This is a genomic window from Pedobacter sp. WC2501, from assembly GCF_052682415.1.
Window position 1 is genome coordinate 2592653 of record NZ_JBQZFI010000001.1, and the last position, 57671, is coordinate 2650323.

Consider the following 57671-nt stretch of genomic DNA (forward strand, 5'->3'; position numbering starts at 1 on the left):
TGATGAATACTTTGCTTACGGAATTAAGTATTTCCGTGGAGATAAAACCCTTGTAAGTTTCGGTGCGGCTTCAAAAGCCGACCGCAAAGTGGCTGATGTAAATGCAGAGGTATTTTATGCTGATTTCGATTGGGCAACCTTATTGGATATTGTAAGGAAAAATAAAATCGTACACAAAGATGTTTCTAAATATCCGCAGGTTCGTCGCGATCTTTCATTGTTGATTGATCAAAATGTAACTTTTGATACTTTAAAGGGTATTGCATTTAAAACTGATAAAAAACTAATCAAAGAGGTTGGTGTATTTGATGTGTACGTTGGTGATAAATTGCCGGAGGGGAAAAAGTCGTATGCCTTGAATTTTATTCTGCAGGATGAGGAACAAACCCTAACCGATAAGCAGATTGAAAACACGATGCAGAAATTAATCGCGAATTTAACGGCACAAGCTGGTGCAGAAATTAGGAAATAAAATATAAATTCGTATTTTTAGAAATAAATTCATGACTTCTGTTGCAGATCAGTTAGATAAAGTATTACAAAAAACAGCTCGGGTAATTGAGTTATGTAATGCGCTACAGGAAGAAAATGATTTATTAAAGCTTGAAAATCAATCGTTAAAAGTAGCACTCGATACAGCGAAAGGCAAAAATTTGGAACTTGACGAAAAATTAAGGGTTACAAAATTGGCTAAAAGTATAGAGGGGACAAGTGAAAAATCGCTTGACATTAAACAAAAAATTAACGATTTTGTGCGTGAGATTGATAAGAGTATTGCATTATTAAAAAAATAATGATGCAAAGAAATCAGAAACTAAGCTAAACAAATGGGAGAAATCTCGATTAAAATAACCATTTCCGACCGTATTTATCCACTAAAGGTGAATATGGAAGAGGAAGAAATTGTGAGACGGGCAGCAAAAATGATCAATGAGCGCATAAAAGATTATCAGGATAATTATGCGGTTAGAGATAAGCAGGATCTTCTTTCTATGGCTGTGTTGCATTATGCAACAGCTGTATTAAGAACAGAAAACAAAGTACAAAACCAGGATACTGCTGTTGCTGATAAAGTTGAAGAATTGGATGTTTTACTCAACAATTTCTTTTCAAAATAAGGTTCGTTCTTTCGGCAATTCATCACTCTGAACTTGTTTCAGCGCCTAAAATAAATTTAGGATGATGGTGCCAATATTTAGCATAAAAACATAGCCGCGGCTAGTTTTTGAGTTTCAAATTTTATAAAACTTAACACTTCAATATCTATAGGGTTAAGAGGGCGTATTTCATCTGCTATGGCACCTGAAAATGGCTTAAACCCTAATTATGCTTAGTTGAGGTTTAAAATGTATGAGACTTTAAAAATTAGTTGCGGTTTTTTTTTACTTAAAAAACAAAATGGAAATAGTTGAAATATTAGGATACGTATTTGCCGTAATAGCGGGTATAGCTATCGGAGTAGTGGTAGGAAGATTCCTCCTGCGTAACTTGCTTAAACAGCAGGAAGTTGCCGCACAGAACAAAGTGAAAAAGATTTTAAAAGATGCAGAAAACAATGCAGAGATCTTAAAAAAGAATAAACTTTTAGAGGCAAAAGAAAAGTTTTTGCAAATGAAAGCGGAGCATGAGCAAGAAGTGAATGCCAAAAACAATAACATTAACCAACGCGAAAACACCATGAAGCAGAAAGAGCAATCGGTGAACCAGCGCATGGAAAACTTCAATAAAAAAGAACAGGAACTCGATAAGCACAAAAGCAACCTCGAAAAACAAACTGAACTTGCTATTAAAAAGCAAGAAGAGGTAGAAGTGCTTAAAAATCAACACCTAACACAATTGGAAACTATTGCAGGTTTATCGGCCGAAGAGGCTAAAAACCAGTTGGTAGAAAATCTAAAAGAAGTTGCCCGTACACAGGCGATGATCCAGATTAAGGATATTGTTGACGAAGCAAAATTAACGGCGAGCAAAGAAGCTAAAAAAGTAGTGATTCAAACCATTCAGCGTACCGCCACCGAAGCTGCAATTGAAAATTCTGTTTCTATTTTTCATATCGAAAGTGACGAAATTAAAGGTCGTGTTATTGGTAGAGAGGGTAGGAATATCCGTGCTTTAGAAGCTGCAACCGGTATCGAAATTATTGTTGATGATACACCGGAAGCCATTATTTTATCCGGTTTCGATCCCGTAAGAAGAGAGATAGCACGCCTGGCTTTACACCGTTTGGTAACAGATGGTCGTATCCACCCGGCACGTATTGAGGAAATTGTAGCGAAAACTAAAAAACAGATCGAAGATGAGATTGTAGAAATTGGTGAGCGTACGGTAATCGATTTAGGTATTCATGGTTTACACCCTGAGCTGATCCGCATGGTTGGCCGTATGCGTTACCGTTCATCATACGGACAAAACTTATTGCATCACTCTCGTGAGGTAGCAAATTTCTGTGCTACTATGGCTGCAGAACTTGGCTTAAATGCTAAAATGGCCAAACGTGCAGGTTTATTACACGATATAGGTAAAGTGCCTGATGATAATCCTGAATTGCCACACGCAATTTTAGGGATGCAACTGGCTGAAAAATATAAAGAGCACCCTGAAATTTGTAATGCCATTGGTGCCCACCACGATGAAATTGAGATGACTTCAATGATTTCTCCAATCATTCAGGCTTGTGATGCCATTTCTGGCGCCCGTCCAGGTGCCCGCCGTGAGGTTGTAGAAAGTTACATCAAGCGTTTAAAAGACCTTGAAGAACTGGCTTTATCTTACCCAGGTGTAGAAAAAACTTTTGCGATCCAGGCTGGTAGAGAGCTGCGTGTAATTGTAGAAAGCGAACGCATTACCGATGCACAGGCAGAACTTTTAGCTGCCGATATTTCGACCCGGATTCAAACCGAAATGACTTATCCGGGGCAGATTAAGGTTACCGTAATCAGGGAAACCCGTTCTGTAGCATTTGCGAAATAAAGAAAGCAATTCGCCGAATCGTCATCCTGAACTTGTTTCAGGATCTTAGTAATAGAAAAGATGCTGAAATGAATTTACTGCGTAGCTTTCCGCTGCGCTACAGGTCAGCATGACGAGTGGTTTAATACTAGCCTCGGTTCGTGTCCTCACGAAACGAAGTAAAGAAAAGGTTTGTGAAGACACAAACCTTGGCGAATGAATTAAACAAAATATTAAGCGATGGAATATCCATCGCTTTTTTTTATTTTTACATAATGAGCAAGCAAACTATCCAAATTGAACCAAAGAGACCTGTAGATGTGCTTTTTGACAAGTATGCCGAAAGCCATCAAAATCCAACCAATAAACTGGTACACTGGATCTGTGTTCCATTAATCGTATTCAGTTTATTGGGTTTAATCTGGCAGATTCCTTTTCCACATATTGGCTTTTTGGGTAGCTATAACGGTTTCTTTAACTGGGCATCTTTTCTATTGGCCTTTAGCTTGTATTATTACTTCACACTTTCGCCAGTATTGTTTTTCTTAATGATTTGGGTGGTGGGTTTAATGAGTTACATCATCGTAAAAATTGAGCAGGCGGTAGGTTTAGGTAGTGGCACTGCTTATGCCATTTATGCGGCAATATTTGTTGCGGCCTGGATTGGTCAGTTTATTGGTCATAAAATTGAAGGTAAAAAACCATCGTTTTTAGATGATGTTAAATTCCTGTTAATCGGTCCGATCTGGTTATTGCACTTCATTTGCAAGAAAACCGGGATTAAATATTAGGATTGAAATGTTGTTAACTTAGAATTAACCTTAAGGTAAACAAACCTTAATTAACATCTAACCTGCAGTTAACACTGTGGTAATAATTTTGCCCTTATCAAATAAAGGCAAATTGGAATTACTAAACTCTTTTAAAAGAGCGGCACTTACTGTGTTCGCTTTGACGATCAGCATACTTTCGTATGCCCAAACTGGAAAAATTTCTGGAACAGTTACCGATAAAAAAACGGGTGAGACCTTAATTGGGGTAACGGTTAAAATAGCTGGAACCACCAAAGGTGTTTCTACCGATATAGAAGGAAGGTACGCTATTGGTGGATTAACTGCCGGAAAATATACCTTGAATTTATCTTATGTAGGTTACATATCTAAGAATGTAAGTGACATTCAGGTTTCAGGTAATCAGTCAACTATTGTAAACTTAATTTTAGAAGAAGCGGGGGGGGCAAATTTAGGTGATGTAACAATCACAGCCTCAGTTAAACAAGAATCCGTGAATTCTTTGTACGCTTCACAAAAAAATAGTACTCGTATCTCAAGCGGTATAACAGCAGATCAAATTAGAAAATCGCCTGATAAGAACACTTCTGAAGTTTTAAAAAGGGTAAGTGGCGCAAGTATTCAAGACGGAAAGTTTCTAGTTATTAGAGGTTTATCTGATCGTTATAATGTTGCGCTAATCAATAATTCCTTGTTGCCCAGCACAGAACCTGATAAACGAGCATTCTCTTTTGATATCATTCCCTCTAATATGATTGATAAAATTGTGATAAACAAAACTGCAACTCCTGATTTACCTGGAGACTTTGCTGGCGGTGTTACGCAAGTGGTCACAAAAGACATACCTGATAGTAAATTCATCAATTTTGCTGTTTCAACAGGATATAATACCCAATCAACTTTTAAAGATTTTTATTCCAACGAAAGGAACAGTACTGACTTTTTAGGGTTTGATGATGGAACTAGGAGCCTACCGACAAATTTTCCTAGTACTAGGGGTGTGTATAATGGAGGGTCAACAAATCTTAGGATAGCCAATTCGAAATTGTTTCCTAATCTTTACGCTGAAAGAAAATATACTGCTTTACCTATGCAGAACTATCAGTTTACATGGGGGAATGTTGCCAAATTTAAAAACGAAGGTACTTTTGGAAGCATAATTTCACTAAACTATAGGAGAGAGCAAAACCAAAGAATTGCAGAACGTGAAGCTTTTGATGGTATCAACTTTATAAATAAATATCAGGATTTAAATTATAGATACAATGTAGCTTTGGGTGGACTTGCTAACTTTTCATATAAAATTAGAAAGAATAAAATTTCATTAAAAAACTTATTTAATCAATCATTTGAAGATAGTTACATAAACAGAAATGGGTTTATAAATCAAAATACTGATATCAGATATACCTCTTCAGAGGTAAATCAAAAATCACTATTAAGTTCGCAATTAGAGGGCGAACATCAGTTGGGTGAGAAAAACATTAAGCTAGAATGGAATTTAAACTATGCTTTAATTAAAAGAGAACAGCCAGATTTACGTACAATTATGTATGGTAGTATTCAGAATTCTAACTCATCATTTAGTTTAATTGATGATAATACTAAAAGATTTTTCTCTGACTTAAACGAAAACAATTACGGCGGTAGTGCATCATTAAGCATGCCTGTTAATCTTTTTAGCAAAAAAGGCACGTTCAAATTTGGCGGGTTAAAACAAGTAAGAGATAGAGATTTTGATGCAAGGATTTTTCTATATACACCAGCTAGCTCAAGTGAATTCGATGCTAGTAAATTAATCCTTCCAAAAGAAAGTATTTTCGCCACAAGCAACATTTCACGAAATGGGTTTGTACTGGATGAAATTACAAATAACCAAGATAGTTATACTGGGAAAACAGATTTAAACGCTGGTTATTTAATGCTTGATCAAGCACTCGCTGAAAAAGTCCGCTTAATTTTAGGAGCAAGAGTTGAAGGTTATAAGCAAACCATTGATGCTCTGAATAGTACAGGACAAAAAAGATCTTATGAGAAAGATTTTTTTGATGTACTTCCTTCATTAAATTTGACATATAGCTTAAATGACAAGTCCAATTTCAGACTTTCTGGTTCAAGAACTGTAACCAGACCTGAACTTAGAGAATTAGCGCCATTTGTTTTTGTTAACCAAGAAGAAGGTGTTCAAATTGCTGGTAATCCTGAATTAGTAAGAAGCCAGAACACGAACGCTGACATCCGATATGAATACTATCCATCTCCTGGTGAGGCAGTAACATTGTCTGTTTTTTATAAGAACTTCCAGAATCCAATAGAGCAGGTAACAGATGGTTCCTCCACAGCTGATAATTTAAAATTTAGTTATCAAAATGCGGATAAAGCTTATATATATGGGTTTGAGTTAGATGTTCGCAAGAAGCTGAATTTCTTGTCAGACGCCAGTTGGTTAGAAAATTTTATCGCTTTTGCAAACTTTACCTATTTAAAATCAGAAGTACAATCGAGTATCCCGGGTTTCCAAACCAGACAACTACAAGGTCTGTCTCCATTTTTGATCAATGCAGGTTTACAGTACAACTCTCCGAAAACCGGTTTATCAATAAGCACATTATACAATAGAATAGGGGATAGAATAGGAAAAGTAGGTAATGAATCCGTTCCTAATATTTATGAAAAAGGTCGTGATGTATTTGATTTTCAGATCTCTAAAAAAGTCCTAAAAAATAAAGGTGAAATTAAATTGAATGTTTCTGATATTCTCAATCAATCAAATATATCATTTTTAAACTTCGGGCCAAATAACAAAACATACAACAGAGCTGATGATGCTGTCTACTACAGTTATAAGAGTGGTACAAATTTCACACTAGGCTTTAGTTATAACATAGATTTTAAAAATAAATAATTAATTAACAATAACTTAATCTGTGCTTTGTATTAAAAGCTGCTGGGTTAATCTAAGTAAACAAAAATTTAAATATGAAAAATTTTAAAGTATTATTCGCATCGTTATCGATTTTAGCTGTAACAATGTCTGCTTGTAAGAAAAACAATGGCGACCCGATTGTAGAGGAGCCGGCTGCGCCAGAAACAATCCCAAGTAATGTAACTGCAAATAAAACGCTTACTGCAGATAGAGTGTGGATATTGAAAGGTGAGACTCACGTACAAAGCGGGGCGGTTCTTACTGTTGAAGCTGGAACTGTTATCAAAGGTGATTTATCTTCTAAAGGCGCTCTTGTAATTGATAAAGGCGCTAGAATTGAAGCCATTGGTACTGTCGATAAGCCCATTGTTTTTACATCAGGTAGAGCAGCTGGAGATAGAAATCCAGGTGATTGGTCAGGTATTACAATCATTGGTAATGCACCAACTAATAGAACTTCAACATCTAATGTTGAGGGTGGTTTGACAGGGACTTTTGGCTTAGGCACTGTAGCTAATGACAACTCGGGTACTCTAAAGTATGTACGTGTAGAATATGCCGGTACTGCGTTTAGTTCTAACAGTGAGGTAAACGCACTTAGTTTATACGCTGTAGGAAATGGAACAACGTTAGATCATATTCAGGTGTCATATGCAAAAGATGATGCTTTTGAATTCTTTGGTGGAACTGTTAACGGAAAATATTTAATTGCTTACGGTACTTCTGACGATGATTTTGATTTCGACTTTGGCTATTCTGGTAAAATTCAGTTTGCTGTGAGCTATAAATTATCTGGTTTTTTTGATGCGGGCGATCAAAGTAATGGTATAGAATGTGATAACGAGCCAACAGTGCCAGCTGCTGGTCCTTCAGGACCTATTACGAAGCCAATTTTATCTAATTTTACCTTCGTTGGTACAAATGGAAATGATAACCCAGGATCTACCAATAACTTTGCTGCACGTTTTAGGAGAGGAACTAGATTCATTTTGAACAATTCTGTTTTATTAGGATATAAAGCTGCTGGATTCTCTTTAGAATCTTCTTATACCGCAGCAGACTATGTTTCTGGAGCTGCTATTTTTAAAAATAATTTAGTGCATGCAGTAGCTAATCCATATCAATCTTTTGATGCCGGTGCACAAGGTGTAATTACATCAGCTGCAATCAAAACAAAGGCAGAAACAGAAGGGAATGTAACTTTAGCTGCTGTTACGGACGCAGGTTTAAAAGCTCCATTAACCGCTACAGCTCCAGACTTAATTCCTAATGCTGGTTCTGCTGCTTTAGCCGGAACATGGGTAAGCCCTGATGGCTCTTCATTCTTCACGGCTGTGACTTACAGAGGTGCTTTCAGTGCAACTGATAACTGGACAACAGGCTGGACAAACTTCAATCCTGGTGCTAAGGTTTACTAGAATATAGTTAAAATATTTGAAAAGGCCTGTGTCATAAATAATGACACAGGCCTTTTTATTGGAATTTATATACATTAATGTATTTTAAATTATCAAAATTAGAATCATTTAGTTTACAAATTAATATTTAGTTAATACTGATCTAATTTTCATCATATATTTTTAGTGAATGGAAAAATTGAAAATTAACGCGCTCAAGATTGCAATATTTGCAGTTATGTTGCCGGCAGCTTTAGTAAGCTGTAAGAAAGATGAAATTGTTGTGTCAAAAGATTTAACTGAAAAAACTGATGCAGCAAGCATTAGTGTGCTAAAAACTTTTTTTGCTAAACAAATTAATGCTAAGGAAGATGATATAACCTATGATGAAAAAAGTGAGCAATTTAAGTTGTGGGGAATAGATCAAGTAAGTAAAACGCAGTTAATTAGGACTTACGAAAATTCAAAAAATGTAAAATAATGAAAAAATTAACATACATTTTGATTGCTAGTTTATTTCTCTTATTAAATAATTATGCAAAAGCTCAGGTTGCCTCTTTTGTTTCCGATTTTAGAGTAAATAGTGAATTTTTAACGGGTGCGGGTAAAATTAACTTAACTAAAGCAAGTACCAACACAATTAAATATAAGCTTCAAATTACTAGATCACTTATTGCGGGCACCAATAATTGGAATTCTACAGACATTTCAGTCGGCATTGGCATTTATAAAGATGGTAAATACGTTTGGTTAAACGGTTCTACAAACGTTATTAGTTCCGATTTTGGTCAAGGTAAAGCTTTTTTCGAAAAGGAGATTACAGTAACTATTGATAATAGCAAGTTAACGGCTGGGGATAAAATTTATTTAGTATTTGAAAATCATCCTTCGAATGTCTCATCCTCACTTTGGTTTAAAGAGGCATATTTATCAATAAATTATGGTTATGATTTGCCAGTTATCATAACACCCCCCCCGCTTCCTGTAGAGATCAATGGTCTTGTAACTTATCCATCTGCTAGAAATTTAACGTACATTAACCAGCCATTTCCATTACCATTTGAAAATAATCCTATTGGGATTAAACTTCCTGGAGAAAATCTTGATTTAAAATGGGATCAAACTAAGCTAAATACTCCTGAGGTGTTTGTTTCACTTTTTAGTACAACCTCAAACGTTGCTATAACCAAAATTAAAATCACAAACAATGGAAGTTATTCTTTAAACTTCTCGTCACTCAACTTAGGCTTTTATTTTAATAGCTATTATATAAAAATAGAGAACTCTGCTGGTAATCAGTATGGTAAAAGCGGTACTTTTCGTTTTCTAAACGACCATTTGCCCATGTGGAATGGAGATTTTCCTTCTTCTTACCCGAATGCCAGTTGGATTTTCAGGCCTGATAGTTCTGGTTCATACAATGGACTTTATGCTTTTTGGTTTCCAGGGAAAATAAATGCATCAAATGTTATTGTAGATTTATATGATAGCAATGGTAACTTTTTCAAACGATTATCAGAATCGACTCCTAATACAGGTGCATTTTATTATCAGTCGAATGACAATGTAATTCCGAGAAGTAGTACAAGTTTCTATCAATACAAGATAACGTCGAAAGAAAATCCTTCTGAATTTGGATATTCTGAAGTATTCAATTGGTGGTATGACTAACTAGAAGTGGTTTAAAAAAGCCCGAAGTTAATTGAGGGCACTGAAAGTCCTTTTGATAATTGGGTTGAAAAAAGAGCAGAGAAACCAAGGTTCTCTGCTCTTTTTTTGTGCGCCGGGCATGGCGGCTTGAAGTCCCGAACACGCTTAACATTTGGAAGTGTTAGCTTAAAACAAGGGTGTCGTGGTGACTGCGAATCTAAAAGAAAGTCGGCGGCAAATGTGGGGGCTTACAAACAGAAAATGTATATAAGGCGGATTTAGTTCGGGTGATATTGCCAAACTATTACGTAGATACAGTCGCCATATCCGTTGGAATTAGATTGTCTTATCCCAGGAGGGGTGAATGGGTTCTATCGAATGTCGATTGGATGATAGTCTTCCAAATAATTATTTGGAAGACTTGGCCATTAACCATAAAATTAATGGCTTCAGAAGATATAATTACCTTTTATGGTTACCAGATTATCCCCATAATAACTTCTCCTGTACCTCATGTTTACCAATCCTTTACCCTCTAGGTAATAAATAGGTAGAGAAAAGGTAAGCAAAGGGTAGCCCTGGGGTTAACCTGGTGTACAGAAAGGGTAAACAACAGGTAAAGAAAGGGTAAGCAATTTCAGTAAACTAATTTTAGTCTGTCAATATTTTTGTGTACTAAAATAGATGAACGAATTAATGTCGTATTAAAAATGTAGGTATATTGTTTTATTTAATGTATGTTTTGTTTGTTTATCATTAATGATATGTATTGTATGATTTGTATTTTTTATTAGATTAAACTTAATGATTTATTCATTATAGCTTAACACTAAGATGGTTAACTTGTTTGAAGGAAAACCTAACTATGAAAAAAACATCTATTTTAAGCTCATTCTCAAGGAAAATGGGCTTGGCAGCTTTGCTGCTAACCTTAAGCATCTATTCATGTAAAAAATCAGAACCCTCTGTTATCGCGACCGAAAGCAAAGCAGAAGTTGACGCTACTGCACTTGCAAAAATCAAAGAGATGGGCTTCCAAACAGATGGTATTAAAGAATCTGGAGATTACTACGTGGTGGAAGGTGATATCCTGATTTCGAAGAAATCACTATCAACAGTTAAAAATATTGAAAAAGCAACAAATGCTGGTGGTAAAATAGCGCAGGGCAATACCAATCAGTTAATTCAGGGAAACCTCACAAATGTTATTATCACTCAGGAAGATTTCGATACCAGATGGTTCTATGCAATTAGGGACGCGATAACTGCCTGGAATGCGATAGGTAACTGCCGCATTAATTTAATCCATTCTTATAATCAATTTTATCCACCTTACACAAGTTCTGTTAGTCCTAATATTACCATTAGAAAAGTAAATATGGGGACAGGTGCATTTGGACAAGCGGATTTTCCAACTGATGCAGGACAGCCCGGAGCTAATATTTGGGTAAACCCTGTTACCAATAATGTTACCAGTACAAATGCTGACAATGGCATACCAAGAAGCCATGAGCAGGATGTATTTATGCTGATACACGAAATTGGTCACTGTTTGGGCTTGCGTCATACAGATTACAGTGGAGAAGGTAACTACGATGCTTATGGTAGGTATGTAGGCGTTAATGCTACACCTGGCACGCCCTCAACAGGCGTTCCGTCGGCAGATCCAAATTCAGTGATGAACTCTGGCAGACTTGGTACTTCAAGAACCTGGACCGATTTTTCATCATATGATGTAATAGCCGCTCAGTATTTATACCCGCCAGTAACCACGCCATTTGTAAGTACCTTTAAAAATGTGATTAATGGGCCATCTTCCAATTCAGCAGGTGCAACGGTGATTAGTACAGCTGGCGCCACATACAATGGTGGTTACTATGAATGGAGGATGTTAGATCAGAGTTTAAATGTTGTATTGCCGGTAAGCAGTTTTAGTGATTTTCCACAGCAGGAATGGTCGCACAGTACTCCTGGAACTTATTATTTAGAGTGTCGTTTGGTTGGTTTAGAGTGTGCAGGAGAGTGGGCAAGACAAACCGTAACTTTTAATTAAGTATCAGCTGATCAAAATAGATCTGTTGCAAAAAAAAAGCAGGGTAATTTCCATTAGAAAATTATCCTGCTTTTTTATTTAAAACTGGTTATGCGCTAAAAGGTGATTTATGACCGTATGCGGTTAACTAAATTTTAATTTACTCCGCTATCGGCTCTTTTTTTACTGCTTTCTTTTCTGCAATCGGTTTAGCCGTTTTAGCCTTCGGAGCTGCAGGAGTAACTTGCTCTTCTTTGATATATGGCGTTATAGAATCATCCTGAGTATGGAAAGTAACTTTTTTAGTTAATTGCTTTGCAAATTTTTCGATTACTTTATCAGTTTTTTTCGCTTTGCCGTACTGGATAACAAGTTCGTTAAATGCAAGGGCCAATTTCGATTCTAATTCTTTACGTAATTTTTTGCTTGTCGAATGATTTTTCGACTTAGATTTATTCTTTTTCATTAAAACTTATGGGTTTTTCCAAAGGTAAAGAATTGGAAAGTTAAATTAATATTATGATTATGTTAACACACGGCTTGCTGCTTAACATATAAAATATTTCTCATAACTTAGGTTAAATCACATAGGTTAGCATTTAATCGAACAAATATGAATTACCCAATAGTAATCGGCGTTGCACTTCTGGTCGTTATTTTAATTGCTTACCTGATTAAAAGAAACCAAAAAGACAAAAAGGAATTTGAAGAAGAGGTAATCCAATCAGAACTTCCACCTGAGAAAGACGATAAAGAAAACAGCTAAAAACTACTTCCCGGTGCGATATCGCCGCCCAGATCCAGTGTATTCTGGAAACCTTCCAGGTATTGAAGTAAATGCCGCTCTGCATTTGCATAAGAAGTAAATGTAGATGCCGGTTCATAGGCATCAGCATCAGTTTTGCTTTTGTAAAATGAACTGATTTTAAAAACGAAAATTTTGTCGTTATTTATGGGCGACATAATTCTAGCCTTTATCGGGTGGCCGTTTACCTCAACAAAAAATTCTTTTATAACAGTATAGATAACAGCAGACATAGACAAGGTTTTAGATTTAACTCAATATAAGAGGTCTAAATTACCTTAAATAGCTCATGAATCAGTCTGTTATTGATAAATTAATATTTCTTTAACATTAATTTAATGTTTGTTTTTTTATTTAATACGAATTCCTATTTCTTAACAGGCTCGTAGGCATAAACCACTTCATATTTACTGTTCTTGAAATTTGAAGAAAGTTGCCCGATTTTTAAGTTTTGTGCCTGTGGTGTAGGCTCACAGTACGAATACTTCCTGCCTTTATAAGTAACAGGTTCGCCAATTGGTTTATCGAACTGTACGGCGATAGTTAAATGTTTAGGGTACAGCAGGGCAATCATCGGCAGGTTATATATTTCCTTTACCAGATAGAAAAATAATGCAGCCCGGTCGTCGCAATCGCTGTAGGTACTTAATAAGGTTTGTTCAGGCGAGAAACGTTTTTCTTTGCCAAAGTTTTCATCGTCATCTTCGTATAAAAAACCATAACGGGTAAATCTCATGAGGTAATCGACACCTTTTTTCTGATCCATGTGTTTCAGGTTTTCTTTCAAGGTAGGAATAAGAGAGCTGTATGTTTCCCTGCTCAGCGGAATATTAAAATAACTTTCAAAATCTACTACCGGATAATTCTTAAAAATGGTTTGTACATCTTCATTAACTTTTAACTTAAAATGATGGATTTTTTGACGGTAACTAAATTCGATATCCTTTTCCTGGTAGCTTTCCGGTTTAAAATCGGGCATTCTGGTCACCTTATAAGAGAAAGGATTTTTAGCCTCCGGAATTGAAATTTTAATGGGCTTGTAAGCATCAGCCTGTTTAAATAGTTTGCCATAATCATGATAATTAAGGCACATAAACTTTTTATTGTCAACCATAAAGAACGGAATATCGCTAATATCCTCTTCGTTTCTGACATAAAATATAACCTGATCATTGCCCACGGCTAATCGTGCATCATAACCGCATTTACTCAATAAAAACCATTTGTATAAAGTATAGCCAAAATAATTATCTGCTTTCGGACTAATCTGTTCAGCTGTCTTACGGATCAGTTGATAATAAATCCAGTCGTTTAAATGATATTTTTTCTGGTATTTTTCTAAAGAGGAAATTAGCGGCGCATACTTGCCAGAAGAGATGCGGCTGTAAAAGTTAGAAACAGCTGATGTTGTTGCTGTTTTTGATATTGGAAAAACGACTGAAGAATCTACACTAAAGTTGAAAGTTCCGTCATAAAAATCGAAAGAATAATTCTGTCCCTTCGAGATGACGGTATTCATCATCAGGCAAACGAACAAAGTGGTCCTCAAAATATATGGGTAAATTCCTCTTTTCAAACCGCCTCATATTTGGTTATATTAAATTTACTTATTATTAACATAAAAGCAACAATTTCTTTATGTGAACAATAGGGTAGCGCTTAACGGAGAATTAACATTGGGTTTTCGTGAATTCAGTTCGGGTTAATTTTTTAGTGCATAAAGTTCCGCTCTTAAATGTTTTAAAAGTGAGATATTACAATCTTTACATTCTATTTCTTTCACATGAATAGGTTTGCCGATACTGATTTTTAACTGGTGACCACTTTTGTTGAATAATTCTGAAATCAGCTTTGCTGTTTGTAAAGAAGGGTGTATAAATTTCAGCAGGCTAAAAAAGATGCCATTATTGCCATGAAAATACACTGGTAGTATCGGTACATTGGCTTTGGAGATGATTTTTCCAACCACGGGATGCCATTCGCGGTCGGTAATCTGATTTTTTCTGAATTTATAAGAAGAAACTTCGCCTGCCGGAAAAATAGCAACCGGACAACCCTCTTTTAAAGCTTTTAAAGTTGTTTTTAATCCGCTGATACTTGATGAATCCTGAACTTTTTCGAACGGATTTACCGCGATAATACATTTCTCAAGATTTGGGATTTTCTTTAACAGGAAATTCCCCATAAACTTTGTATCAGGTCGGTGATTGGCAAGGATCCTTAATAATGCCAATGATTCTATCGCACCGTAGGGATGATTTGCAATTGCAATAAACGCACCTTCTTGTGGAATGTTGGCTAAATCCTCATCGTTGATCTGAATAATAACGCCCAGAACATTCAGGATATGGTTGGCAAATTTTTCTCCTTCTAAGGTATTAGCATCTCTAATAATTCCATTGAAGTCGTTAATCTTTAAGAACTTCATTAAAAAGGAAGCAAGACCAGGAATTGGAATATTACAAATGCCTGTTGCCTTTGAAAAATTCTCTTTAGAAATGACTGTCATAATGATAGTTCAAGATTGATTCCATTAGAGAGCCAACCTGATAAATGATTTTTATTTGAGCTAAATATAAGGGTGGGAAACATTCGGTTCTCACGAAAAGAATGTTTATCATAGCTCATACAGAGTACCTAAAGATAATGGAATAATATGAATAACAGTGTATTAATCAATTAAGAAATTGTAAGGAATGAAATTCTATAAATAACATTTCATTAACATCAATTTAACAACATGAACCTACTTTTGTGGCATAAATATTTGGTTAGTATTTATAAAGTTTAGGTTAGTTGATAATAAAAAACCCAGATGGATGTCTGGGTTTTTTTATTGAATTAATTTACAGGTTTTTGCCGAGTTTTTCGAGCATTTCAGGTGGAATATTATGCGTATCAACCACTAAGAAACCATCCAGGCAGTCAGAGAATTTAGGATCGATATTAAATGAGATAATCTTCGCATTCAGGTTCATGTACTGCCTCAACAGCACTGGTACTTTAATATGTGAATTTTCAATGTCGCCGATTATGCTATCCAGATCTTTAAAAGACTCGCTGCTATCAACCAATGTATCCGTAGAAATTGGTAAAAGATCGGCTTTAAATTTGTTCCTTGGCTTCACATATTTGGCCATCTCATAATCGAAATGGTTTTTGGTAATATAATCTACAATTAAGGCCTTGCTAAATTTCGAGAAATTGTTGCTGATACTTACCGGCCCGAACATGTAACGGTACTGTGGGTTATCGATCAGATATTTTAAAATTCCTTTCCAAAGTAAAAACAATGGCAGTGGCTTGCCCTGGTATTCTTTTCTGATCCACGATCTACCCAACTCAATACCCTGCTTTAACATCGGGTAAAACTGATCTTTCATTTTAAAAAGTTCAGAAAGGTAGAAACCACGGCGACCCATGCTTTCTAAAATTTCATCACCTTTACCAATCCGGTAGGCGCCTACAATATTTTCTAAATCTTTATCCCATATAAATAAGTGGTTATAGTAGATGTCGTAATTGTCGAGATCGATTTTTTTATTGGTGCCTTCACCTACTTCGCGGAAAGTAATTTCCCGTAAGCGGCCAATTTCCCTTAAAATATTCGGTATTTTTAAAGTCGGAACAATATATACCTCATAATTTTTCTCCGTCCAAACCCTGAAATCTTCCAGAAGTGTTACTTCATTTTTAATCAAAAGCCTCGAAGTTTCTTCAATTACTTCGGTAGGTTTCTTTTTAATTTTAAATAAGTTTAATGGGTTAAAGAGTTTCTTCTCCGTATCTAAACCAATACCCAGCGCATACGTACGGGCTCTTAAAAAGTCCATCAGTTTATTGCTGCTGTTCATGTGCGAAATTTCAGATACGGCTATTGGTTTACCAATCCGTACCTTAATGGTGCGTCCATGTTTATTTAAAAATTCCGAAGGTAATTTTGCTGTACGTAGGGTAGGGTGTATGAAGCTCAAAATGTTAAAGAAAACACCGTTATTACCATGAAAATAAATAGGTACAACTGGTACTTTTGCTTTAGCAATCAGTTTTCCAACAACAGGATGCCACATTCTGTCTGTTACCTGCTGAGCATCTAATTTAAAGGTAGAAACTTCTCCTGCAGGGAAAATACCAATTGGGATTCCATTTCTAAGCAAATCAAAAGTAGTTTTTAATCCGCTGATACTTGAAGAATGTTGCACATTTTCGAAAGGATTTACAGCAACAAAAAATTCATCGAGGTTTGGTATTTTTTTCAAAATGAAATTTACCATTACCTTAGCATCTGGCCTAACCGTACACAATAGTTTAACTAAAGCCAAACCCTCTACACCACCATAAGGATGATTTGCGATGGCGATAAAAGGGCCTGTTTTAGGAATACAATTTAAATCATCATCATCAAATTCTATAGAAACGCCAATGGTTTCTAATATCTTGTCTACAAACTCTAAGCCTTTAAAATGTTGATTTTGAGCAAATACGTCATTAATGTCGTTCAGTTTCATGATCTCCATCATCAAACCTGCTAAACCCGGTACACCTAGCTTATCTATCTTTGTTGCTTTCGCAAACTCAGATGTAGTTATGATCTTCATATAAATTCTTAGATTGTTGATAGGCAAAACCTATTCTGTTTTGCAATCCCAAAAATAAGATTTATATTTATAATACACATGTCATATCGCATCAATGAGAATTTGGTTGAACAAAAATTTTGGTGTTAGCAAAAGTGAATTCAACGGATTGTTGTTTCTCGTCTCTATTATTGTTGTAATTAAGGCCTTTCCTACGATATATGGCTACTATCAGCCAATCTCGAACGATGATCCGAATCTTTTAGCACAAATTCAGCAGATCAGTATAACAGACCAGGCATATGCCAATACTGTTCGCGATCGGATTGAAGACGCTAACACTAGAAAAACAATTAAACTTTTTAAGTTCGATCCCAATACTTTAGATGCAGAAGGTTGGCAAACTTTAGGCTTATCGGCAAAACAGGCACAATCAATTATAAATTATACCACCAAAGGCGGCAAATTTTACAAAGCCGAAGATCTTCAGAAAATGTATACCATTTCGCCGGATATGTATAAAAGGATATTGCCTTATATTAACATACCCGATCAGCCCATCAATGCCTCAAGGAAGTATGTACCTTTTGAAAAAAAGGAATATGCTAAAAAAGATGCTGTGATTGTTGATATCAATAAGGCAGACTCGACACAATTGGATGAGATTAAAGGGATTGGTGGAACTTTTGCACTTAGGATTATTAAATACCGTGAACGTTTAGGCGGTTTTTACAAAAAAGAACAACTTCTCGAAGTTTACGGGTTAGATTCCAATAAGTATGCGGAAATTAAAGATCAGATTGAAATCAGCAATGTTCCATTAAAAACAATAAATATCAATACAGCAACTTTTAACGATTTAAAGCGCAATCCATATCTTTCGTTCAAACAGATCAATGCCATTATTCAATACCGTAAACAGCATGGCAATTATGCTAACCCATCCGATTTAAAAAAGATCGTAATTTTAAACCAACAGGTTATTGATAAGATTACGCCTTATATTTCTTTTTAGCACCTTAAACTTAGTGACATACAAAATAAATAAAATTTATTTTGTATGTCAGTCTGAGGGATAATTATTTCATAAAATCAATATTAAAGACAGATCTCTTTGGCAAATGGTAGGCTGGGAGATCGTCATTCCCAACTAGATTGGGAATCGTAATGCAAGTGCTTTAAGATTCCCGCCTGCGCGGGAATGACGGTCGCGCTAGTGAATTCTAGATCTTAAAAGCTTAAATTTTAAATGTGATTTGAAAAGCAATATCATTGCTAATCGGTTCCGAAACCCCTGCTTTACAATTACTCACCCGATTAAAAACCTGTGAAACAAGCAAGCACACAGTAAAAATTAAAACAAGTGCTTAAATCGGGATTCGTGTTCGTTTCAATCAGGTTTAATTATGGAGGGGAAATGCTGGTTAACCCCAAATCATAGTGCCGGCCTTGCCACCTAAACCTGATCGGAACGAACACAGAGTGCAACGGAGTAAAGTGAAGAGCAGGGCTGAATAGCGCCAAACGCTTCTGTACCTGATTTCCAAAAAAAGATAGCCATAATAAAACTTATGTATTTCCTGTTCCAGTTTAATTATTGGAGTTAATTGCTTGCAAGGTTTAAAAGAATCTATTTTGGCCAAAAATGCTTTCTGTTCAGTTAAATTTTAACGCGATCCGTCATACTGAACTTGTTTCAGTATCCATCATGCTGTTTTGTTTAAAGATCTTCGTACTGTTAATGCCTTATCATCATTCAATCGAAAACGCCATTATCTAAGCTTATTCGGCTAAAGTTGTAAGAAAATAGAAAAAAACTTTCCCCGTTAATTTCAAGGTTTAAAATTAACCGATAAACTAATTGAACCGAATACCATATCATTCTGTAATTGCACAAATATTTAATGGTAACTAACTATCAAATAATTGTTTATAATTGCCTCAACTAACTATAAAATATAAATTTAATGAGCGTAAGCTTCGATTTTTCAGAAACAGAAACTCAGCAGAGTGTAAAGGCCATGGTCCGCGATTTTGCAGAGAAAAACATTCGTCCACATATCATGGAATGGGATGAGGCACAGCATTTTCCTGTCGAATTGTTTAAACAGCTCGGAGAATTAGGCTTAATGGGCGTCTTGGTTCCGGAAGAATATGGAGGCTCCGGATTGGGCTACCAGGAATATGTTGATGTGATTGTAGAAGTGGCCCGGGTTTGCGGTTCAATCGGCTTATCATTAGCCGCACATAACTCTTTATGTACCGGCCATATTTTGGCCTTTGCAACCGAAGAACAGAAACAAAGATGGTTACCGAAGTTGGCAACAGCCGAGTGGATTGGCGCCTGGGGATTAACCGAAGCAAATACAGGTTCGGATGCCTTAAGAATGATGACGACTGCTGTTGAAGATGGCGACGATTACATTATAAACGGCACAAAAAACTGGATTACCCATGGCAAAAGCGGAGATGTTGCGGTTGTGATGGTAAGAACAGGGGAGCAGGGAAGCTCGAAAGGGATTTCGGCCATTGTAGTAGAACGTGGTACACCTGGTTTTACTGCAGGGAAAAAAGAAAATAAACTAGGCATGCGCGCATCAGAAACCACAGAAATGATTTTTGATAATTGCCGTGTACCGAAAGCCAATTTATTGGGTAATGTTGGCGAAGGTTTTAAGCAGGCCATGAAAGTTTTAGATGGCGGACGCATTTCTATTGCCGCATTGGCTTTAGGAATTGCAAAAGGTGCTTTTGATGCAGCAGTAGCCTATTCGAAACAACGGCAGCAGTTTGGACAGCCCATCTCCAGCTTCCAGGCCATTAGTTTTAAACTTGCCGATATGGCTACAGAGATTGAAGCAGCTGAATTATTGATCCGCCAGGCAGCAGATTTAAAAAACAGGCATTTACCTATGACAAAAGAATCGGCCATGGCGAAATATTTTGCCTCAGAGGTTTCGGTAAGGGTAGCAACCGAAGCGGTTCAAATATTTGGGGGTTATGGTTATACCAAAGACTTTCCTGTTGAGAAATTTTATCGCGACAGCAAGTTGTGTACCATAGGCGAGGGAACATCGGAAATACAAAAAATTGTAATTGCCAGAGAAATATTATCAAGGTAGAAGGTTTTAAGGTAGAAGGTTTAGGGCTATATGCGTTGAACCTTATACCCTAAGCCTTACGTCTTCAACTTATATACAACAAACCAAATATATTATGAGCAATCCGGAGGATTTAACCCCTTCCGGATTTTTTGTTTTAAACATTTTGATTGGCTAGTTTTGTCTAATCAATTTTATATATAAACCGCATGACACAGCGTACCTTAAAGCCCGACCTGCAGATAATTTTTAATGAAGATGCAAAATCCAGTCGTCCGAAGGATATTGATAGCATAGCTAAAAAATTAGAAAAGATAGAAAATCTTAAATCTCAGGTGGCAAATAAGCAAAAAGAACTGGATAAAATAAAAAAGCTTTATAATAAGCATGCTTTAAAAGAGGAGCAGGCCTTTCTTAGTATAAAGGAAAACTATATCATTAAACTTTCTGAAAGGTATTTTGAAAAGGGGTATACCAAGTGGCAGCAAGGTCTTTTATATGATTTAATACAAAGTGAAGCTTCTTTGCTTGAAGATATGGAATATTCATCCGAAATTTTAACGGAGAACTTGGCAAAGGTAGATCAACATTATTTGGCCCAGGCAAGCGAATTAGAAAAAGAAATGGGAGGGCAGATGTTAAAAGGCTTTATGGAAAATATGGGTTTTAATGTTGATCATAATTTCTCCTTTGATGATTTCAAAAACCCTGATTTTATCAAGCAATTTACGGAAGAAAGTCATGAACAACGTTTTGATGAACAGCAAAAATATACGGAAAAAGAAAGACATAGTAAGGTTTTAAATACCGATGTTGATTTTCAGAAACTATACAAAAAGCTCATAAAACTTGTCCATCCCGATTTGTTTAAGACTGAAGAAGAAAAACAACAGAAAGAAATACTGGTCAAACGGTTGACCCAAGCATGGGAAAAACGCGACTATTTGGAACTATTGCTATTAAAAGAAACCATAGATGTAGAACATTCCATTCCTGTAGAGTTTTCTGGCAAAAACATAAAAAGTATAACTGATCAGTTAAATAAAAAGATTAATGAGTTGGAAACTGAAAAGTATATGATAAGTTCCCATTTAGGGCCAAATCATTTCTTTTTCAAAAATTTTAAAGGTAAATCTGAAAATGCAATACTCAAAAAAATAGACATCTACATTATGGAGTTGGCACAAAATTCAAAGGAAACAGAACACATCATAAATAATAGGCTAAAAAATAAAACATCTACAAAAAGATATTTACAGGAGGTATTTGATGAAGATGAAAGTAATGATTTTGATATATTTGACTTTATATGAGTTAAAGTTATACGGATCTTTTTCGTTTTTCCTGATTCATTATTTCTGATGATTCGGTATAGTTCTAGAATTTTAAAATGCAGTAAAGTTGCTGCAATATATTACCTGATTAAAACTGATATCTTTTTAAGAATACGAATAACCAGTTTACAGGTAGAGATGATACATAAACATAATTGTTTATACATCTAATGTGGGAAAAGAAAGGAGCCTAAGAAAGGTTAAAAGCTTAAAGACTAAAGCAAATAGGTGTCGAGCCTAAGCTATCTTCCCTGAGCTTTAGTCTTTGGACTTTTCGCTCCAAGCTTATTGCGGTATATCTTTCGAAGTTAAAATGCTGTCGACCACATAAACGCTAAATCCTCGCCAAGGCAGGGAATGTTTATATTCTTTATAGTGTAATTCGAAAAACTTACCACTATTGGCCATCATTTTTTCAGCAATTTCCTGGTTAGCGATAGAGAATTCGAATTCGTTGTTCTGCAGCGTTCCTGTTTGTCGGGATTTTATTCCGCTTTGAATTAATTTGCCTTCATAGGTTTTAAATACGTAGCCTTTTTTTACTACATAGTTTAACTCTCCTGCTTTAACACCTTCACCAAAAACAAAGAAATAACGATAGTAACAAATTGCGATTAATGCGATAACAACTATTACTGCGATAATTGAACCTACTTTTTTACCTGTTGTCATATATGATTATATATATAAATGTAGCTAAACAACACATAAGTTCTACTAATGATTTAAATAAAAAATTCTTTTTATAAATCTTTCTATTTTTCAATATTTTGCTTACATTTGCAGCCCCGATAACACGGGAAATTTAAAAACCACGAGAGGAGGTATTTCAGCGTTATGATCATTATCAACATTAAAGACGGCGAATCATTAGATAAAGCCCTTAAACGTTTCAAGAAAAAGTTTGAAAAAACTGGTGTATTGAGAGAACTACGTAGTCGCCAAGCATACGAGAAAAAATCCGTTGCTCGCCGTACTGAAATTAAACATGCTGTTTACATTCAGAACATGAATCTAGATACAACTTCTTAGTTGTTCACGATATAAATACAAAAAGTCCTTCCGATGTTAAATTGGAAGGACTTTTCTTTTTAAAAAGAAATCAGGAACATTTCAATAAACAATTAATTAATGATTTCTTTATATCAAAACTATTTGTAACTTCATATCAATGCCCCGCAAAAAGATATTGAATGCTGCTAAAAAGTTTTATCACCTATTTAACTCACGAGAAGCGCTATTCTCCACATACCATTACCTCTTATCAGGTAGATTTAAATCAGTTTGAAGAATTTATTAAGGCATTAGAACTTGATTTTCCTGAAATAAAACATACTCACCTGCGCAGTTACCTGGTTGAGTTAATGGAAAAGGAAAATTCAGAAAATACCATTAACAGAAAAATATCTGCTTTACGAAGCTTTTATAAATTTTTACATAGAACCGGAGCGATTGATCAAAATCCTGCTGTTTTAATTAAGGCGCCAAAAATACCTAAAAGGCTACCCGTATTTATAGATGCGCAGAAAATGGATCATTTACTGGATTCGGAGCAATATTTCGATGAAAGTTTTCCTTCCGTCCGCGATCATCTGGTCATCGAACTGCTTTTTGGAACCGGTATCCGTTTAGCTGAACTGTTGCAATTAAAAGATACTGATATTGATATGTACTCAGGAACGATAAAGGTGCTGGGTAAAAGGAATAAGGAAAGAATTATTCCAATAAATAAACAGCTTATCAATCAGGTAAATACGTATATTGACCTAAAAAAGTTGCAAAACTTTAATAACAATTTGCTTACATTAATCGTTACCAATACAGGTGCAGCGGCATATCCGAAATTAATATACCGTATTGTTACCTCGTACCTAAACCATGTATCAACCAATGAAAAGAAAAGTCCCCACGTGCTGCGGCATAGCTATGCCACTAGCCTGTTAAATGCAGGAGCAGATTTAAATGCGATTAAAGAACTTTTGGGCCACACCAGTTTAGCAGCAACCCAGGTTTATACCCACAATTCGATCGAAAGATTAAAAACAATTTATAAACAAGCCCATCCAAAGGCGTAAAAAAAGGAGGAAAAATGAAAATCGGAGTTCAATCAATCCACTTCAGTGCAGACAGTAAGTTGTTAGATTTTATACAGAAGAAAGCAAACAAGCTTGATCAGTTTTTTGACCAGATCATTAGCGGAGAAGTGTATTTAAAGTTAGAGAACGTAGAGGACGAGGCTAATAAAATTAGTGAAATAAAACTGATTGTACCAGGAGGTACCCTCTTCGCTAAAGAACAATGTAAATCATTTGAAGAAGCCACAGATCTGGCCATCGAATCGTTAAGAAAGCAGATTACGAAACATAAAGATAAAACACGTGCAAAATTAAGTGAGCATAAAGCAATTTTAAGTGAGAGCGAAGCCGCTGATTATTAGCAAAGCACAAAAAAAAGTATAATGCAAATGGGCGGTACAGTTAAATGTGCCGCCTTTTTGTTTTCATGATAACTTTCCTGGTTACCGTCAATCGATGAAAAATTGAAAAGATAATTCCCTTTGGCTGCGTCATCTCGAGCGGAGTGTAACGGAGCCGAGAGATCTATCTTGAGAATACTTTTTTATTTAGATCTCTCCGTTTCGCTGCGCTTCAGTCGAGATGACGACTTCTTTATATTAGTTTCTTCAAATAATTTAAAGAAATCGGAAGTTATTCGTGCAATTTCTATAAAACAATTTTAATTTCTAAGCAATTCTCCGTGAAAAAATCGGCCTCATGATATAAATTCTAAATTTATTGAGATTAATACATTTGTTATTTTCTGTTGATTATTGTGATTATAGATTGTAATCATGTTTATAAGGGCAACAGGCATAAAAAAATATTCGATTTTAAGAGATTGATTATTAAGCTCCTTCAGGTGTATGATGAGCACTAACTAAAATAACTTCATTATTTTTTTCAAATTTATTTTGAAGTGAAATATAAGTGTGTATATTTGCATTCCCTTTCGGAAACGGCGTTACGCTAAGAAGAAAAGGGTTGTTCTTTAAAAAGATAAAAGTTTTAAAAAAACACGTTAATAATATGAAAAATGAAGATTTTTCGTATCATTGCACAAAATTTAAAGCCTCCTTAGCTCAGCTGGTAGAGCAACTGACTTGTAATCAGTAGGTCATTGGTTCGATTCCGATAGGAGGCTCTTTTTATTTTAAAGTGTTAACATTTTGAAGTAAAAAATGGGGAGATTCCAGAGCGGCCAAATGGGACAGACTGTAACTCTGTTATCGCAAGATTTCGAAGGTTCGAATCCTTCTCTCCCCACACTTTAAATGAATGACCAAATGTTTTAATGATGGAATAATTCTCTCATTCTTTCATTCAATCAATCACTGATTTTTAAAAGCGGAAGTAGCTCAGTTGGTAGAGCGATAGCCTTCCAAGCTATAGGTCGCGAGTTCGAACCTCGTCTTCCGCTCCAATAAAAATTAGAAAGTGGGCAGTTATTGGTAACAGTTTTGATATAGTTAAAACTAAAGGCTGGAACTGGAAACTAAAAAGCCGACTTAGCTCAGCGGTAGAGCACTTCCTTGGTAAGGAAGAGGTCATGGGTTCAATTCCCATAGTTGGCTCAGGATAATAAAGCTTTGTTAAATCTGTTTAATATGCAGGGTAGACAAGGTTTTTTGTGTTGCATTGCATCAAAACAATAAATAAAAATTAATAAAAAGTTAACCTACTAATTAGTTATAAATAAAATGGCAAAAGAAAAATTTGACCGTAGTAAACCGCACTTAAACATCGGTACAATCGGTCACGTCGATCACGGTAAAACAACTTTAACAGCAGCTATTACAAAAGTTTTAGCTGATGCAGGTTTATCTGAGGCACGTTCATTCGATTCAATTGACTCTGCTCCAGAGGAAAAAGAAAGAGGTATTACTATTAATACTGCGCACGTTGAGTATTCAACTGCAAACCGTCACTACGCACACGTAGATTGTCCAGGTCACGCGGATTATGTTAAAAACATGGTTACAGGTGCGGCTCAAATGGATGGTGCTATTATCGTTGTTGCTGCTACTGATGGTCCAATGCCACAAACTCGTGAGCACATCTTATTGGCTCGTCAGGTTGGTGTACCTTCATTGGTTGTATTCATGAACAAAGTGGATATGGTTGATGATCCTGAATTATTAGAATTAGTAGAAATGGAAGTTCGTGAATTATTATCGTTCTACGATTTCCCTGGTGATGATATTCCTGTTATTCAAGGTTCTGCTTTAGGTGGTTTGAACGGAGATGCTAAATGGGTAGCAAAAATTATGGAATTAATGGATGCTGTTGATAGCTACATTCCAATTCCTCCACGTTTAACTGAGCTTCCATTCTTGATGCCTGTTGAAGATGTATTCTCGATCACTGGTCGTGGTACTGTAGCAACTGGTCGTATTGAGCGTGGTGTAATCAACTCTGGAGATCCTGTTGAAATCTTAGGTATGGGTGCTGAGAACTTAAAATCTACAGTTACTGGTGTTGAGATGTTCCGTAAGATCTTAGATTATGGTGAAGCTGGTGATAACGTAGGTTTATTGTTACGTGGTATTGAGAAAACTGATATCCGTCGTGGTATGGTAATCTGTAAACCAGGTTCAGTAACTCCTCACACTGATTTCAAAGCTGAGATCTATGTATTATCAAAAGCAGAAGGTGGTCGTCACACTCCATTCTTCAACAAATACCGTCCTCAATTCTATTTCCGTACTACAGATGTTACTGGTGAGATTTCACTAGCTGAAGGTACTGAGATGGTAATGCCAGGTGATAACGTTACCATCACTGTAAAGTTGATCAACGCTATCGCAATGGAAAAAGGTCTACGTTTCGCTATCCGTGAAGGTGGTAGAACAGTAGGTGCTGGTCAGGTAACTGAAATTTTAAAATAAAATCCTAAACCCCTCAGGGGGCTTCAGGTAAATAACTGAAAGCAAAGTGCTTGAGTTCACTTAAGTACTTTGCTTTCTAAATACGGGAATAGTTCAACGGTAGAATAGAGGTCTCCAAAACCTTTGATCAGGGTTCGAATCCTTGTTCCCGTGCTCAAAACAATGGTTGAGTAATTGAATGAGTGAATGATTGAATTTGAAAGTTTACTTTCGGATATTATCATTCACTCATTTACTCATTCAGTCATTCAATAAATTAAATATGGCTAAAGTAGTTGAGTTTATAAAAGAATCGTACGATGAAATGACCAATAAGGTTACATGGCCTACTTGGGGTGAACTGCAAAGTTCGGCAATTCTTGTATTAGTGGCTTCTTTAATTATTGCATTGGTTATTTTTGCAATGGATAAAGGATCTACATTTGTGTTAGATACTTTTTATAAATCACTTTCTAATTAATATTTACTAATGAGCGATCTAAAGTGGTACGTTGTAAGGGCTGTTAGCGGTAAAGAAAAGAAAGTAAAACAGTACATTGATGCTGAGATCAGCCGTTTAGGTTTCTCTCATTTGGTTCCACAGGTATTAATCCCAATGGAAAAATATTACCAAATGAAAGATGGTAAAAAAATTGCCAAAGAGCGTAACTTTTATCCAGGTTATGTTTTAATCGAAGCTACTCTTGATGGTGAGCTAGAGCACATTATTAAAGGAATTAATAGTGTTATTGGTTTCTTAGGTGATAAAGCCGGTAATCCAATTCCAATGCGCCAGGCAGAAGTTAACCGTATTTTAGGTGTGGTTGATGAAATGAGCGAACAGGGTGAAACCATGAATGTGCCTTACTATGTTGGCGAAGGAATCAAAGTTATGGACGGACCTTTCAATGGTTTCTCAGGTATTATCGAAGAGGTAAACGAAGAGAAGAAAAAACTGAAAGTTATGGTTAAAATCTTTGGTCGTAAAACACCACTTGAGCTTAACTACATGCAGGTAGAAAAAGAGTAATTCGATTACAAATTACGTTTTTAAAATATAAAACCTCCAGATTAATATCTGGAGGTTTTTTTATTATAATTAAATATATTTTCAATATTCATTTATGTATTATTAATTTGTAATTATTTACTACATTCGCTGCAATAATCTCTCTCATTGCATTATTAACGCTTTTAAATCTAAATTAACAAATGAAGAAAAGTTACAAATTCTTAAAGCAATATGGTTTTGCTTTACTATTATTAATCATGTTGGGTTCCTGCTCAAAAGAAATTTTAGATCAGGAGCATTTATCTACTCATCCGTTTAGCATTACCGATGCTCAAAATTTCTACAACCAGACCTTGAAGCTAACTGCACCAAAACTGATGGGTAATCAGCCATTATCGGGTGCCGGTTTGCCGAAAGAAGATATTCATCCGCTGTGGAATCAGGCAGATACTTTGAGCGACAATAAGTATTATGTAGTGGAGTTACCGGTCACGGAAGATGTAAGTACGGCATCAATCAGCAACAAAATTGATGGTGAAAATGTAACTTCTTTAAATCCTAATCCAAATGGTATCACTCGTTTAATCGTGGTTAAAGATAAGATCACTGGTAAAACGGAATCTGCTTTAATGCGACTGACAGCTTACACCGAACAGGCTGCACAAACACTTGCAGATAATACTTATAAAAGAAGGCTACTAACTTTACAGGATCGGTTATTTTTACTACGTTGGATGATCAGTTTATCAATGGCTGGAAATTTAAGAATGGTCAGCCAGAAAGTATAATGAAGGTGAAAGCTGTCTTTTTTGACCGGAATGCTAAAGATCATATTGGTACAGCTATTGATGCTATTAGCTTAAGTAATCAAAATAAGGTAATGGCTACAAACGGACTGGTGAGGCCAAAGGCATTTGCCACAAGGCCTCTGCCTACCAATAATGATGGCGGTAGTGGTGATGGTACTGGTGGAAGTGATGGATCAAACTTATGTGTGAGAACAATAATAGATCATTATTACAGAGGATGTTCGACCTTCAATGGTCTTACAACCTGTACCGAATGGAAATATAATGGATCTACCTTAATTGCGGAGAAATGCAATCAAGATCCTGGCGCTACAGCATCACCACCACCTCCAGTAAATTATCAACAATTTGAAAGTAATAATGATGGATATATTGCTGTGACTTTGCCGGTGAGGGGGAATACAAATCCAAATGCCCCTAATGGTAATCGAGATATTCATAATAAAACCACTGATCCGTGTATATCTAAAATAGTTGATTCTTTGTTGGGTAGTAAAAATATTTCCAATAAAATGGATTCTATTTTAAAAAGATTTAATAAGGACGCGAGTGTACAGATTAATATTTACGATACATCTGCGATTGCTGGTAATAAGCCGGGTGAGACATATGGCGGACATTGGGAAAATGGGATATTTTCAATTAATATAAAATTAAATAATGCAATTTTGCTGAACGCGAGTAGGGAATTTATTGCATCTACTATAATGCATGAGGTCTTGCATGCTTATTTTAGAGATGTAGAAGGTAAGCCAGAAATAGTAGACGAAATGGATCACAACACAATGGCAGAGAAGTACATATTGCCCATGTCTAATTATCTTGTTAGCGTATTTGGAATTTCTCAATTTGATGCTACGGCTATAGTTTGGGAAGGGTTAAAAGAGTCAAATATTTATAAAAATTCTTCGAATTTTGAAGTCGGAGAAGGAAATGGAAAAACGATAGTAACTAAATCAGATTTGTCATTTAGAGGAACAGAATATTATTTGAGGTTAGGTAATACAGGGAAATCACCCTGCAATTAAAAAATATTATGGGGAAAAAAATAATTTTGATTTCACTTTTGTTAATAGCGAACTTTTGCTATGCCCAAAGAAGAAATTTCGAAGGAGAAAAGAAGAAAATTTATAATTTTATTTCTGAGTCTGTATCTAAAATAAAATTCAAAGATACTACAGATCTTTACACTTTTGCTTTCAAAATAAATGTCAGGATATATGGTGAAAATAAATATGCTATCAAGATAGATTCAAATGATTCTTTAGCATTTGAATGGTTTCCAAAATGGTCATATTTTAAAACGTTAGATTACAGCTCGCTGATGAGTAATCAAAGCAAAGAAATAACTTTGATAGTTCCGATTGTGATAGGTACTTATGGAACTCAGAATCTTAGTCAGAAAAATAATCTCGAATCAGTGGAAAAAATAAAGCGTCTTTTTTATAGCCAAAGAGATATGAGCACAGGGGCGGCTGATAAGCCCGAATGGAAAAGAAATATTATCCCAAAATCTGAAGATTTGGTCTACCTTTTTCCCTTTATATCTATTCACGATTTAAAGACTTATCATTGAAGAAATTTCTAAAAATTATATTGTTCTTTTGTGAATCTAATGAAGTCTATATTTCCTAATTTAGATTCAAAAGATGCCACTGCTTTGGCATGGGGCGGCTTACGGGAAACTTCTTTATGGAATAAAAGTTTTGAGAATGATTCATTTAAAATTGGGGGAACAAATCAAACAATGGATTTTTCTACAATGAAAGGTTTAGAAAATGCCTATCATTCAGGATACCCAGATAACAGCACGCTCCTGGGTCCTAAAAAAAATAATCATGAGATTTATAGTTTATTTATTTGTTTTTTGTTTTTCTTATTCAAATGCCCAAGCTCAAAACTACTTAGGAATTACCCCAATGCATAAATTTTTTCAAAAACATGCAGATAGTACCTATATAATTTCATCTGCCAATCAACATCATATAGAATATCAAATTCTAAGTAAAGTGGGTGATACAATATCGACCTATACCTATAAAAGCAACACGAAACTTGGTCCTAAACTTAGAGAAATCCCAAAAGTGTTTAGGGACACTTTTTTAAAGAAGAATGCAAATTTAATATATTTTATACCTGCTGATATTAATGTTTTTTTTCAGCCAAAATATTTAAATTTAGATAGTTTGAAACAATTCTGGACAAAATCCACAAAATTAAAAATGTGGAGCGTTAGTGATGATAAAATTGACGGAGAAGGGTGTGATTTAAAACAACCCGGCTACGCTATCTCCGACGGCGGTCAAATTTATTTACATCTTATCACTAAAGATAACATTAAGGAATTGTTTTTTTATGCACCAGATTATTATAATGAAAAATGTCCGGGCAGAAAAGGAAGGAAAGCTATTTTAGAGTTGAGTGATTTGTTTAATAGTTATTTCAAAGAGAAATAATATATTTCTCTCTATCTATTGTGTATCTATAAGATTATCCATATCTTTGCAGTCCTTTAAGCTTTATAGGAGCCCTAAGGAATTAAATGTTACATGCTTCCAATATTTAACATTGAGTTTTAAATAAACAAAAAACACAAAATGGCAAAAGAAGTCAGTGCAATGATCAAATTACAGATCAAAGGCGGAGCGGCAAATCCATCGCCACCAGTAGGACCTGCATTAGGTGCTAAAGGGGTGAACATTATGGAGTTTTGCAAACAGTACAACGCTCGTACCCAAGATAAAGCAGGTAAAGTATTGCCAGTTGTAATTACTGTTTATGCTGATAAGTCATTCGATTTCATCATCAAAACCCCTCCGGTAGCTATCCAGTTAAAAGATGCTACTAAATTACAGAGTGGTTCTGCTGAGCCTAACCGTAAGAAAGTTGGGTCGGTGACCTGGGACCAGATTAAAGTTATTGCTGAGGATAAAATGCCTGATTTAAATGCATTTACAATCGAATCTGCAATGAGTATGGTTGCTGGAACAGCACGCAGTATGGGAATCACCGTTTCTGGTGACGCACCCTGGAACAATTAATTAAAAAACAGTTTACAACAGTGGCGAAATTAACTAAAAATCAAAAAAAGGCACACGCTAAAATAGAAGCTGGTAAAGCTTATACTTTACAGGCTGCTGCTGCTTTGGTAAAAGAAATCACTACCACTAAATTCGATGCGTCAGTTGATATTGATGTATCTTTAGGTGTTGATCCGCGTAAAGCGAATCAAATGGTACGTGGTATTGCTACTTTACCACACGGTACAGGTAAAACTGTTCGTGTTTTAGCTTTGGTAACTCCTGATAAGGAAGAAGAAGCAAGAGCAGCCGGCGCAGACTTCGTAGGTTTAGACGAATATGTGGCTAAAATTGAAGGTGGTTGGACCGATGTAGACATTATTATCACAACACCAGCTTGTATGGCAAAAGTAGGTAAATTAGGCCGCGTTTTAGGTCCAAGGAACTTAATGCCAAATCCAAAATCTGGTACAGTAACCAACGAAGTTGGTAAAGCTGTAACAGAGGTTAAAGCAGGTAAGATTGATTTTAAAGTAGACAAAAGCGGTATTATACACGCTTCAATAGGGAAAGTATCATTCCCAGCAGATAAAATTTATGAGAATGCACTTGAAATCATTCAGGTAATTTCAAAATTGAAACCATCTGCTGCTAAAGGAACTTATTTTAAGAGCATTCACGTGTCTTCTACAATGAGTCCTGGAATTGCAATTGAAACAAAATCAGTAGCGGGGATTTAATCATGAACAGAGAAGAAAAAAACGAAGTAGTTTTAGAACTACAAGGACAAATGCAAGAGTATGGCAATTTCTATATTGCTGATACCTCTAGCCTTTCTGTTGAGCAGATTAACAACATCCGCCGCAAATGTTTCGAAGGTGATATCATCATGAAAGTAGCTAAAAACTCTTTAATCCGCAAAGCGATTGAAGGTTTGGATGGCGATGCTTCTGAGATATACGAAGCCCTTAAAGGTTCATCATCATTATTATTCTCAAAAACAGCAAACGCTCCGGCTAAGTTGATTAAAGCTTTGAGAAGAACATCTGATAAACCATTGCTTAAAGCAGCATTTATAGATTCATCAGTATACGTTGGCGATGACCAATTGAATAACTTAGTAAGCTTGAAATCAAGAGAAGAGCTTATCGGAGATATCGTTGGATTATTACAATCACCAGCTAAGAATGTTATATCTGCGCTTAAATCAAGCGGAGGCAAAATTGCAGGAATTGTTAAAACTCTACAAGAGAGAGAAGGTTAACGAACACCTTAAGTTCGCAATAAAACAAAATTATTTTTACGTAAATTTTTAAAATCTTAATAAAATGGCAGATTTAAAATCGTTTGCTGAGCAATTAGTAAACTTAACCGTTAAAGAAGTTAACGAATTAGCTCAAATCTTAAAAGACGAGTATGGTATCGAGCCTGCAGCTGCTGCTGTAGTTGCTGGTCCTGCTGCTGGTGGTGATGCACCTGCTGCTGCTGCAGAAAAAACATCATTTGATGTAATCTTAAAAGAAGCTGGTGGCGCTAAATTAGCAGTTGTGAAACTTGTTAAAGACTTAACTGGCCTTGGTTTGAAAGAAGCAAAAGACTTAGTAGACGGAGCACCAAAAGAATTAAAAGCTGGTGTTACTAAAGACGAAGCAGAAGCTCTTAAAAAACAATTAGAAGAAGCTGGAGCAGTAGTTGAGATTAAGTAATCACTTAACTTAGCTAAGCTAAAAATGTATCAGACACCGACTGAAAATGTCGGTGTCTTTACCTGTTTATAAACATCTCATTTTGTTTGGTTAATGAGCATGGTTAGAACGAAACCAAACAAATAGTTTATTCTTAAACTAAAATCTTTTAGTCCATTGGCAAAGACAGTCGAACAAAGAGTAAATTTTGCAACTAGTAAGCACATTATAGACTATCCGGATTTTCTGGATGTGCAATTGCAATCATTCAGAGAATTTTTCCAGATAGATACCACATCAGACGATCGCTCAAGCGAAGGTTTGTTTAAAGTGTTTGCTGAAAACTTTCCAATAACAGATTCAAGAAATATCTTCGTATTAGAGTTTCTTGATTATTTTGTTGATCCGCCACGTTACGATATACACGAGTGTATTGAGCGTGGATTAACCTACAATGTTCCATTAAAAGCAAAGCTGAAGCTTTCTTGTAATGATGTAGAACATGAAGATTTTGAAACCATTATCCAGGATGTGTACTTAGGTACTATCCCGTATATGACACCAAAAGGTACGTTTGTTATCAACGGTGCAGAACGTGTTATCGTTTCGCAATTACACCGTTCTCCAGGTGTGTTCTTCGGTCAAAGCCGTCACACTAATGGAACCAAATTGTATTCTGCACGTGTTATTCCTTTCAAAGGCTCATGGATTGAGTTCGCTACAGACGTTAATAACGTGATGTATGCGTATATCGATCGTAAGAAAAAATTCCCGGTTACCACTTTATTACGTGCTATCGGTTACGATTCTGATAAGGACATCTTAGAACTTTTTGATCTTGCTGACGAAGTAAAAGTTAGTAAATCAGGTTTAAAGAAATACATCGGTCGTAAACTGGCTGCAAGGGTATTGAAAAAATGGGTTGAAGATTTTGTTGATGAAGATACTGGTGAGGTAGTTTCTATCGACCGTAATGAAGTGATTCTTGAAAGAGAAACCGTTTTAGAAGACGAACACATTGATATGGTTATCGAAGCTGGCGTAAAAAGCATCATCTTATCAAAAGAAGATGGCGCAAGTCAGGCTGATTATACCATTATATATAATACATTACAGAAAGATACATCAAACTCAGAAAAAGAAGCTGTAGAAAACATCTATCGTGCTTTGCGTAACGCAGAACCACCTGATGAGGAAACAGCCCGTGGTATCATTGATCGTTTATTCTTTTCAGATAAACGTTACGATTTAGGAGATGTTGGTCGTTACCGCATCAACCGTAAATTAAAAATGAATACCCCTGATGAGGTTAAAGTATTAACAAAAGCAGATATTATTGCAATTGTGAAATACCTGATCAAATTGATCAACTCAAAAGAAGAGGTAGATGATATCGATCACTTGTCTAACCGTCGTGTACGTACGGTAGGTGAGCAATTGTACGCACAATTTGGTGTTGGTTTAGCCCGTATGGCCAGAACAATCCGTGAGCGTATGAATATTCGCGATAACGAGGTGTTTACCCCAACTGATTTGATTAACGCCCGTACGTTATCATCGGTGATCAACTCTTTCTTTGGTACTAACCAGTTATCTCAGTTCATGGATCAAACGAATCCATTGGCAGAGATCACACACAAACGCCGTTTATCGGCTTTAGGTCCAGGTGGTTTATCACGTGAGCGTGCCGGTTTCGAGGTACGTGACGTTCACTATACTCACTATGGTCGTTTATGTACTATTGAAACTCCAGAGGGACCAAACATTGGTTTGATTTCATCACTTTGTGTGCATGCAAAAATCAACAATTTAGGTTTCATTGAAACACCATACAAACGTGTTGAAGATGGTAAAGTAGTTGTAGATTCAGACGTTATTTATTTATCTGCTGAGGATGAAGATGGTAAAACCATCGCTCAGGCAAATGCAGAGTACGATGATAAAGGTAACTTTACCACACCACGTGTTAAAGCACGTTACGAGGGTGACTTCCCGATTATTGAGCCTGAGAAATTAGACTTAATGGACGTTGCACCTAACCAGATTACTTCAATCGCTGCTTCGTTAATTCCGTTCTTAGAACATGATGATGCGAACAGGGCTTTGATGGGATCGAACATGCAACGTCAGGCCGTACCATTGTTACGTCCTGAAGCACCAATTGTGGGTACAGGTTTAGAAGGTCGCGTTGCACGTGACTCAAGAACTTTGATCAACGCAGAAGGTGACGGTGTTGTTGAGTATGTTGATGCTAACGAAATTACCATTAAATATGAGCGTAACGAAGATGATCGTTTGGTTTCATTTGAAGGTGATAGCAAAACTTACCGTTTAATTAAATTCAAAAAAACCAATCAGAATACTTGTATCAACTTAAAACCAATCGTTAAGAAAGGTCAGAAAGTGACTAAAGGACAAGTGCTTTGTGAAGGTTATGCAACTGAAAATGGTGAATTGGCATTAGGTAGAAACTTGAAAGTGGCATTCATGCCTTGGCAAGGTTTCAACTTTGAGGATGCGATTGTAATTAACGAACGTATTGTTCGTGATGACGTTTTCACTTCATTGCATATTGAAGAGTTTGAATTAGAAGTACGTGATACTAAACGTGGAGAAGAGGAATTAACACCAGATATCCCGAACGTTTCTGAAGAGGCTACTAAAGACCTTGATGAAAACGGTATTATCCGTGTTGGTGCTGATGTAAAAGAAGGTGATATTTTAATTGGTAAGATCACTCCAAAAGGAGAATCTGATCCTTCACCGGAAGAGAAATTACTACGTGCAATTTTTGGTGATAAAGCAGGTGATGTTAAAGATGCGTCTTTAAAAACTCCTCCTTCAATCCAGGGTGTGGTAATTGATACTAAATTATTCAGCCGTGCTAAGAAAACTACAAAAGCTGAAGAAAAATCGGCAATTGAGAAATTAGACAAAGGATATAACAATATCACTGAGAAATTAAAAGCAGAATTAGTTGACAAATTATTCACTATCGTAAACGGAAAAACATCTCAGGGTGTATTTAACATTTACAAAGAATTATTAGTTGCTAAAGGCGCTAAATTTACTCAGAAAATTTTAGCTGAGCTTGATTATAATCACATTAGCCCTAACAAATGGACTACTGATGATGATAAAAACGAGATGATTAAAATGTTGCTTCACAACTACGGTATCCGTGTTAACGAAGAACTTGGTGCTTACAAACGCGATAAATTCGCGATCAGTGTAGGTGATGAGCTTCCTTCAGGAATCGTACAGATGGCAAAAGTTTATGTAGCTAAAAAACGTAAATTAAAAGTAGGTGATAAAATGGCGGGTCGCCACGGTAACAAAGGTATTGTTGCACGTATTGTACGTGATGAAGACATGCCTTTCTTAGCTGATGGTACTCCGGTTGATATCGTGTTAAACCCACTGGGTGTACCTTCACGTATGAACCTTGGTCAGATCTATGAAACTATTTTGGCTTGGGCAGGTCAGGAATTAGGTGTGAAATTCGCTACACCGATTTTTGATGGTGCTACACACCAGGAGGTTGAAGAGTGGATTGCTAAAGCAGGAGTTCCTGCTTCAGGAAAAACCTACTTATATAATGGTTTAACAGGTGAGCGTTTCGATCAGACCACAACTGTAGGTATTATCTACATGTTGAAATTAGGTCACATGGTTGATGATAAGATGCACGCCCGTTCAATCGGACCATACTCATTAATTACACAACAACCATTGGGTGGTAAAGCCCAGTTCGGTGGTCAGCGTTTTGGTGAGATGGAGGTTTGGGCATTAGAGGCATTCGGTGCAGCTAATATTCTTCAGGAGATCTTAACCGTTAAATCGGATGATGTAATCGGAAGAGCCAAAACTTACGAAGCCATTGTTAAAGGTGAGAACCTACCAACGCCAGGTGTACCAGAATCGTTTAACGTATTGGTACATGAGTTACGCGGATTAGGTTTAGATATTACGTTAGACTAATTGAATGAAAGAATGAGTGAATGAGTGAATGATGGGTAACTTTCATTCAATCATTCAATCACTCAATCCTTCGATCATTAAAGAAAGAGATATGTCTTACAAAAAGGATAATAAATTAAAAAGCAATTTCACATCAATCACGATTAGCTTATCGTCTCCAGAAATTATTTTGGAACGCTCAAGCGGTGAGGTGTTGAAACCAGAAACCATTAACTACCGTACTTACAAACCTGAGCGTGATGGTTTGTTCTGTGAGCGTATTTTTGGTCCGGTAAAAGATTACGAATGTCATTGCGGTAAATACAAACGTATCCGTTATAAAGGTATTGTTTGCGATCGTTGTGGTGTTGAAGTAACGGAGAAAAAAGTACGTCGTGAGCGTATGGGACACATTGCTTTAGTGGTTCCTGTTGCACACATCTGGTACTTCCGCTCTTTACCAAATAAAATCGGTTATTTATTAGGTTTACCTACTAAAAAATTAGATTTAATTATCTATTACGAGCGTTACGTAGTTATTCAATCAGGCTTAATGGCTGAAGAAGGTATCAACTATATGGACTTCTTAACGGAAGAAGAATATTTAGATATCTTAGATAAATTACCTAAAGAAAACCAATACTTAGACGATAAAGATCCTAATAAATTCATCGCCAAAATGGGTGCTGAAGCATTAGAAGATTTATTAAAACGTATTGATTTAGATACTTTATCTTATGATTTACGTCACCAGGCAGCTAACGAAACTTCTCAACAACGTAAAAATGAGGCTTTAAAACGTCTTCAGGTTGTTGAAGCTTTCCGTGGTGCTAATACACGTATTGAGAATCGCCCTGAGTGGATGATTGTTAAAATCGTTCCGGTTATTCCACCAGAATTACGTCCTTTAGTGCCATTAGAAGGTGGTCGTTTCGCTACTTCCGATTTAAATGATTTATACCGTCGTGTAATTATCCGTAACAACCGTTTAAAACGTTTGATCGAGATTAAAGCACCAGAGGTAATTTTACGTAACGAGAAACGTATGTTGCAGGAAGCTGTAGATTCGTTATTCGATAACTCACGTAAAGTTAACGCGGTTAAAACTGAAGGTAACCGTGCTTTGAAATCACTTTCAGATATCCTGAAAGGTAAACAAGGTCGTTTCCGTCAGAATTTATTAGGTAAACGTGTGGATTATTCAGCTCGTTCGGTAATTGTTGTAGGGCCTAGCCTTAAATTACACGAGTGCGGTATTCCTAAAGATATGGCTGCTGAGCTTTACAAACCGTTCATTATTCGTAAGATGATTGAGCGTGGTGTAGTGAAAACAGTTAAATCTGCTAAGAAAATCGTTGATAGAAAAGATCCATTAGTTTGGGATATCTTAGAAAATGTATTAAAAGGTCACCCGGTATTATTAAACCGTGCACCTACGCTACACAGGTTAGGTATTCAGGCTTTCCAACCAAAATTAATTGAAGGAAAAGCAATCCAGTTACACCCATTAGTGTGTACTGCATTCAACGCCGATTTTGATGGTGACCAGATGGCTGTCCACTTACCTTTAGGTAACGCAGCAATTTTGGAAGCCCAGGTATTGATGTTGGCTGCACATAACATCTTAAACCCTGCAAACGGTACACCAATTACAGTACCATCTCAGGATATGGTTTTGGGTCTTTATTACATTACTAAAGGCCGTAGAACAGATGAAACAAGGGTTGTAAAAGGACAGGATTCTAATTTCTATTCTCCGGAAGAAGTTATTATTGCTTATAACGAGAAAGAATTAGACTTGCATGCATTTATCAAAGTAAGGGTAAATGTGAAGCAAAATGATGGATCGATCGTTAATAAATTAACTGAAACAACAGTTGGTAGAGTATTATTCAACCAAATGGTTCCTGAAGAAGTTGGTTATATCAATGAGTTATTAACTAAAAAATCGTTAAGAGATATTATCGGTGAGGTAGTTAAAATGACTGGTATGGCACGTGCTTCTCAGTTCTTAGATGATATCAAAGAATTAGGATTCCGTATGGCATTCCAGGGAGGTTTATCGTTCAACTTACAAGACGTAAACATTCCGGTAGAAAAACATACTTTACTAGAGCAGGCAGCTGCAGAAGTTGAAGAGGTAAGAAACAACTATAACATGGGTTTCATTACCAACAACGAGCGTTACAACCAGATTATCGATATCTGGACCCGTATCAACAACAGGTTAACTACTTTCGTTATGACTCAGTTATCATCAGATAACCAAGGTTTTAACTCAGTTTACATGATGCTTGATTCAGGTGCACGTGGATCTAAAGAGCAGATTCGTCAGCTTTGCGGAATGCGTGGTTTGATGGCGAAACCTCAAAAATCTGGTTCAGGTGGTGATATTATCGAAAACCCGATCTTATCAAACTTTAAAGAAGGCTTATCGGTATTAGAGTACTTTATCTCTACTCACGGTGCGCGTAAAGGTTTGGCGGATACGGCGTTAAAAACAGCTGATGCGGGTTACTTAACCCGTCGTTTACATGATGTTGCACAGGATATGATTGTTAACTCAGTTGATTGTGGTACTTTAAGAGGTATGTATACAACTGCGTTAAAAGATCAGGAAGATATTGTTGAGCCATTATACGACAGGATTTTAGGCCGTACTTCATTACATGATGTGTATAATCCTTTGGATAACACATTATTAGTAAGTGCAGGCGAAGATATCAACGAAGATGTTGCTAAACTGATCGAAGAGTCTCCATTAGAAGGTATCGAAATCCGTTCGGTATTAACTTGTGAGAACAAACGTGGTGTTTGTGCATTATGTTATGGTCGTAACTTGGCATCTGGTAAACGCGTTCAAAGAGGTGAGGCAGTTGGTGTAATTGCAGCACAATCAATCGGTGAGCCGGGTACACAGTTAACACTTCGTACTTTCCACGTGGGTGGTACTGCATCAAACATTGCTGCAGAATCTAACATCGTAGCTAAGTTTGATGGTGTAATCGAATTCGAAAATATCCGTACTGTTGATACACAAACAGAAGAAGGAACAGTTCAGGTGGTATTAGGCCGTTCAGGTGAGTTCAAAATTGTTGAACCAGGAACCGGACGTATCATTGTAACCAACAACATTCCTTACGGTGCATTCTTGTTCGTAAAAGAAGGTGATAAACTTACTAAAGGTGATAAAATCTGTTCATGGGATCCGTACAACGCGGTTATTCTATCAGAATTTGCCGGTAAAGCGCACTTTGATGCTATTATTGAAGGTGTAACCTTCCGTGAAGAATCAGATGAGCAAACTGGTCACCGTGAAAAAGTAATTATCGATACACGTGATAAAACTAAAAACCCTTCAGTTCAGATTGTTGATAAGAAAGGTGAATTCATCAAAGGTTATAACATTCCGGTAGGTGCCCACGTTTCAGTTGATGAAGGTGAAGCAATCCAAACTGGTCAGATTATCGCTAAGATTCCTCGTGCAACTGGTAAAACCCGGGATATTACAGGTGGTTTACCTCGTGTAACGGAATTATTTGAAGCGCGTAACCCATCTAACCCAGCTGTAGTAACTGAGATTGATGGTGTGGTAACTTTAGGTGGCGTTAAACGTGGTAACCGTGAAATCACAATCGAATCGAAAGATGGTGAAGTTAAAAAATACCTTGTTCCATTGTCTAAACACATCCTTGTACAGGATAATGACTTTGTGAAAGCAGGTATGCCGTTATCAGATGGTTCAATTTCTCCTGCGGATATCTTATCAATTAAAGGCCCTGCAGCGGTTCAGGAATACTTAGTAAATGGTATTCAAGAGGTTTACCGTTTACAAGGTGTGAAAATTAACGATAAGCACTTCGAGGTAATTGTTCACCAGATGATGCAGAAAGTTCATATTGAAGATCCAGGTGATACTATTTTCTTAGAAAACAATGCTGTAGACCGTTGGGATTTTGCCGACGAGAATGATGCGATGTACGACAAGAAAGTGGTTGAAGATGCAGGTGATTCTACAGAAATCAAACCAGGTCAGATTGTTTCGTTACGTAAATTAAGAGACGAAAATTCTCAATTAAAACGTAAAGATTTAAAACAGATCACGGTTAGAGATGCAAGACCAGCAACTGCAAGTTCTATCTTACAAGGTATTACACGTGCGTCATTAGGTACTAAATCGTTCATTTCTGCGGCTTCGTTCCAGGAAACTACGAAAGTATTAAATGAGGCAGCTATTGCAGGTAAACGCGATAATATGTTAGGCTTGAAAGAAAACGTGATCGTTGGTCACTTAATCCCTTCAGGTACTGGTGTACGTGGTTACGAAAGAATCATCGTTGGTTCTCAAGAAGAATACGATAAATTATTAGCTTCGAAACAAGAAGAAGTAGAAGCTTAATATTTTTGATATTTTGTTTTAAAACTCCCTCACTTAGTGAGGGAGTTTTTTGTTTGGAATAGATTTTGTAACTTTAATAAAAAATAAACACATGAGTGTTACAGAAATTCAACTTTTTCAGATCTTAAAAGCTAAGCTAGGCGAACAAGAAGCAGAGCAGTTGGTTTCTTTTGTAAAAGAAGAAGTAAGAACTGAATTAGATAATAAGAAAGAAATTTTAGCCACAAAGGAAGACATCGCTAATACAAAGGAAGCATTGGCTAATGCTAAAGCTGATATTATAAAATGGATGTTTATTTTTTGGATTGGCCAAATTGCAGTTACTGTTGGTTTTATATTACTATTTATTAATAAATAGTAATATAATTTAAATTCATTATTAAATTATTAGAAGCCTGTGTCATAAAGACAATTATTGATTTTTGTTCATTGATTAAGATCATTCTTATCTATATCACTTTCTACCAAATACTTGTATAGCATATTCATTCCATTAATTCGCAATAGATTCGGCCAGCGTTTATGAACTAGTTATAAACTACCAACAGATGCTATGCACATAGAGTGCTTGAAAAAGAGTAGTCCAAATCAGTAAGTATAGTGAGACCTGTTAAGATACCGAGACATTCAGATTGTTAATTGAATTAACGATTCAAGCTTATGGATTTTATTTCAAACATTATATCTTAAAATCCGCCATTAAGCAGCGGATTTTTTTATTTTTGATCTATTATGGAAGAACAACAAAACGAGAACCAATTAAATATAGAGTTATCTGAAGAAATTGCTGAAGGAATTTTTTCTAATCTGGCTATTATTACCCATTCAAATACCGAATTTGTATTGGATTTTATCCGCGTAATGCCCGGGATACCGAAAGCAAAGGTAAAATCGAGGATTATTTTAACTCCAGAACATGCAAAGCGCTTATTATCAGCCTTGGAAGATAATATTGAGAAGTTCGAGACGGTAAACGGCCGGATTAAAGCACAGGAGGAACCGCCGTTTCCAATGGGTTTTGGTGGACCGACTGCCCAGGCCTAAAACGCATAAAATTCTTACAAACAAATATTTGTTTGCTATGCTAACATAGTATATATTTGTGTATAACCATTTATAAATGAAAAAAATTTTATTGAGCGCATTACTTTCTGCTCCACTTTGGGTTTTGGGGCAGGGTTTCCAGGTTAATTTACAAGGTCAGAAACAAATTGGTATGGCTGGTGCAGGTTCTGCATTGGCTTTAGATGAAGCTTCTGTATTTTACAATCCCGGTGCAGTAACTTTCTTAGAGAAAAACTCAGTTTCCGCAGGTGTAAACCCACTATTGTTCAAATCAGCTTTTAAACAGAGCGGTTCGAATATTACAGAAAATGTTAATAATAAAATTGCTCCTCCATTCGAATTTTATGCGGTTTGGGGGCCAAAATCAAACAAATGGAAGCTAGGCCTGGGGGTTTATACACCATTTGGTGGTCTGGTAGACTGGGGCGATAACTGGTCTGGTAAGTACGCACTAACCTCATTAAATTTAAAAGCCATTTATTTCCAACCTACTTTAAGTATTAAAATTACTGATCGTATTGGTATAGGCGCTGGTTTTGTTTATAACCATGGCGAAGTAAACCTTCAACGTGCACTTCCCGTAAATTATCCTGACGGACGTTCTGGTCATGTTACTTTAGATGGTACGGGAACAGGTTACGGATGGAATGCAGGTTTATACATTAAAACTTTAAGCAATATCTCGTTTGCTATCGTACATAAATCGAAAGTAATTACCAAACTGGATGGTGGTACAGCAGATTTTGCAGTTCCGCAATCATTAGCAGGATCTTTTCCTGCTGGCAATACATTCAATGCCGAACTGCCTTTACCGGCAACAACCAGTTTAGGTGTAGGTATCCCTTTATCGAAAAGTACGGTTTTAGCGTTTGATGCAAGTTGGGTGCAGTGGCATGTTTATCAGGATTTGACTTTCACTTATGCTCAAAAAGTAAACGAATCATTTGTAACCAGTTCAGCGCGTAACTATCATGATGGTTCATCATTTAAACTGGGTATCAATCACCAGGCCTCAGAAAAACTTGCGTTAAGGGCAGGGGTTGGTTATGCTTTTTCTCCGGTTCAGGACGGTTATGTAACACCAGAAGCACCAGATGCTGATCGTTACATCTTAAGTGCAGGTTTAGGTTATACACCAACCAGTCATTTCGAAGTGAATGCCTCGTTCTTCTTTGAAGATGTAAAATCGCGTAAACAGAAAAATATCGAAACAGGTTTAGATGGCACCTTTAAAACTCTGGTTTATGCACCAGGTCTTTCATTAACTTATAAATGGTAGGAGAAATTACAAATGAAAAAATATATATTAAATAGTTTCGTTGCTGCTGCCATTCTTTTTACCGCAGCCTGCAAACCAGAAATAGAAACACCTGCAGGTTCTTCTGCCGGACAAGCTAATTTTAGCAAATACATTGCCGTAGGCAATTCTTTAACTTCTGGCTTTGCTGATGGTGGTTTATATTTAGAAGGCCAAAAGGTTGCTTATCCAAATTTAATTGCAGCCAAAATGGCTTCAGTTGGTGGTGGAGCATTCACTTCTCCATTTTTTACTGACGCACAAGCTAATGGTTCTGGATATATTTCACTTACAGCTTTAGTAAATGGTGTCCCAACTTTAACTCCTGTTTTAGGTAATGGTTGGCGTAATTCGCCAACAAATAGTCGTTTATTTAAATATTCTGGCGAAATCCAAAATTTGGGTATTCCTGGTATGCGTGTCGATTTATCTTTCGACCCAACACTTACTTTTAGTGCCGCCAATCCATATTTCGAGCGTTTATTAACTGATGCACAAGTGGGTAAGACCAATTACTTTCAGTATATACAGGGCAGAAATCATACCTTTTTCTCGCTTTGGTTAGGAAATAATGATGTATTGGGTTATGCTTTAAATGGTGCAGTTACCGTTACAGGTGATCCAACTACGGTATTAACAGATAAAGTAACATTTTCATCATTGTATGCTAATTTTTTAAATGCATTAACCGCTGGTGGTCAGAAAGGTATCGTGGCAACTATTCCTGATGTAACTGCTGTTCCTTATTTTCATACGGTTACCGTAGCTGCTTTATTAAATGCTGCTAAAGCAATTAATCCTGCAGCGGCAGCTATTTATATTCAAACAGGAACAGGTGCGGTAAGGCCTGCAACTGCTGAAGATTTAATCCGTTTGCCGTTTCAGTCAGAAGGCATATTCGGAAAACCAAACGGTTCTGGAATTCCTTATGGTTTGCATCCCTTAAATCCAATCGAAAATAAATGGGTATTGGATAAAGATGAAGTAGTTAAAGTGAAGGACTATGTAAACAGTTACAACAGCAGTATTAAATCTTTAGCTACCAGCAAAGGCCTGGCCATTGCAGATACTTATGCTTATTTTAATCAGGTTGCTAGTACTGATGGTGTCAATGTGCAGGGTATTACTTTAAAGGCAGCTTTTATTAGCGGTGGCGCATTCTCTTTAGATGGTATTCACTTAACTCCACGCGGAAATGCGGTAATTGCAAATGTGTTTATCGATGCCATTAATGCTAAATACGGTTCTACTGTACCAAACATTGATATTGCGCAATATAGAGGCGTGAAATTCCCGAATTAATTCAAAAAGACTTTATATTTTAAAAGGTTCTAACAATGTTAGGACCTTTTTCATTTTAGCTTATCATTAATAAGATTGATTACCTTTTCTTTTTCAGTAGGCTCAAACCAGTTCATCTCCGCGTCTCTTCTAAACCAGGTAAGCTGGCGTTTCGCAAAACGGCGGGTATTTTGTTTAATTGCAGCAATGGCATCCTCAAGAGATAACTTTCCGTCCAGGTAATCGAAAAGTTCACTATAACCAACCGTGTTTAAAGCATTGTATTTTTTAAATGGTATTAGCGATTTTACTTCATTTACTAAACCATCAGCAATCATTTGATCAACTCTTCTGTTAATTCTATCATAAAGAACAGCCCGATCGGTATTTAACCCAATTTTTATGATATTAAATGGTCTTTCCTTTTTTGTAGCTGAAAGCATTGAGGAAAGTTTCTGGCCTGTTGATAAATATACCTCCAAACCCCTGATCATTCTTTGTGGGTTTTGCTGATCTACTTTTGCAAAATATTCGGGATCCAGCTCGGCCAGTTGGTTTTGTATAACTGCTAAGCCTTCTTCTTCAAACTGTTTGTTTAGTTTTTCCCTGATCGATAAATCAATATCGGGCATTTCATCCAAGCCATTTAATAATGCGTTTACATATAATCCAGAGCCCCCGACCATAATGGCGAGATCGTGCTTTTGGAAAATTTCTTCAAGTGTTTTTAAGCCTTCTACCTCAAAATCGCCCGTACTGAACAGCTGCGTTACAGTATGTGAATCGATAAAATGATGTTTTACCGCAGCCAATTCCGTAGCATTGGGCTTTGCTGTACCAATGGCCATTTCCTTAAAAAACTGGCGGGAATCTGCAGAAATAATTTCTGTGCCAAAATGTAGCGCCAGTTGAATAGCCAGGGCTGTTTTGCCAATTGCAGTAGGACCAACAATGGATATTAAGGTTTTTGGTTGAGGCACGGGGTTTGTATAAAATAAAAGCTGCCAGATTTAAATATTTGGCAGCTTTTGTAATATTATTTTGTTGCTAATTAATAGTCGTCTTTATGGCTATCGTCTTCGAAGTTATCACTATCAGAAAATTCATCTCCAAATTCATCTTCTTCACTTTCTTCATCTTCATCCCTTTCTTCCTCGTTGATGCCCATTTCGCCCATGGCTTCTAATTCGTCGGTGTCTTCAGGAACAAAATTCATTTCATTTAAGAAATCAAATTCGCTGGCCGCAACAGCGCCTCTAGGGTCAACAGCTTGTGGACTGTTCTGCTCCATTATTTTTGGTGCATCGCCAGTGCTTTTGGCTAAAAATGGATATTCGATATTAGGGTCCGCGTCAAGAATAATTTTTACTAGTTCAACATGGAAATCATAAGGGCGATCGAAATTATAGATATAGTAAAACTTTTGATGTGGATCTTCAATAAAACCGCTCAGTTTAGAATTCTCCATTAAAACTACACGGTCTTTTTTACGTTCGTTTGGTAAATAGGCAATTTCATCACCTTTTAACCAATTATCAGTGCTCACATAAAAAGAAGAAGGTTTCTCGGCATTATAACCTGTAGATCTGTGAATAGCCTTATGGAGGTCTTCAAATGTTTGGTTTGATTTAATGTCGATCTCTCTCACAACATCATCAAAATCTTCAAAAGTAATTCTAAATTTATAAATAGCCATTATTGTATTTTGGAATCGTAAAAATAAAGTTAATTTATAATTACCACAAATATGATGTGCCATAAAAACACCATATTCATATTGTTACGGCAATTAAATTATTTATTAACAGGATTTAATCCCATTTGTTTTGCCTGATTGAGCATAAAATTAAACGCTTCCTGATAATCGTTTGTGATCTCACCTTCCAATATGGCCTCACGGATGGCATTTTTAATTATACCGACTTCTTTGCCTGCATCAAGACCAAAAGTTTCCATAATATCGTTACCGGAAATCGGAGGTTGCCAGTTTCTGATTTTATCGCGTTCTTCTACGTCTTTTAGCTTTTGTTTTACCAGTTCAAAGTTATTTCTATATTTTGTTTTTTTGTATTCATTTTTCGTTGTTACATCGGCATTACATAGCAACATCAAGCTTTCAATTTCTTCTCCTGCATCAAAAAGTAACCGCCTTACGGCAGAATCAGTAACGGTTTCCTGTGCCAGAACAATCGGGCGTAAATGAAGCTGCACCAATTTTTGCACATACTTCATTTTTTCGTTTAAAGGAAGTTTTAGCTGTGCAAATATTTTGGGAACCATTCTGGCCCCTCTGTCTTCGTGGCCATGAAATGTCCAGCCGTGGCCTTCTTCAAAACGTTTGGTAGCAGGTTTGGCAATATCATGCAAAATAGCTGCCCAGCGTAACCATAAATCATCGGTATCTGCACAGATGTTATCCAATACCTCTAAAGTATGGTAGAAATTGTCTTTATGTCCTTTTCCTTTAATAATCTCCACGCCATAAAGCTGTGCCATTTGAGGGAAAATGATCTGCAATAATCCGGTATCAAAAAGGTGTTTAAAACCTATCGATGGTTTTTTAGATAAGATGATTTTATTCATCTCATCAGTAATCCGTTCCTTGGAAACAATGCTGATGCGTTGTTTCTGGGTTTTAATGGCATTGAGTGCTGCCGGATCAATATCGAAATTAAGTTGTGAAGCGAAACGGATGGCCCGCATCATGCGCAATGGATCATCCGAAAAAGTAATTTCCGGATCGAGCGGAGTACGGATCAGTTTATTTTCTAAATCTTTAATCCCATCAAAAGGATCTAAAAGTTCGCCAAAATGCTCAGCATTTAAATTGATTGCTAATGCATTGATGGTAAAATCCCTGCGGAGCTGGTCATCTTCTAAAGTGCCATCTTCAACAATCGGTTTACGCGAATCCGATCGGTATGATTCTTTTCTCGCCCCAACAAATTCGACCTCTAAATCCTGATATTTGATGTTTGCCGTACCGAAGTTCTTAAATACAGCCACTTTTGTGTTTAATTTTCGACCTACGGCTTCTGCATATTCGATTCCACTACCCACAACAACTACGTCAATATCTTTTGAAGGGCGATCTAAAAATAAATCGCGCACAAATCCTCCGATTACATAGGCTTCGGTTTTGCTCTTATCGGCAATTGTAGATAAGGTTTTAAATATCGGGTTTTGTAGGTGTTGTTGCATCAAGTTAGTTATTTTGTCTCGCCGAGATAGAAAGCATCTGCGCGCTATGAAACAGATCCTTCGTGCCTCAGGATGACAATAAGAATTACAAAAGTAATAAAATTACTTGCGAATAAATTCAAACTGTCCACCCGGAGAAAGTTTCAAAATGGTTGATGGCTTTTTGTTGGTTCGGTTTTCTTGTTCGAAATCTACTACATAATCAACAGCATCGATAATTTCGGGATCAATGTCGTCAAAGAATTTTGGCGAAGGTTGTCCGCTTAAATTTGCAGAGGTTGAAACAATAGGTTTTCTGAAACGCTGGATTAATGGTGTGCAAAAATCGTGTTTAACAATCCTGATGCCTACACTACCATCTGCATTAATTACATTTTGGGCAAGGTTTTTGGCATCCGAAAAAACAATGGTCAGTGGGTTTTCTGCATATTCGATCAGATCGTAAGCTACATCGGGTATTTCGCCAATATAACTTTGTAATTTGCTGTCTACATCCAATAAAACAATTAAGCTTTTTTCGGCCGGACGGTTTTTTATTTTAAGCACTTTATCCACGGCTTCAGGATTGGTGGCGTCGCAGCCTATTCCCCAAATGGTGTCGGTAGGATAGAGGATCACCCCGCCTGATTTTAATACTTCAAAAGCTTTGTTAATCTCGTCTCTTAGCATTTTACAAAGTTAATTGATAAAGCGGAAGTTAAATAATGTTAATGTGTATTTCCTGTGCTGTCAGATATTTCTATCTGACACTCGTAATAATGATAAAAGAATTTTATGATCGTAACATATTCTTTATCTTTTATTTATAACAACTGATGTGTTTTAATGCGATAAACCTGTATTTTAGTAACAGGTTATTAAATAAAACATAAAATGAAACACACACTTAAATGGGGTATGCTGTTTACTATTGTAATGGCATTTACCAGTTGTATTACTGTGCTTACGGCATCAGATTACGACAAAAAGATCGATTTTTCTAAGTTAAAATCCTTTGCTTATTTCGAAAAAGGAATTGAACATTTAGAATTAAACAACCTCGACAAGCCCAGGATGTTAGATGCCCTTGAAACGGCCATGGCCAAAAAGGGCTTTACTAAAGCTGGCCGACCAGATTTTTTAGTTAATGTAGTGGTTTTGAGCAGCATTAATGCGAGGGCCGATTGGGGTTATAGCGGAGGCGGTTATCAATGGGATGCTGTTTCATCTTCGTACCAATGGAGAGATTCGCAATTCGGACCACTCAACAGCAGCAAAGAATACCAATCCGGCACCATTATCATTGATTTTTTGAATCCTGAAACCAAAGCAATTATGTGGCACGGGGTGGGATCGGGCTTTAATTTTGAGGATTATGAAAATAGAGAAGAAAGAATAAAACTGGCCGTAAAACAGATCTTATCGGAATACCCACCAATTTATTGATTGTTACGATTAATCCAATTGTAAAATATTTAGTCTGAGTGATATAACGTCAAAACATAATCAAATAGAAATCGTTTTACAGATAACAATCTGATTGTAAAAAATGTTAAATGATTTGCCATTTGGTTTACAATATCGTTATATTTATGTCAGGTTATTTATACAAGAGCGCACGAAATGAGAACAGCACAAAAATTATTAATGCTTTTTACAGTGGTATTGGCATTAGCAGGGTGTACAACACTCCGCACCGCATCAGATTATGATAAAAATGTTGATTTAAGCGGTTACAAAACTTACAATTTTTACGATAAGGGTATTGCGAGGATTAAGCTCAACAATTTGGACAAGCGCAGATTAATAGCTGCAGTTGAATCTGAAATGAATGCGAAAGGATTTACAAAATCAGATCGCCCGGATTTGTTGGTTAATTTGGTTGTGGTTGCCCGCGAAAAAACCGATGTGTATGGCCCAGGTTACTATGGTGGCTGGGGATGGGGCTGGCGTGGCGGATGGGGAAATCCTTTCTGGGGCGGCGGAAACTACGTAAATCAATATATTGACGGTACCATTGTCATCGATTTCCTGGATCCGGCTAAAAAGATTTTATTCTGGCATGGACAGGGATCAGGTTTTAACCTCGATAACTTTAATAAAAGAGAACAACGTTTGTACACCGGTGTAAAAGAAATATTGGCACAATATCCACCAAATGTTACCGCTGCTAAATAAGTTGTAAAAATTAAATTAAGATAACAAAAGGGCTGTTGAATTTTTAAATAAATTCCAGCCCTTTTTCTTTTGTGGTTTTATAGCTTGTATTCCTTAATTGTTACTACAGTCTGTCCCAATCTAAACCTGACATTCGCGTAAAGCCCGGAATCCGATCCTTCATCGGATGAGGACTTGGAGTATTGGCAGGAATAACATTTAATAGCAGCACTAACCTTGCTTTTCAAATATTAAAACTAAATTTCTGAAAATCGACCTGAATAAGTTACACATTCATTATGCGCTAAGCTACTATGAACGTAATTTAAGGATTATTAAAGAGACAGATAGCAATCCATTAACTGCTGCGTAACCAAATTGCTGTTGAATTTTTGAACAAATTCCAATCCTTTTTCTTTCATCTCTTTTTGCTGCTGAGGACTTTCCAGAATTTGATTAATGGCTTTTGCAAGTCCCTTAGCGTCATTAGGCGAAATATATAAGCTATCTGGTCCGCCTGCTTCTTCTAAGCAGGAGCCTGTTGCCGCAACCACCGGAACACCTGAATATAAGGCCTCTATAATTGGAATGCCAAAACCCTCATAAAAGGAAGGATAAACAAATACACTGGCCATCTGGTAAATGCCTGGCAGATCGGCAAATGGAATATTTTTTAAGAATACAATCCTGTTCTTTAAGCCAAGTTTTTCAATTTCTTTTTCTACGGTTTTAAAATAAGCCGTTTGTTTGCCGATTACTACGAGTTTACATTCCTCACTAACCTCATTTAAAGCCTGTACAGCCAATTTAAGGTTCTTGCGTTCTTCAATGGTGCCAACGTTCAGGATGTATTTTTCAGGGAGTTTATAGGTTGCCTTAATGCGGCTTAAGGTTGCTGCATCAAAAGCTGTTTTAAAACTATCATCGCAGCTTTGGTAAATCACCTCAATTTTTTCAGGACTGATCCCGTATAAATCTATGATGTCTTGTTTTGTTTTTTCGCTGATGGCGATAATTTTATTCGCACGTTTACAGGCCGATTTGCTTTTCCATCCGTACAATTTCCGGTCGATGAATTTATAGTATTGAGGGAAAAGCAGAAAAATCAGATCGTGAATGGTAACGATCGATTTAATCCTCGTATGCTGTATGGCTAATGGGATTTCATGACTCAGTCCATGAAAAATCTGGCAGCCATCCTGATTTAAATCTTTCAGGATATTTAAAGTTCTCCATAAAAAAGGGCCGTTTTTAGGGAGTTTAAGTCCGATGTTATCTTTCTCAAAAAATGCATCAATCTGTCTGGCCGCTTTTACTTTAGGAGTATAAACGAGATACTCGTGTTCGGGATACTGACTTGCCAAATGCTCAATCAAAGACCGACTGTAATTGCCCAATCCGGTTAAATTATTGGCGGCGCGCTTGCCATCGTATCCGATTTTAAGCGAAAAGCTTAAAGCCGAAAGACTAAAGCTTGATTGCTCAAGTTTGGTACTTTCGGCTTTTTGAGTTTCGCTTTCAGCTTTCACCTTTTTGCTTTAAGCTTAAACCGCTACATTATTTTCCCTTAACGCGTCGTTAAGCGAAGTTTTCTTATCTGTACTTTCTTTACGTTTTCCGATAATTAATGCACAAGGCACCTGAAATTCGCCAGCAGGGAACTTTTTAGTGTAACTACCAGGAATTACCACTGAACGTGCAGGAACAACACCTTTATATTCTACAGGAGTTGGACCGGTAACATCAATGATTTTGGTCGATGCTGTTAATACCACATTGGCACCAAGAACTGCTTCTCTTTCTACTTTAACACCTTCTACTACAATGGCTCTTGAACCTAAAAAGGCATCATCTTCGATAATTACCGGAGCAGCTTGTACAGGCTCTAAAACACCACCAATACCCACACCACCACTTAAGTGAACGCGTTTGCCGATCTGTGCACATGAACCTACCGTAGCCCAGGTATCAACCATGGTACCCTCATCAACATAAGCACCGATGTTTACATAAGATGGCATCATGATTACACCTTTTGCTAAAAATGAACCATAACGTGCGCTTGCCATAGGCACCACACGTACACCAGTTGCTTTATAATCAGTTTTTAATTCCATTTTATCATGGTAAACAAATGGGCCGCTTTTAATTTCCTTCATCTCGCGGATCGGGAAATATAAAATTACCGCCTTTTTTACCCATTCATTAATGCCCCAAGAGTTTAAAACTGGTTCAGCAACGCGGATTTCCCCTTTATCTAAACCCTGAATTACGGTTTCGATGGCTTCGCAATAGTTGCTATATTGTAAAAGGGTTCTGTCTTCCCAAGCGGCTTCAATTAATTTCTTTAAATCTGAATACATGATGTTTTTAAATTTTACGCAAAATAAATCAATTTTTGTTTATTAAAGGGCTAATTGTTTAAATTGTTTTGTAGTTGGGTGAGTGCAAAAGATTGTTGAATTGTTCGATAGTTGGGATTGCATGCCTTAACGGGTTTGAAAATGAGAATGATTTAACAATAAAGCAATAAAACAATTTAACAATTCTTTACTTTTGAACCTTTATGACAGAGACAGAAAAACTTAGGATAGACAAATATTTATGGGCCATCAGGTTGTTTAAAACCCGGAGCCTTGCTACTGATGCCTGCAAAGCCGGAAGGGTGAAGTTGAAAGGGCAGAATATTAAACCTTCGGCCATTGTAAAAGTTGGTGATGTTTATCAGGTATCAAAAGGTATTGAGAAGAAAATCATTGAAGTGGTAGAATTTTCATACAACAGAACTGATTCGCCAACAGCCTTAACTAAATATAAAGATTTAACTCCTGTTGAAGATACCCATGCCTTTAAATCGATGTTCCATGCGCCAAGCTTAAAACGCGATAGGGGTACAGGGCGTCCTACTAAGAAAGATCGTCGTGAAACAGATGATCTGATTGGAGGAATGTTTGAAGAAGAATAGTTAATTCCCAGTTTTCAATTTACGGTTTTCAGTTTCTTGCAAACTGATAACTGCATACTGCAAACTGAAATGCCTCATTCTATAACTCATTATGGCGGTTTTACCCAGTTTTTCGATCAATTTATAATTCGCAACAGCCCCTACCGCTGCACCAATAAAAGGTAACATCTGGGCAAGTTTAGCCAAATCGATATAATCGCGGTATTGCTGTTGAAAGGTAAGCCAATCAAATTCATCAATGTTTGTGGGTAATTGATGAGCTTTATCATCCCAATCCTGCATTTTATAAAATATATTCTGGCTTTCTTCTTTGCTCGAAAAGGCCAGTTGAAAAATGTGTAATATATATAAACGCTCGCGATAATCTTTAACATCGTATCCGTAAACCGCGGCAATGTCAAAAAGCATCTTCATTTTAATGCCCAGCAATAAAGGGAAATCGGCCAGGCTCATTAAAAAACCTCCCGCTCCGGTAATTCCACCCTCTGTTGCACCGGTTTTTTTGTAATTATCAATTTTTTGTTTTACCAACGCTTCCCGGTGCATTAAGGTTAAATCGGTAATGGGTTTCGACGTGGTAAAGGTAGAACCAAAAAGCACTGCCTTAACCATTTGTTTAATCGCAGTGGTAATGGCATTATGAACTTTATCGGGAATATAGCTGTTTATTTTTTTCTGCACTTTATCCGTCACTTTACTCAAAAGCGAAGGTTTTTGCAAGGTTTTAAACTTCCAGAAATTTAGTTCACCACTTATTTTTTGTTCGTAGGTCATGTTTCAATGCTACAATAATTATTCCTTAAAATTTAGCATGAAATAACTTTGAAGAATAAAGAATAAACTATATATTTAGTTACCTGAATATAAACTTAATCCTTTCATTATGAAAACCTTAAAATTGTTCTGTTTACTGGTGTTGACTGCGGGAGCGGCTAATGCTCAAGGGGTAAAATTTTCAGCTGATCAACCTGCAGCAGGAAGTACCGTTAAATTTACTTACGATCCAAAAGGAACCAACCTGGAAAACCTGGCCGATGTAAAATGTAAGAGTTATACTTTTTTTTCGAAAACCAACCTAAAAGACACCAAAATTGAGCTGGTAAAAGAAGGGGCGATTTATAAAGGGGAAATTACTACGGCGGATAGCGTTACCGTGGTTGGACTTGCTTTTTCGGTTGGCGATCAGAAAGATGAAGCGCCTGCGGGTTATGTACTTGAATTTACCAAAGGTGGAAAAGTGCCTGCTGAAGCCTATCTTAACGAAGCCTTTTTATACGGATTGGCCGGAAATTATTATCTCGGGCTTACCATTGATCCTGAAAAAGCAGTTAGTTTATATAAACAGGCATTCGCCTTAAAGCCAGAGTTGAAAAAGAAAAACCTGCAACAATATCTTTCGCTGGAGTACAAAGCAGATAAAGATAAGGGAACAAAGCTCATCAATGAGAATATTTCGACCTTATCTAAATTAAAAGAACCTAAAGAAGAAGATTTAAGCACTGTTATTGGGCTGTATTCATTATTAAAGAAAAAAGCTCAGGCAGACTCGGTAAAAATAATCCTGTTGAAAAAATATCCGACAGGAAATTATGCCTGGGGAGATGATATGAATGCGCTATATGGTACAAAAGATTTTGGAACACAGGAGAAAAAAGCAGCAGACATGATTGCCAAATTTAAATTCGATGCCAAAAAAAAAGCAGATGCCGATAAGTTAAATTCAATTTATGGCATTTTGGCAAACGCAAGTATACAGGCAAAAAATGCCGATAAATTTGAACTTTATGCTGGTAAAGTAACTAATAAACAAAGCAAGGCAAATTTGTATAATTCTTTTGCCTGGCCATTGGCTGAGAAAAAAGAAAACCTGGAGCTAGCAACACAACTCTCTAAAAAATCACTCGATTTGATAGAAGAGGCTAAAAATGGTGAAGTACCAGTTTATTTCTCTTCAAAAGATGAGTATATAAAATCGCTTGATCGGGCTTACGCCATGTATGCCGATACCTATGCACTATTGCTGCATCATCAGGGTAATAACAAAGAAGCATTGGCTTATCAGGAAAAAGCTAAGGCTTATAATGATGCTAGTGGAAACGAACGGTACATCATGTATTTAAATTTAACGGGTAATAAGGATAAAGCCTATGCTGAAGCCGAAAAGATCATAAAAGAAGGGAAAGCCACTGACTCTTTGAAAACAATTTTCAAAACGCTTTACATTTCATTAAAGAAAGAAGGAACTTACGAAACCTATATTGCCAACTTAGAAAAAGCAACACTGGAAAAAGAAAGAGCGGAGTGGACCAAAAAAATGATCAATATACCTGCGCCTGGGTTTTCTTTAACTAATCTTAAAGGGGAAAATGTAAGCCTAGCCAGTTTAAAGGGGAAGATTGTGATTTTAGATTATTGGGCAACCTGGTGCGGCCCTTGTGTTGCTTCTTTTCCGGGGATGCAAAAAGCCATGGCGAAATATTCAGGTAACCCCAATGTGGTATTCTTGTTTGTAAACACCTGGCAAAATGAAGAAAATAGAGAAAAACTTGTTACCGATTTTATTGCCGAAAAGAAATATAATTTTAACGTGCTTTACGATACCAAAAATGCAAAAGACCCCTCAAAATTTGATGTGGTAAGTGCTTATAAAGTTGATGGAATCCCTACCAAATTTGTAATAGATGGTGATGGTAACATCAGGTTTAAAGCCGTTGGTTTCTCAGGCTCTGATGATGGTGTGGTGAAAGAAATAGATGCCATGGTCGGATTACTGGCTTCTAAAGAATCGGGTAAATAATTCGATCTTTTTATAATAATATTAACGAGAGTGATCGTCATTTCGAGCGGAGTGTAACGAAGTCGAGAAATCTATAATAGATCTCTCCATTTCACTACGTTCCAGTCGAGATGACGGTACTTTTATTAAACTGTCAACTTCTTAATAATCAATCCGCATTGCAGAAGTTTCCCATAATTTGAAAGCTGCCAGAGCTTCATCCTGCATCAGTTGAATTACCGGAAGGCTCCTTTTTTCCATCGGTTTATCTAATTCTTCATAAATAAATTTATCACTAAAACCAATGTTTTCGGCATCGGCCTTGGTATTTGCATAATAAATGGTATCAATCTTCGCCCAATAAATAGCACCCAAACACATAGGGCAGGGCTCGCAACTGGTGTAAATTACACAGCCACTTAAATCGAATGTATTCAATTCGGTACAAGCCAACCTAATGGCCGAAACTTCGGCGTGTGCTGTAGGATCGTTGGTTGAGGTTACCTTATTGGCTGATTTAGCAATCAATTTGCCATCTTTTACCACCACAGCGCCAAAAGGTCCACCAATACTTTCGCTTACATTCTGTACAGATAGATCGATTGCCATCTGCATATATTCCTGATGTTGATTCTCCATTTTATATCCTGATTAGTCCTTCTGTCGTTAAAATTCTAAAATAACAGCACAAAAAAAATGCCCCGATTATTCGGGGCATCCTGATTTAAATATCTTTTTAACTTATTTTTTGCTGTATTCTGCGTTTAAGCCTTTAATTACTTCTGAAGTTACATCTAAACTTTCGTCGGCAAATAAAATAGAGCTGTTACCTTTTGAGTAAGTTAAAACCATTTTATAACCTTTTTCTTTAGCGTAACCTTTTAAATATTCTGCAACTTTATCATACAATTTTTCGTTTTCAGCAGCTTGCTCATTCTGTAAAGCACCGCCTGCATTTTGTTGGTAAGTTTGCAATTCCTGTTGCTTACGTGCTAAACGCTCTTCAGTGCTTTTGCGTTGATCGGCTGATAAAGTTTGTGCCGATTGTTGGTATTGTGCAACTTCTCTTTGAAAAGCCTGACCTTTAGCCTGCATATCAGCCTGTGCATTTTTGGTCTTTCCTTCAAATTTCACTTTAAGATCTTTGAAGTATTCATATTTTGTAAGTAACGAGTCGGAGTTTACATACACAATTTTCTCAGTTGGAGAAACCGCTGCAGTAGTACCCTCTGTTTTTTTAGTTTCAGTAGTTTTAGTGTCTTTGTTCTGGCATGCAGAGAAAGCAGTTATCAAAGTTGCTGTTGCAATTAAACCAAAGGTTTTAAAGGTTCTTCTTTCCATTCTTGTTTAATAAATTTTAGCAAACTTATATAAATTAGTTTTGATATGCAATTTAAAGAAATGGCTATTGCGCTACAAGGGTACTTTTGCATTTAGCGCAGTACGTAAAGCGTTTAATTTACTCAACGCTTGCCGCTCAATCTGATAGAGGTGATTTGAAAAGCAAAGCCTGTGTTTCAAACGGCTGTTTGCCCCGCTGTCCGCTTTATTTCATGCCCGCTTCCATCGGGTTTAGGTG

Annotated in this window: 53 protein-coding genes and 5 tRNA genes (1 of these 58 cut by a window edge); 43 read left to right on the top strand and 15 right to left on the bottom strand. The window is 36.6% G+C overall.

The features are described from left to right. From pheT to ACUN24_RS11125, 10 genes are all read left to right on the top strand, one after another. Positions 1–472: the 3' portion of a phenylalanine--tRNA ligase subunit beta gene (pheT, locus tag ACUN24_RS11080; protein WP_445562546.1), read on the top strand. It extends 1928 nt beyond the left edge of the window; only the last 472 of its 2400 coding nucleotides appear in the window; its start codon lies off the left edge, out of view; it ends in the stop codon at positions 470–472. 31 nt (positions 473–503) lie between these two features. Beyond that, positions 504–794, top strand: coding sequence for a hypothetical protein (locus ACUN24_RS11085; RefSeq protein WP_193419886.1), 291 nt, complete (start codon positions 504–506; stop codon positions 792–794). Positions 795–827: 33 nt separating this feature from the next. After that, positions 828–1118 (top strand): cell division protein ZapA, encoded by a 291-nt coding sequence (locus ACUN24_RS11090; protein ID WP_025143281.1) that lies wholly within the window; start codon positions 828–830, stop codon positions 1116–1118. Between the two features lie 280 nt (positions 1119–1398). Next, positions 1399–2970: a ribonuclease Y gene (rny, locus tag ACUN24_RS11095; protein WP_121282496.1), complete on the top strand. Its 1572-nt coding sequence runs from the start codon at positions 1399–1401 to the stop codon at positions 2968–2970. A gap of 254 nt (positions 2971–3224) precedes the next feature. Then, entirely contained in the window at positions 3225–3740 is a 516-nt protein-coding gene (locus tag ACUN24_RS11100) for an Mpo1 family 2-hydroxy fatty acid dioxygenase (RefSeq protein WP_445562547.1), read from the top strand. Positions 3741–3852: 112 nt separating this feature from the next. Continuing rightward, on the top strand, positions 3853–6645 hold the full coding sequence (locus tag ACUN24_RS11105) for a TonB-dependent receptor domain-containing protein (protein ID WP_445562548.1): 2793 nt from the start codon (positions 3853–3855) through the stop codon (positions 6643–6645). Positions 6646–6719: 74 nt separating this feature from the next. Then, positions 6720–8084, top strand: coding sequence for a hypothetical protein (locus ACUN24_RS11110; RefSeq protein ID WP_445562549.1), 1365 nt, complete (start codon positions 6720–6722; stop codon positions 8082–8084). Between the two features lie 169 nt (positions 8085–8253). After that, positions 8254–8544, top strand: coding sequence for a hypothetical protein (locus ACUN24_RS11115; protein ID WP_445562550.1), 291 nt, complete (start codon positions 8254–8256; stop codon positions 8542–8544). Next, positions 8544–9734 carry a hypothetical protein gene (locus ACUN24_RS11120; RefSeq protein WP_445562551.1) on the top strand — a complete coding sequence of 397 codons (1191 nt, stop codon included), beginning with the start codon at positions 8544–8546 and terminating at the stop codon, positions 9732–9734. Before ACUN24_RS11115 ends, ACUN24_RS11120 begins: the two co-directional genes overlap by 1 nt. A gap of 844 nt (positions 9735–10578) precedes the next feature. Beyond that, entirely contained in the window at positions 10579–11766 is a 1188-nt protein-coding gene (locus tag ACUN24_RS11125; RefSeq protein ID WP_445562552.1) for a M57 family metalloprotease, read from the top strand. A 139-nt stretch (positions 11767–11905) separates the two neighbouring features. Here ACUN24_RS11125 and ACUN24_RS11130 read toward each other — a convergent pair whose 3' ends face one another. After that, positions 11906–12211, bottom strand: coding sequence for a hypothetical protein (locus ACUN24_RS11130; protein WP_193419894.1), 306 nt, complete (start codon positions 12209–12211; stop codon positions 11906–11908). 147 nt (positions 12212–12358) lie between these two features. On the opposite strand from ACUN24_RS11130, the gene ACUN24_RS11135 reads away from it, so the two are divergent. Beyond that, positions 12359–12511, top strand: coding sequence for a hypothetical protein (locus tag ACUN24_RS11135; RefSeq protein WP_445562553.1), 153 nt, complete (start codon positions 12359–12361; stop codon positions 12509–12511). Here ACUN24_RS11135 and ACUN24_RS11140 read toward each other — a convergent pair. From ACUN24_RS11140 to ACUN24_RS11155, 4 genes are all read right to left on the bottom strand, one after another. After that, on the bottom strand, positions 12508–12783 hold the full coding sequence (locus ACUN24_RS11140) for a hypothetical protein (protein ID WP_445562554.1): 276 nt from the start codon (positions 12781–12783) through the stop codon (positions 12508–12510). The genes ACUN24_RS11135 and ACUN24_RS11140 overlap by 4 nt on opposite strands. Before the next feature lie 134 nt (positions 12784–12917). After that, positions 12918–14126, bottom strand: a complete 1209-nt coding sequence (locus ACUN24_RS11145) for a hypothetical protein (protein WP_445562555.1) — start codon at positions 14124–14126, stop codon at positions 12918–12920. 126 nt (positions 14127–14252) lie between these two features. Next, on the bottom strand, positions 14253–15059 hold the full coding sequence (locus tag ACUN24_RS11150; RefSeq protein ID WP_445562556.1) for a lysophospholipid acyltransferase family protein: 807 nt from the start codon (positions 15057–15059) through the stop codon (positions 14253–14255). Positions 15060–15396: 337 nt separating this feature from the next. Continuing rightward, the gene (locus ACUN24_RS11155) at positions 15397–17148 is read right to left on the bottom strand and encodes a lysophospholipid acyltransferase family protein (RefSeq protein WP_445562557.1); all 1752 of its coding nucleotides are present in this window, start codon (positions 17146–17148) and stop codon (positions 15397–15399) included. Positions 17149–17242: 94 nt separating this feature from the next. On the opposite strand from ACUN24_RS11155, the gene ACUN24_RS11160 reads away from it, so the two are divergent. From ACUN24_RS11160 to ACUN24_RS11170, 3 genes are all read left to right on the top strand, one after another. After that, positions 17243–18142, top strand: a complete 900-nt coding sequence (locus ACUN24_RS11160) for a ComEA family DNA-binding protein (protein ID WP_445562558.1) — start codon at positions 17243–17245, stop codon at positions 18140–18142. A gap of 952 nt (positions 18143–19094) precedes the next feature. Beyond that, positions 19095–20249: an acyl-CoA dehydrogenase gene (locus tag ACUN24_RS11165; protein ID WP_445562559.1), complete on the top strand. Its 1155-nt coding sequence runs from the start codon at positions 19095–19097 to the stop codon at positions 20247–20249. A 188-nt stretch (positions 20250–20437) separates the two neighbouring features. Beyond that, a complete protein-coding gene (locus tag ACUN24_RS11170) occupies positions 20438–21541 on the top strand; it encodes a hypothetical protein (protein ID WP_445562560.1) in 1104 nt (367 codons plus the stop codon). Positions 21542–21847: 306 nt separating this feature from the next. On the opposite strand, the gene ACUN24_RS11175 is transcribed toward ACUN24_RS11170, so the two are convergent. Next, positions 21848–22234, bottom strand: a complete 387-nt coding sequence (locus ACUN24_RS11175; protein ID WP_121282519.1) for a hypothetical protein — start codon at positions 22232–22234, stop codon at positions 21848–21850. Positions 22235–22399: 165 nt separating this feature from the next. Here ACUN24_RS11175 and rpsU point away from each other — a divergent pair, with 165 nt between their 5' ends. The 25 genes from rpsU to ACUN24_RS11300 all read left to right on the top strand — a co-directional run bounded on the left by rpsU (position 22400) and on the right by ACUN24_RS11300 (position 45035). Beyond that, a complete protein-coding gene (rpsU, locus tag ACUN24_RS11180) occupies positions 22400–22594 on the top strand; it encodes a 30S ribosomal protein S21 (RefSeq protein ID WP_025143268.1) in 195 nt (64 codons plus the stop codon). A gap of 161 nt (positions 22595–22755) precedes the next feature. Further along, on the top strand, positions 22756–23637 hold the full coding sequence (locus ACUN24_RS11185) for a tyrosine-type recombinase/integrase (protein ID WP_445562561.1): 882 nt from the start codon (positions 22756–22758) through the stop codon (positions 23635–23637). Positions 23638–23651: 14 nt separating this feature from the next. Continuing rightward, positions 23652–23999, top strand: coding sequence for a ribosome hibernation-promoting factor, HPF/YfiA family (gene hpf / locus ACUN24_RS11190; RefSeq protein WP_025143266.1), 348 nt, complete (start codon positions 23652–23654; stop codon positions 23997–23999). Between the two features lie 691 nt (positions 24000–24690). Continuing rightward, positions 24691–24763, top strand: a tRNA-Thr gene (locus ACUN24_RS11195). A 39-nt stretch (positions 24764–24802) separates the two neighbouring features. Then, a tRNA-Tyr gene (locus tag ACUN24_RS11200) sits at positions 24803–24885 on the top strand. A gap of 81 nt (positions 24886–24966) precedes the next feature. Continuing rightward, positions 24967–25042, top strand: a tRNA-Gly gene (locus ACUN24_RS11205). Between the two features lie 79 nt (positions 25043–25121). Beyond that, positions 25122–25193: transfer RNA gene (locus ACUN24_RS11210), tRNA-Thr, on the top strand. 126 nt (positions 25194–25319) lie between these two features. Next, the gene (tuf, locus tag ACUN24_RS11215) at positions 25320–26507 is read left to right on the top strand and encodes an elongation factor Tu (RefSeq protein WP_029279334.1); all 1188 of its coding nucleotides are present in this window, start codon (positions 25320–25322) and stop codon (positions 26505–26507) included. Between the two features lie 82 nt (positions 26508–26589). Continuing rightward, positions 26590–26660: transfer RNA gene (locus ACUN24_RS11220), tRNA-Trp, on the top strand. Positions 26661–26769: 109 nt separating this feature from the next. Continuing rightward, positions 26770–26967 (top strand): preprotein translocase subunit SecE, encoded by a 198-nt coding sequence (gene secE, locus ACUN24_RS11225; RefSeq protein ID WP_025143264.1) that lies wholly within the window; start codon positions 26770–26772, stop codon positions 26965–26967. A 9-nt stretch (positions 26968–26976) separates the two neighbouring features. Then, positions 26977–27516, top strand: a complete 540-nt coding sequence (gene nusG / locus ACUN24_RS11230) for a transcription termination/antitermination protein NusG (RefSeq protein WP_025143263.1) — start codon at positions 26977–26979, stop codon at positions 27514–27516. 182 nt (positions 27517–27698) lie between these two features. Further along, positions 27699–28286 (top strand): hypothetical protein, encoded by a 588-nt coding sequence (locus ACUN24_RS11235; RefSeq protein ID WP_445562562.1) that lies wholly within the window; start codon positions 27699–27701, stop codon positions 28284–28286. Beyond that, positions 28229–29335: a hypothetical protein gene (locus tag ACUN24_RS11240; protein ID WP_445562563.1), complete on the top strand. Its 1107-nt coding sequence runs from the start codon at positions 28229–28231 to the stop codon at positions 29333–29335. Before ACUN24_RS11235 ends, ACUN24_RS11240 begins: the two co-directional genes overlap by 58 nt. 8 nt (positions 29336–29343) lie before the next feature. Further along, on the top strand, positions 29344–29883 hold the full coding sequence (locus ACUN24_RS11245; protein WP_445562564.1) for a hypothetical protein: 540 nt from the start codon (positions 29344–29346) through the stop codon (positions 29881–29883). A gap of 262 nt (positions 29884–30145) precedes the next feature. Next, positions 30146–30763, top strand: a complete 618-nt coding sequence (locus tag ACUN24_RS11250) for a hypothetical protein (protein WP_445562565.1) — start codon at positions 30146–30148, stop codon at positions 30761–30763. Between the two features lie 141 nt (positions 30764–30904). Then, positions 30905–31348: a 50S ribosomal protein L11 gene (rplK, locus tag ACUN24_RS11255; protein ID WP_010601094.1), complete on the top strand. Its 444-nt coding sequence runs from the start codon at positions 30905–30907 to the stop codon at positions 31346–31348. Positions 31349–31368: 20 nt separating this feature from the next. Then, complete coding sequence (gene rplA / locus ACUN24_RS11260; protein ID WP_116250007.1) at positions 31369–32067, top strand: 50S ribosomal protein L1; 699 nt, start codon at positions 31369–31371, stop codon at positions 32065–32067. A 2-nt stretch (positions 32068–32069) separates the two neighbouring features. Continuing rightward, positions 32070–32591, top strand: a complete 522-nt coding sequence (rplJ, locus tag ACUN24_RS11265) for a 50S ribosomal protein L10 (RefSeq protein ID WP_108200815.1) — start codon at positions 32070–32072, stop codon at positions 32589–32591. Between the two features lie 64 nt (positions 32592–32655). Beyond that, positions 32656–33033 carry a 50S ribosomal protein L7/L12 gene (gene rplL, locus ACUN24_RS11270; RefSeq protein WP_029279312.1) on the top strand — a complete coding sequence of 126 codons (378 nt, stop codon included), beginning with the start codon at positions 32656–32658 and terminating at the stop codon, positions 33031–33033. A gap of 156 nt (positions 33034–33189) precedes the next feature. Further along, positions 33190–36993 (top strand): DNA-directed RNA polymerase subunit beta, encoded by a 3804-nt coding sequence (gene rpoB / locus ACUN24_RS11275; RefSeq protein WP_445562566.1) that lies wholly within the window; start codon positions 33190–33192, stop codon positions 36991–36993. A 91-nt stretch (positions 36994–37084) separates the two neighbouring features. Further along, positions 37085–41371 carry a DNA-directed RNA polymerase subunit beta' gene (gene rpoC, locus ACUN24_RS11280; protein WP_445562567.1) on the top strand — a complete coding sequence of 1429 codons (4287 nt, stop codon included), beginning with the start codon at positions 37085–37087 and terminating at the stop codon, positions 41369–41371. Positions 41372–41462: 91 nt separating this feature from the next. Continuing rightward, a complete protein-coding gene (locus tag ACUN24_RS11285) occupies positions 41463–41729 on the top strand; it encodes a hypothetical protein (protein WP_445562568.1) in 267 nt (88 codons plus the stop codon). A gap of 374 nt (positions 41730–42103) precedes the next feature. Next, on the top strand, positions 42104–42415 hold the full coding sequence (locus ACUN24_RS11290) for a DUF3467 domain-containing protein (RefSeq protein ID WP_121282527.1): 312 nt from the start codon (positions 42104–42106) through the stop codon (positions 42413–42415). 76 nt (positions 42416–42491) lie between these two features. Further along, the gene (locus ACUN24_RS11295; RefSeq protein ID WP_445562569.1) at positions 42492–43715 is read left to right on the top strand and encodes an OmpP1/FadL family transporter; all 1224 of its coding nucleotides are present in this window, start codon (positions 42492–42494) and stop codon (positions 43713–43715) included. A gap of 12 nt (positions 43716–43727) precedes the next feature. Then, complete coding sequence (locus ACUN24_RS11300; RefSeq protein ID WP_445562570.1) at positions 43728–45035, top strand: SGNH/GDSL hydrolase family protein; 1308 nt, start codon at positions 43728–43730, stop codon at positions 45033–45035. Positions 45036–45085: 50 nt separating this feature from the next. On the opposite strand, the gene miaA is transcribed toward ACUN24_RS11300, so the two are convergent. The 4 genes from miaA to ACUN24_RS11320 all read right to left on the bottom strand — a co-directional run bounded on the left by miaA (position 45086) and on the right by ACUN24_RS11320 (position 48884). Then, positions 45086–45994, bottom strand: a complete 909-nt coding sequence (gene miaA / locus ACUN24_RS11305) for a tRNA (adenosine(37)-N6)-dimethylallyltransferase MiaA (protein WP_445562571.1) — start codon at positions 45992–45994, stop codon at positions 45086–45088. A 71-nt stretch (positions 45995–46065) separates the two neighbouring features. Continuing rightward, the gene (locus tag ACUN24_RS11310; protein WP_445562572.1) at positions 46066–46710 is read right to left on the bottom strand and encodes an IS1096 element passenger TnpR family protein; all 645 of its coding nucleotides are present in this window, start codon (positions 46708–46710) and stop codon (positions 46066–46068) included. 98 nt (positions 46711–46808) lie between these two features. Next, entirely contained in the window at positions 46809–48215 is a 1407-nt protein-coding gene (locus tag ACUN24_RS11315; RefSeq protein ID WP_445562573.1) for a CCA tRNA nucleotidyltransferase, read from the bottom strand. Between the two features lie 102 nt (positions 48216–48317). Further along, positions 48318–48884 (bottom strand): L-threonylcarbamoyladenylate synthase, encoded by a 567-nt coding sequence (locus ACUN24_RS11320; protein WP_445562574.1) that lies wholly within the window; start codon positions 48882–48884, stop codon positions 48318–48320. A 204-nt stretch (positions 48885–49088) separates the two neighbouring features. On the opposite strand from ACUN24_RS11320, the gene ACUN24_RS11325 reads away from it, so the two are divergent. Further along, positions 49089–49640, top strand: coding sequence for a DUF4136 domain-containing protein (locus ACUN24_RS11325; protein ID WP_445562575.1), 552 nt, complete (start codon positions 49089–49091; stop codon positions 49638–49640). A gap of 177 nt (positions 49641–49817) precedes the next feature. After that, positions 49818–50372, top strand: coding sequence for a DUF4136 domain-containing protein (locus ACUN24_RS11330; protein WP_445562576.1), 555 nt, complete (start codon positions 49818–49820; stop codon positions 50370–50372). A 314-nt stretch (positions 50373–50686) separates the two neighbouring features. On the opposite strand, the gene ACUN24_RS11335 is transcribed toward ACUN24_RS11330, so the two are convergent. Continuing rightward, complete coding sequence (locus ACUN24_RS11335; protein ID WP_445562577.1) at positions 50687–51880, bottom strand: glycosyltransferase family 4 protein; 1194 nt, start codon at positions 51878–51880, stop codon at positions 50687–50689. A 15-nt stretch (positions 51881–51895) separates the two neighbouring features. Beyond that, complete coding sequence (locus ACUN24_RS11340; protein WP_207908365.1) at positions 51896–52714, bottom strand: 2,3,4,5-tetrahydropyridine-2,6-dicarboxylate N-succinyltransferase; 819 nt, start codon at positions 52712–52714, stop codon at positions 51896–51898. A 203-nt stretch (positions 52715–52917) separates the two neighbouring features. On the opposite strand from ACUN24_RS11340, the gene ACUN24_RS11345 reads away from it, so the two are divergent. Beyond that, positions 52918–53316: an RNA-binding S4 domain-containing protein gene (locus tag ACUN24_RS11345; protein ID WP_445562578.1), complete on the top strand. Its 399-nt coding sequence runs from the start codon at positions 52918–52920 to the stop codon at positions 53314–53316. Here the strand turns inward: ACUN24_RS11345 and ACUN24_RS11350 are convergent, their stop codons facing one another. Further along, the gene (locus ACUN24_RS11350; protein ID WP_445562579.1) at positions 53317–54090 is read right to left on the bottom strand and encodes an EcsC family protein; all 774 of its coding nucleotides are present in this window, start codon (positions 54088–54090) and stop codon (positions 53317–53319) included. A 109-nt stretch (positions 54091–54199) separates the two neighbouring features. Here ACUN24_RS11350 and ACUN24_RS11355 point away from each other — a divergent pair, with 109 nt between their 5' ends. Then, the gene (locus tag ACUN24_RS11355) at positions 54200–56113 is read left to right on the top strand and encodes a TlpA family protein disulfide reductase (RefSeq protein WP_445562580.1); all 1914 of its coding nucleotides are present in this window, start codon (positions 54200–54202) and stop codon (positions 56111–56113) included. Between the two features lie 141 nt (positions 56114–56254). Here ACUN24_RS11355 and ACUN24_RS11360 read toward each other — a convergent pair whose 3' ends face one another. Both ACUN24_RS11360 and ACUN24_RS11365 read right to left on the bottom strand, forming a co-directional pair. Then, complete coding sequence (locus tag ACUN24_RS11360) at positions 56255–56731, bottom strand: nucleoside deaminase (protein WP_445562581.1); 477 nt, start codon at positions 56729–56731, stop codon at positions 56255–56257. 102 nt (positions 56732–56833) lie between these two features. Continuing rightward, entirely contained in the window at positions 56834–57433 is a 600-nt protein-coding gene (locus tag ACUN24_RS11365; RefSeq protein ID WP_445562582.1) for an OmpH family outer membrane protein, read from the bottom strand. Between the last annotated feature and the right edge of the window lie 238 nt (positions 57434–57671).

Bases quoted from the DNA above. Each gene is read 5' to 3' on its own strand.
- ACUN24_RS11330 (WP_445562576.1), top strand. From the start codon at position 49,818: ATGAGAACAGCACAAAAATTATTAATGCTTTTTACAGTGGTATTGGCA.
- ACUN24_RS11340 (WP_207908365.1), bottom strand. From the start codon at position 52,714: ATGTATTCAGATTTAAAGAAATTAATTGAAGCCGCTTGGGAAGACAGA.
- ACUN24_RS11185 (WP_445562561.1), top strand. From the start codon at position 22,756: ATGCTGCTAAAAAGTTTTATCACCTATTTAACTCACGAGAAGCGCTAT.
- ACUN24_RS11120 (WP_445562551.1), top strand. From the start codon at position 8,544: ATGAAAAAATTAACATACATTTTGATTGCTAGTTTATTTCTCTTATTA.
- ACUN24_RS11365 (WP_445562582.1), bottom strand. From the start codon at position 57,433: ATGGAAAGAAGAACCTTTAAAACCTTTGGTTTAATTGCAACAGCAACT.
- rplJ (WP_108200815.1), top strand. From the start codon at position 32,070: ATGAACAGAGAAGAAAAAAACGAAGTAGTTTTAGAACTACAAGGACAA.
- ACUN24_RS11140 (WP_445562554.1), bottom strand. From the start codon at position 12,783: ATGTCTGCTGTTATCTATACTGTTATAAAAGAATTTTTTGTTGAGGTA.
- nusG (WP_025143263.1), top strand. From the start codon at position 26,977: ATGAGCGATCTAAAGTGGTACGTTGTAAGGGCTGTTAGCGGTAAAGAA.
- ACUN24_RS11360 (WP_445562581.1), bottom strand. From the start codon at position 56,731: ATGGAGAATCAACATCAGGAATATATGCAGATGGCAATCGATCTATCT.
- ACUN24_RS11090 (WP_025143281.1), top strand. From the start codon at position 828: ATGGGAGAAATCTCGATTAAAATAACCATTTCCGACCGTATTTATCCA.
- ACUN24_RS11125 (WP_445562552.1), top strand. From the start codon at position 10,579: ATGAAAAAAACATCTATTTTAAGCTCATTCTCAAGGAAAATGGGCTTG.
- ACUN24_RS11290 (WP_121282527.1), top strand. From the start codon at position 42,104: ATGGAAGAACAACAAAACGAGAACCAATTAAATATAGAGTTATCTGAA.
- ACUN24_RS11295 (WP_445562569.1), top strand. From the start codon at position 42,492: ATGAAAAAAATTTTATTGAGCGCATTACTTTCTGCTCCACTTTGGGTT.
- rpsU (WP_025143268.1), top strand. From the start codon at position 22,400: ATGATCATTATCAACATTAAAGACGGCGAATCATTAGATAAAGCCCTT.
- ACUN24_RS11350 (WP_445562579.1), bottom strand. From the start codon at position 54,090: ATGACCTACGAACAAAAAATAAGTGGTGAACTAAATTTCTGGAAGTTT.
- rpoC (WP_445562567.1), top strand. From the start codon at position 37,085: ATGTCTTACAAAAAGGATAATAAATTAAAAAGCAATTTCACATCAATC.
- ACUN24_RS11245 (WP_445562564.1), top strand. From the start codon at position 29,344: ATGGGGAAAAAAATAATTTTGATTTCACTTTTGTTAATAGCGAACTTT.
- ACUN24_RS11085 (WP_193419886.1), top strand. From the start codon at position 504: ATGACTTCTGTTGCAGATCAGTTAGATAAAGTATTACAAAAAACAGCT.
- ACUN24_RS11355 (WP_445562580.1), top strand. From the start codon at position 54,200: ATGAAAACCTTAAAATTGTTCTGTTTACTGGTGTTGACTGCGGGAGCG.
- ACUN24_RS11310 (WP_445562572.1), bottom strand. From the start codon at position 46,710: ATGGCTATTTATAAATTTAGAATTACTTTTGAAGATTTTGATGATGTT.
- ACUN24_RS11150 (WP_445562556.1), bottom strand. From the start codon at position 15,059: ATGACAGTCATTTCTAAAGAGAATTTTTCAAAGGCAACAGGCATTTGT.
- ACUN24_RS11300 (WP_445562570.1), top strand. From the start codon at position 43,728: ATGAAAAAATATATATTAAATAGTTTCGTTGCTGCTGCCATTCTTTTT.
- rplK (WP_010601094.1), top strand. From the start codon at position 30,905: ATGGCAAAAGAAGTCAGTGCAATGATCAAATTACAGATCAAAGGCGGA.
- ACUN24_RS11100 (WP_445562547.1), top strand. From the start codon at position 3,225: ATGAGCAAGCAAACTATCCAAATTGAACCAAAGAGACCTGTAGATGTG.
- tuf (WP_029279334.1), top strand. From the start codon at position 25,320: ATGGCAAAAGAAAAATTTGACCGTAGTAAACCGCACTTAAACATCGGT.
- hpf (WP_025143266.1), top strand. From the start codon at position 23,652: ATGAAAATCGGAGTTCAATCAATCCACTTCAGTGCAGACAGTAAGTTG.
- ACUN24_RS11175 (WP_121282519.1), bottom strand. From the start codon at position 22,234: ATGACAACAGGTAAAAAAGTAGGTTCAATTATCGCAGTAATAGTTGTT.
- ACUN24_RS11345 (WP_445562578.1), top strand. From the start codon at position 52,918: ATGACAGAGACAGAAAAACTTAGGATAGACAAATATTTATGGGCCATC.
- ACUN24_RS11135 (WP_445562553.1), top strand. From the start codon at position 12,359: ATGAATTACCCAATAGTAATCGGCGTTGCACTTCTGGTCGTTATTTTA.
- ACUN24_RS11315 (WP_445562573.1), bottom strand. From the start codon at position 48,215: ATGCAACAACACCTACAAAACCCGATATTTAAAACCTTATCTACAATT.
- rny (WP_121282496.1), top strand. From the start codon at position 1,399: ATGGAAATAGTTGAAATATTAGGATACGTATTTGCCGTAATAGCGGGT.
- ACUN24_RS11285 (WP_445562568.1), top strand. From the start codon at position 41,463: ATGAGTGTTACAGAAATTCAACTTTTTCAGATCTTAAAAGCTAAGCTA.
- ACUN24_RS11235 (WP_445562562.1), top strand. From the start codon at position 27,699: ATGAAGAAAAGTTACAAATTCTTAAAGCAATATGGTTTTGCTTTACTA.
- ACUN24_RS11130 (WP_193419894.1), bottom strand. From the start codon at position 12,211: ATGAAAAAGAATAAATCTAAGTCGAAAAATCATTCGACAAGCAAAAAA.
- rplL (WP_029279312.1), top strand. From the start codon at position 32,656: ATGGCAGATTTAAAATCGTTTGCTGAGCAATTAGTAAACTTAACCGTT.
- ACUN24_RS11155 (WP_445562557.1), bottom strand. From the start codon at position 17,148: ATGAAGATCATAACTACATCTGAGTTTGCGAAAGCAACAAAGATAGAT.
- ACUN24_RS11110 (WP_445562549.1), top strand. From the start codon at position 6,720: ATGAAAAATTTTAAAGTATTATTCGCATCGTTATCGATTTTAGCTGTA.
- ACUN24_RS11165 (WP_445562559.1), top strand. From the start codon at position 19,095: ATGAGCGTAAGCTTCGATTTTTCAGAAACAGAAACTCAGCAGAGTGTA.
- ACUN24_RS11250 (WP_445562565.1), top strand. From the start codon at position 30,146: ATGAGATTTATAGTTTATTTATTTGTTTTTTGTTTTTCTTATTCAAAT.
- ACUN24_RS11320 (WP_445562574.1), bottom strand. From the start codon at position 48,884: ATGCTAAGAGACGAGATTAACAAAGCTTTTGAAGTATTAAAATCAGGC.
- ACUN24_RS11160 (WP_445562558.1), top strand. From the start codon at position 17,243: ATGAGAATTTGGTTGAACAAAAATTTTGGTGTTAGCAAAAGTGAATTC.
- secE (WP_025143264.1), top strand. From the start codon at position 26,770: ATGGCTAAAGTAGTTGAGTTTATAAAAGAATCGTACGATGAAATGACC.
- ACUN24_RS11170 (WP_445562560.1), top strand. From the start codon at position 20,438: ATGACACAGCGTACCTTAAAGCCCGACCTGCAGATAATTTTTAATGAA.
- ACUN24_RS11115 (WP_445562550.1), top strand. From the start codon at position 8,254: ATGGAAAAATTGAAAATTAACGCGCTCAAGATTGCAATATTTGCAGTT.
- ACUN24_RS11325 (WP_445562575.1), top strand. From the start codon at position 49,089: ATGAAACACACACTTAAATGGGGTATGCTGTTTACTATTGTAATGGCA.